The 57,525-nt window shown below is 61.8% G+C and carries 56 protein-coding genes and 1 pseudogene (2 of these 57 running past the window's edge); 10 read left to right on the forward strand and 47 right to left on the reverse strand.

From position 1 onward, the window contains the following. Positions 1–486: the 5' portion of an acyl-CoA dehydrogenase family protein gene (locus QF629_01780; GenBank protein ID MDP6012265.1), read on the reverse strand. It extends 648 nt beyond the left edge of the window; the window shows 486 of its 1,134 coding nt (coding positions 1–486); its start codon is at positions 484–486; its stop codon lies beyond the left edge, outside the window. A 251-nt stretch (positions 487–737) separates the two neighbouring features. After that, positions 738–1,400 carry a TetR/AcrR family transcriptional regulator gene (locus QF629_01785; GenBank protein ID MDP6012266.1) on the reverse strand — a complete coding sequence of 221 codons (663 nt, stop codon included), beginning with the start codon at positions 1,398–1,400 and terminating at the stop codon, positions 738–740. Positions 1,401–1,412: 12 nt separating this feature from the next. On the opposite strand from QF629_01785, the gene QF629_01790 reads away from it, so the two are divergent. Both QF629_01790 and QF629_01795 read left to right on the forward strand, forming a co-directional pair. Next, a complete protein-coding gene (locus QF629_01790; GenBank protein MDP6012267.1) occupies positions 1,413–2,429 on the forward strand; it encodes a Gfo/Idh/MocA family oxidoreductase in 1,017 nt (338 codons plus the stop codon). A 505-nt stretch (positions 2,430–2,934) separates the two neighbouring features. Then, complete coding sequence (locus QF629_01795) at positions 2,935–3,453, forward strand: cytochrome P460 family protein (GenBank protein MDP6012268.1); 519 nt, start codon at positions 2,935–2,937, stop codon at positions 3,451–3,453. Here the strand turns inward: QF629_01795 and QF629_01800 are convergent. From QF629_01800 to QF629_01815, 4 genes are all read right to left on the reverse strand, one after another. After that, complete coding sequence (locus QF629_01800; GenBank protein MDP6012269.1) at positions 3,420–5,111, reverse strand: NAD(P)-binding protein; 1,692 nt, start codon at positions 5,109–5,111, stop codon at positions 3,420–3,422. The two genes, QF629_01795 and QF629_01800, sit on opposite strands and share 34 nt — an antisense overlap. After that, positions 5,108–6,058 carry a dihydrodipicolinate synthase family protein gene (locus tag QF629_01805; GenBank protein MDP6012270.1) on the reverse strand — a complete coding sequence of 317 codons (951 nt, stop codon included), beginning with the start codon at positions 6,056–6,058 and terminating at the stop codon, positions 5,108–5,110. Before QF629_01805 ends, QF629_01800 begins: the two co-directional genes overlap by 4 nt. 550 nt (positions 6,059–6,608) lie before the next feature. After that, positions 6,609–7,775 (reverse strand): Gfo/Idh/MocA family oxidoreductase, encoded by a 1,167-nt coding sequence (locus QF629_01810; GenBank protein MDP6012271.1) that lies wholly within the window; start codon positions 7,773–7,775, stop codon positions 6,609–6,611. 2 nt (positions 7,776–7,777) lie between these two features. Beyond that, positions 7,778–8,551, reverse strand: a complete 774-nt coding sequence (locus tag QF629_01815; protein ID MDP6012272.1) for an enoyl-CoA hydratase-related protein — start codon at positions 8,549–8,551, stop codon at positions 7,778–7,780. A 79-nt stretch (positions 8,552–8,630) separates the two neighbouring features. On the opposite strand from QF629_01815, the gene QF629_01820 reads away from it, so the two are divergent. From QF629_01820 to QF629_01830, 3 genes are all read left to right on the forward strand, one after another. Then, positions 8,631–9,518 carry an NAD(P)-dependent oxidoreductase gene (locus QF629_01820; protein ID MDP6012273.1) on the forward strand — a complete coding sequence of 296 codons (888 nt, stop codon included), beginning with the start codon at positions 8,631–8,633 and terminating at the stop codon, positions 9,516–9,518. Between the two features lie 22 nt (positions 9,519–9,540). Beyond that, positions 9,541–10,731, forward strand: coding sequence for a CoA transferase (locus QF629_01825; GenBank protein MDP6012274.1), 1,191 nt, complete (start codon positions 9,541–9,543; stop codon positions 10,729–10,731). A 234-nt stretch (positions 10,732–10,965) separates the two neighbouring features. Next, positions 10,966–11,403 carry a MaoC/PaaZ C-terminal domain-containing protein gene (locus QF629_01830; GenBank protein ID MDP6012275.1) on the forward strand — a complete coding sequence of 146 codons (438 nt, stop codon included), beginning with the start codon at positions 10,966–10,968 and terminating at the stop codon, positions 11,401–11,403. Between the two features lie 17 nt (positions 11,404–11,420). Here QF629_01830 and QF629_01835 read toward each other — a convergent pair whose 3' ends face one another. Continuing rightward, positions 11,421–12,188, reverse strand: a complete 768-nt coding sequence (locus QF629_01835; GenBank protein ID MDP6012276.1) for a phytanoyl-CoA dioxygenase family protein — start codon at positions 12,186–12,188, stop codon at positions 11,421–11,423. 71 nt (positions 12,189–12,259) lie between these two features. Between QF629_01835 and QF629_01840 the strand changes: the two are divergent. Further along, a pseudogene (locus tag QF629_01840) lies at positions 12,260–12,384 on the forward strand (IS3 family transposase). A 152-nt stretch (positions 12,385–12,536) separates the two neighbouring features. Here the strand turns inward: QF629_01840 and QF629_01845 are convergent. The 17 genes from QF629_01845 to QF629_01925 form a co-directional block, all read right to left on the reverse strand. After that, entirely contained in the window at positions 12,537–14,162 is a 1,626-nt protein-coding gene (locus QF629_01845; protein MDP6012277.1) for a sulfatase-like hydrolase/transferase, read from the reverse strand. Between the two features lie 5 nt (positions 14,163–14,167). Next, entirely contained in the window at positions 14,168–14,584 is a 417-nt protein-coding gene (msrB, locus tag QF629_01850; protein MDP6012278.1) for a peptide-methionine (R)-S-oxide reductase MsrB, read from the reverse strand. Between the two features lie 399 nt (positions 14,585–14,983). Next, on the reverse strand, positions 14,984–15,547 hold the full coding sequence (locus QF629_01855) for a 2-oxoacid:acceptor oxidoreductase family protein (GenBank protein MDP6012279.1): 564 nt from the start codon (positions 15,545–15,547) through the stop codon (positions 14,984–14,986). Further along, positions 15,540–16,316, reverse strand: coding sequence for a thiamine pyrophosphate-dependent enzyme (locus QF629_01860; GenBank protein ID MDP6012280.1), 777 nt, complete (start codon positions 16,314–16,316; stop codon positions 15,540–15,542). The genes QF629_01855 and QF629_01860 overlap by 8 nt, the downstream gene beginning before the upstream one ends. 53 nt (positions 16,317–16,369) lie before the next feature. Continuing rightward, the gene (locus tag QF629_01865) at positions 16,370–17,512 is read right to left on the reverse strand and encodes a 2-oxoacid:acceptor oxidoreductase subunit alpha (protein MDP6012281.1); all 1,143 of its coding nucleotides are present in this window, start codon (positions 17,510–17,512) and stop codon (positions 16,370–16,372) included. Continuing rightward, positions 17,509–18,393 carry a 2-oxoacid:acceptor oxidoreductase family protein gene (locus QF629_01870; protein MDP6012282.1) on the reverse strand — a complete coding sequence of 295 codons (885 nt, stop codon included), beginning with the start codon at positions 18,391–18,393 and terminating at the stop codon, positions 17,509–17,511. Before QF629_01870 ends, QF629_01865 begins: the two co-directional genes overlap by 4 nt. A 3-nt stretch (positions 18,394–18,396) precedes the next feature. Next, the gene (gene iorA / locus QF629_01875) at positions 18,397–20,214 is read right to left on the reverse strand and encodes an indolepyruvate ferredoxin oxidoreductase subunit alpha (GenBank protein MDP6012283.1); all 1,818 of its coding nucleotides are present in this window, start codon (positions 20,212–20,214) and stop codon (positions 18,397–18,399) included. A 602-nt stretch (positions 20,215–20,816) separates the two neighbouring features. Beyond that, entirely contained in the window at positions 20,817–22,097 is a 1,281-nt protein-coding gene (gene larA, locus QF629_01880; protein MDP6012284.1) for a nickel-dependent lactate racemase, read from the reverse strand. After that, the gene (gene larB / locus QF629_01885) at positions 22,087–22,755 is read right to left on the reverse strand and encodes a nickel pincer cofactor biosynthesis protein LarB (protein ID MDP6012285.1); all 669 of its coding nucleotides are present in this window, start codon (positions 22,753–22,755) and stop codon (positions 22,087–22,089) included. The genes larA and larB overlap by 11 nt, the downstream gene beginning before the upstream one ends. Continuing rightward, a complete protein-coding gene (locus tag QF629_01890) occupies positions 22,752–23,549 on the reverse strand; it encodes an adenine nucleotide alpha hydrolase (protein ID MDP6012286.1) in 798 nt (265 codons plus the stop codon). Before QF629_01890 ends, larB begins: the two co-directional genes overlap by 4 nt. After that, entirely contained in the window at positions 23,542–24,735 is a 1,194-nt protein-coding gene (locus tag QF629_01895; protein ID MDP6012287.1) for a LarC family nickel insertion protein, read from the reverse strand. The genes QF629_01890 and QF629_01895 overlap by 8 nt, the downstream gene beginning before the upstream one ends. Next, positions 24,735–25,709 carry a tRNA dihydrouridine(20/20a) synthase DusA gene (dusA, locus tag QF629_01900; GenBank protein MDP6012288.1) on the reverse strand — a complete coding sequence of 325 codons (975 nt, stop codon included), beginning with the start codon at positions 25,707–25,709 and terminating at the stop codon, positions 24,735–24,737. The genes QF629_01895 and dusA overlap by 1 nt, the downstream gene beginning before the upstream one ends. Next, complete coding sequence (locus tag QF629_01905) at positions 25,702–26,355, reverse strand: ATP-binding cassette domain-containing protein (protein MDP6012289.1); 654 nt, start codon at positions 26,353–26,355, stop codon at positions 25,702–25,704. The genes dusA and QF629_01905 overlap by 8 nt, the downstream gene beginning before the upstream one ends. A 6-nt stretch (positions 26,356–26,361) precedes the next feature. Continuing rightward, entirely contained in the window at positions 26,362–27,123 is a 762-nt protein-coding gene (locus QF629_01910) for an ABC transporter ATP-binding protein (protein MDP6012290.1), read from the reverse strand. A 1-nt stretch (position 27,124) separates the two neighbouring features. Next, positions 27,125–28,069: a branched-chain amino acid ABC transporter permease gene (locus QF629_01915; GenBank protein ID MDP6012291.1), complete on the reverse strand. Its 945-nt coding sequence runs from the start codon at positions 28,067–28,069 to the stop codon at positions 27,125–27,127. Beyond that, a complete protein-coding gene (locus QF629_01920; GenBank protein MDP6012292.1) occupies positions 28,066–28,962 on the reverse strand; it encodes a branched-chain amino acid ABC transporter permease in 897 nt (298 codons plus the stop codon). Before QF629_01920 ends, QF629_01915 begins: the two co-directional genes overlap by 4 nt. A 58-nt stretch (positions 28,963–29,020) precedes the next feature. Continuing rightward, positions 29,021–29,239, reverse strand: a complete 219-nt coding sequence (locus QF629_01925; GenBank protein ID MDP6012293.1) for a biotin/lipoyl-containing protein — start codon at positions 29,237–29,239, stop codon at positions 29,021–29,023. Between the two features lie 244 nt (positions 29,240–29,483). Here QF629_01925 and QF629_01930 point away from each other — a divergent pair, with 244 nt between their 5' ends. Then, positions 29,484–30,653, forward strand: coding sequence for a beta-propeller fold lactonase family protein (locus QF629_01930; protein ID MDP6012294.1), 1,170 nt, complete (start codon positions 29,484–29,486; stop codon positions 30,651–30,653). 230 nt (positions 30,654–30,883) lie between these two features. Here QF629_01930 and gyrA read toward each other — a convergent pair whose 3' ends face one another. From gyrA to ssb, 4 genes are all read right to left on the reverse strand, one after another. Continuing rightward, a complete protein-coding gene (gyrA, locus tag QF629_01935) occupies positions 30,884–33,559 on the reverse strand; it encodes a DNA gyrase subunit A (GenBank protein ID MDP6012295.1) in 2,676 nt (891 codons plus the stop codon). Positions 33,560–33,738: 179 nt separating this feature from the next. Next, the gene (locus tag QF629_01940; protein ID MDP6012296.1) at positions 33,739–34,011 is read right to left on the reverse strand and encodes a hypothetical protein; all 273 of its coding nucleotides are present in this window, start codon (positions 34,009–34,011) and stop codon (positions 33,739–33,741) included. A gap of 102 nt (positions 34,012–34,113) precedes the next feature. Continuing rightward, positions 34,114–35,148, reverse strand: coding sequence for a phytanoyl-CoA dioxygenase family protein (locus QF629_01945; protein ID MDP6012297.1), 1,035 nt, complete (start codon positions 35,146–35,148; stop codon positions 34,114–34,116). A gap of 189 nt (positions 35,149–35,337) precedes the next feature. Beyond that, the gene (gene ssb, locus QF629_01950) at positions 35,338–35,799 is read right to left on the reverse strand and encodes a single-stranded DNA-binding protein (GenBank protein MDP6012298.1); all 462 of its coding nucleotides are present in this window, start codon (positions 35,797–35,799) and stop codon (positions 35,338–35,340) included. A gap of 61 nt (positions 35,800–35,860) precedes the next feature. Between ssb and uvrA the strand changes: the two genes are divergently transcribed. After that, positions 35,861–38,719 (forward strand): excinuclease ABC subunit UvrA, encoded by a 2,859-nt coding sequence (gene uvrA, locus QF629_01955; GenBank protein MDP6012299.1) that lies wholly within the window; start codon positions 35,861–35,863, stop codon positions 38,717–38,719. 111 nt (positions 38,720–38,830) lie between these two features. Further along, positions 38,831–40,147, forward strand: coding sequence for a methylenetetrahydrofolate--tRNA-(uracil(54)-C(5))-methyltransferase (FADH(2)-oxidizing) TrmFO (gene trmFO, locus QF629_01960; GenBank protein ID MDP6012300.1), 1,317 nt, complete (start codon positions 38,831–38,833; stop codon positions 40,145–40,147). 53 nt (positions 40,148–40,200) lie between these two features. On the opposite strand, the gene QF629_01965 is transcribed toward trmFO, so the two are convergent. The 4 genes from QF629_01965 to yajC are packed head-to-tail and all read right to left on the reverse strand — an operon-like array spanning position 40,201 to position 43,533. Further along, positions 40,201–40,578 (reverse strand): MTH938/NDUFAF3 family protein, encoded by a 378-nt coding sequence (locus tag QF629_01965; protein MDP6012301.1) that lies wholly within the window; start codon positions 40,576–40,578, stop codon positions 40,201–40,203. Between the two features lie 4 nt (positions 40,579–40,582). Then, positions 40,583–41,572, reverse strand: a complete 990-nt coding sequence (gene secF, locus QF629_01970; GenBank protein ID MDP6012302.1) for a protein translocase subunit SecF — start codon at positions 41,570–41,572, stop codon at positions 40,583–40,585. 23 nt (positions 41,573–41,595) lie between these two features. Then, complete coding sequence (gene secD, locus QF629_01975) at positions 41,596–43,179, reverse strand: protein translocase subunit SecD (protein ID MDP6012303.1); 1,584 nt, start codon at positions 43,177–43,179, stop codon at positions 41,596–41,598. 18 nt (positions 43,180–43,197) lie between these two features. Then, positions 43,198–43,533 (reverse strand): preprotein translocase subunit YajC, encoded by a 336-nt coding sequence (gene yajC, locus QF629_01980; protein MDP6012304.1) that lies wholly within the window; start codon positions 43,531–43,533, stop codon positions 43,198–43,200. A 142-nt stretch (positions 43,534–43,675) separates the two neighbouring features. Here yajC and QF629_01985 point away from each other — a divergent pair, with 142 nt between their 5' ends. Beyond that, complete coding sequence (locus tag QF629_01985; protein ID MDP6012305.1) at positions 43,676–44,536, forward strand: ATP-binding protein; 861 nt, start codon at positions 43,676–43,678, stop codon at positions 44,534–44,536. A gap of 2 nt (positions 44,537–44,538) precedes the next feature. Here the strand turns inward: QF629_01985 and QF629_01990 are convergent, their stop codons facing one another. The 15 genes from QF629_01990 to QF629_02060 all read right to left on the reverse strand — a co-directional run. Continuing rightward, positions 44,539–45,507, reverse strand: coding sequence for a M23 family metallopeptidase (locus QF629_01990; GenBank protein MDP6012306.1), 969 nt, complete (start codon positions 45,505–45,507; stop codon positions 44,539–44,541). After that, complete coding sequence (locus QF629_01995; GenBank protein MDP6012307.1) at positions 45,507–46,163, reverse strand: protein-L-isoaspartate(D-aspartate) O-methyltransferase; 657 nt, start codon at positions 46,161–46,163, stop codon at positions 45,507–45,509. The genes QF629_01990 and QF629_01995 overlap by 1 nt, the downstream gene beginning before the upstream one ends. Then, complete coding sequence (gene surE, locus QF629_02000) at positions 46,160–46,915, reverse strand: 5'/3'-nucleotidase SurE (protein MDP6012308.1); 756 nt, start codon at positions 46,913–46,915, stop codon at positions 46,160–46,162. The genes QF629_01995 and surE overlap by 4 nt, the downstream gene beginning before the upstream one ends. Positions 46,916–46,929: 14 nt before the next feature. Next, positions 46,930–48,204: a serine--tRNA ligase gene (serS, locus tag QF629_02005; GenBank protein MDP6012309.1), complete on the reverse strand. Its 1,275-nt coding sequence runs from the start codon at positions 48,202–48,204 to the stop codon at positions 46,930–46,932. Between the two features lie 2 nt (positions 48,205–48,206). Further along, the gene (tatC, locus tag QF629_02010; GenBank protein MDP6012310.1) at positions 48,207–49,109 is read right to left on the reverse strand and encodes a twin-arginine translocase subunit TatC; all 903 of its coding nucleotides are present in this window, start codon (positions 49,107–49,109) and stop codon (positions 48,207–48,209) included. Between the two features lie 3 nt (positions 49,110–49,112). Next, the gene (gene tatB, locus QF629_02015) at positions 49,113–49,745 is read right to left on the reverse strand and encodes a Sec-independent protein translocase protein TatB (protein MDP6012311.1); all 633 of its coding nucleotides are present in this window, start codon (positions 49,743–49,745) and stop codon (positions 49,113–49,115) included. A 57-nt stretch (positions 49,746–49,802) separates the two neighbouring features. Next, entirely contained in the window at positions 49,803–50,054 is a 252-nt protein-coding gene (gene tatA / locus QF629_02020) for a twin-arginine translocase TatA/TatE family subunit (protein MDP6012312.1), read from the reverse strand. A gap of 76 nt (positions 50,055–50,130) precedes the next feature. After that, the gene (locus QF629_02025; protein MDP6012313.1) at positions 50,131–51,171 is read right to left on the reverse strand and encodes an ABC transporter ATP-binding protein; all 1,041 of its coding nucleotides are present in this window, start codon (positions 51,169–51,171) and stop codon (positions 50,131–50,133) included. Then, entirely contained in the window at positions 51,168–52,838 is a 1,671-nt protein-coding gene (locus QF629_02030; protein MDP6012314.1) for an iron ABC transporter permease, read from the reverse strand. The genes QF629_02025 and QF629_02030 overlap by 4 nt, the downstream gene beginning before the upstream one ends. A 30-nt stretch (positions 52,839–52,868) precedes the next feature. After that, complete coding sequence (locus QF629_02035; protein ID MDP6012315.1) at positions 52,869–53,858, reverse strand: Fe(3+) ABC transporter substrate-binding protein; 990 nt, start codon at positions 53,856–53,858, stop codon at positions 52,869–52,871. A gap of 207 nt (positions 53,859–54,065) precedes the next feature. Then, on the reverse strand, positions 54,066–54,716 hold the full coding sequence (gene scpB, locus QF629_02040; protein ID MDP6012316.1) for an SMC-Scp complex subunit ScpB: 651 nt from the start codon (positions 54,714–54,716) through the stop codon (positions 54,066–54,068). Continuing rightward, positions 54,713–55,489 (reverse strand): ScpA family protein, encoded by a 777-nt coding sequence (locus QF629_02045; protein MDP6012317.1) that lies wholly within the window; start codon positions 55,487–55,489, stop codon positions 54,713–54,715. The genes scpB and QF629_02045 overlap by 4 nt, the downstream gene beginning before the upstream one ends. A 17-nt stretch (positions 55,490–55,506) precedes the next feature. Further along, a complete protein-coding gene (locus QF629_02050) occupies positions 55,507–56,184 on the reverse strand; it encodes a site-2 protease family protein (GenBank protein ID MDP6012318.1) in 678 nt (225 codons plus the stop codon). Continuing rightward, entirely contained in the window at positions 56,181–57,197 is a 1,017-nt protein-coding gene (gene nagZ, locus QF629_02055) for a beta-N-acetylhexosaminidase (protein ID MDP6012319.1), read from the reverse strand. The genes QF629_02050 and nagZ overlap by 4 nt, the downstream gene beginning before the upstream one ends. Then, on the reverse strand, positions 57,194–57,525 hold the final stretch of the coding sequence (locus tag QF629_02060; protein ID MDP6012320.1) for an SPOR domain-containing protein. The gene runs 409 nt beyond the window's last position; 332 of the gene's 741 nt are visible here — the last part of the coding sequence; the start codon falls outside the window, past its right edge — the gene reads right to left on this strand; the stop codon is at positions 57,194–57,196. Before QF629_02060 ends, nagZ begins: the two co-directional genes overlap by 4 nt.

Here is a 57,525-nt window from a genome sequence, read left to right on the forward strand (position 1 = left end):
GAGTTCTGCCACCGGCGCGTTATGAATCCAGATCTTTGAGCCGGAGAGCCGCCAGCCGTCGCCGTCGCGCTTCGCCAGGGTCTTGATGCCGGACACGTCGGTGCCCGCCTCCGCTTCGGTAATACAGTAGGCAACGCGTTTGTCAGCTGCGAGCACGGAGCCAAGATGCTCTGCCTTCTGCGCTGGTGTGCCGTGGCGCGTCAGCAAGGTCGCGATCAGTTCAACTAACCCACATTGATCGGCGACCGAGCTATAGCCCCGTGACAACTCCTCCATGACGATGGCATAAGCCAGCGCATCCATGCCAATGCCGCCGGCATCTTCTGGTGCCGTGATACCAAACAGGCCAAGCTCCGCCATCTGGGCATAGATCTCGGTCGGAAAGCGCTCCTCCTGATCGAGAGATTCCGCCGCGGGACGGATCACATCGTCGGCGAAGCGCTGCGTGGTGGCACGTATTTGCCGATGTTCGTCGGTTTCGCGCATGGCCCCCTCCCGACGGCCGAATTCAAGCGTTCCAGCGACCGCAACTTAATGTAACTATTTAGTTACTTAAGTACCCGATAAGCTTTCTGCCGGCAAGCGGAAACATCATGGCCAGACACGCAGATCAGCTGCGTTATTGATCGAGGGTGGTACCATCGTCGATAGCATAGGCTTCGCACACTGCATCTTATTTGCCTAATCCGAAAACTCGCCCGGAGAACCCGTCCTGTCCGAACAGGTTCAACTACGCCTCAGGGCCGCAGATAGCCGAGCACCGTATCGACGATATGGGTGAGACGCGCATCTAGTTCCTTCTCTGCCATCAGGTCTCGATCAAAAAGGATCGAAGAGGTATATCGATTAGTCAAATAATAATATCCCAGCGCCGCAATACTCATAATAATCTGCACAGGATCAATACCGCCGCGGAACGAGCCGTCGGTTTCGCCGCGCGAGAGAATATCGCCGACCATGGCGACAAACGGCGCGTGCAGGTCGCGGATCACGATAGAACCCTCCAAATGCCGTGCCTTGTGTAGGTTCTCGCTATTAACCAGACGCAGAAACTCCGGATTTTCTAGATAATAATTCCAGGTAAACGTGACCAAGGTACGGATCGCCTCAACGGGTTCCAAATGCTCCAGTTTCAAGGCCTTCTCGGCATCACGAATATCGGCATAGGCTGCCTCGAGTACGGCAAGAAAGAGATCGTCCTTGCCGCCGAAATAATGGTAGAGCATACGTTTGTTGACACTCGCCCGTAGGGCGATGCCATCAACCCGCGCACCACCCAGGCCAAGCTCAGAGAACTCGGCCTTAGCCGCATCGAGAATGCGCGCACGGGTGCGCACCGGATCGCGCGCGGGGGCCACATCGGACTTGGCGTTAGCGCTCATGCCTGAGGTTATAAACATGGAGAGACCCAAGTGAAACGGCGTATCGGCCTCATCGGACTCGGATTCGGCGCCCCGGCGCATGCACGCAGTCTTATCGACCTGTCGGAAAGCGTGGACGCGATCGCAGCGAGCCGTACACAGGAGCGCTGTGACGCCTTCGCGGCCCAGTACGAGCTGCCGACCACTACCGATATCAACGGGCTTTTTGAGAACCCCGATGTTTCCGCTCTCATCATCGTGACCCCGCCGGATACACACCTTGCCCTGGTCGAGCGCGCCGCCGCCGCCGGTAAACACATCCTACTGGATAAGCCACTGGCAACGACTACCGACGACGCAGCACGCGTCGTCGAGGTTACACGCAAGGCTGGCGTAAAGCTCGGAGTGGTGGTGCAAGGGCGCTTTCGCGACTCCAGCTTGCGCGCGCGTGAGCTAATCGAGGCTGGCGCGCTTGGCGAGATCTGCATGGCTACGGTGAGTGTGCCATGGTGGCGTGAGCAGAGCTATTACGACGCGCCGGGCCGCGGCACTTATGCGCGCGACGGCGGCGGCGTTCTGATTACCCAAGCGATCCACCTGATCGATCTGTTCCAGAGTCTCACCGGAGGCATCGCAGAAGTCGCGGCAGTTGCCGCACGAACCGCGATGCATGAGCTCGAGGCAGAGGATTTTGTCGCAGCCGGGCTTGTACTGACGAACGGTGCGCCGGGAAATCTGCTCGCTACCACTGCGTTCTATCCAGGCGCCAGCGACCGTATCGAGATCGTCGGCACGAAAGGTACTGCCATTCTTATCGAAGAATGGCTGGAGGTGCACTATCAGGACGGCACGAGCGAGATCGCCGGCAAGCCGGCGGCGAAGGGCGGACTCCGTGCCAACACGGCTGAGATGTCGCACGAGCCCCATCGCGGGCTGATCACAGATTTCCTCGAAGCCCTGGACAAGGACCGTGACCCTGGCGTTACCGGCGAGGAGGTCCTAGAGGTACACCGCATCATTGACGCCCTGCTTGAATCCGGGCGCAAAGGGCGCAGGATATCCCTTTAACGAGGGACAACCATGGCTGACAGGAGATCCCGGGCTGATGCTCATCGACAAAGGCCCGTGCACGTCGCCACCTCGTGAGCCTTCCACGTGCGCCGTGACGACATCTCAATGATCCAGATCGACGGCGTACTGGGTAGCACCGTCGTCGGGTTGTAGGGCTGCTAACCTCAACAACGCACCGCCTCCTTAACCCCGATCCCAACAAGCGCCACGACTTCCATTCGGATTGACAGTTCGTGCCCGACAACGGCACCTTCGCAAGCACCTTCAAGATCCGGTGACAGCCGTTCGTGCGTCACTTCATGGAAGATTTTCCCTTCCCTTGGGATCTACTGGCGAGCGCCAAGGGTGTCTAGCTTGCTGAATGCGCTCTGCAAAGCCCCGATCAACGCCAGTGGGTGAAAGTTTCTAATATTCCCGCCTGATTAAGCTTGGCTGTCGCGTTGCTGTCGACGATTATCGCGCCCGGCCCATAGCCTCAAACAGGGAGAACAAGAACATGGCCATGATGACGAGATTCTTGATTGCCATTATCACCGCGGCGGGCATCACCACCGCGGCGTTAGCCGGCCCCGAACGGATCACTTTTCCGAACGACTATCGGGACAACTTTGTGCAGTACTATGCTGGCGAGCGCGCCAACGGAAAGCAGTATGCGATCATATTTGCCAACCCCGTGGCGGCAAAGGCGGCCGAGGGCAGCGGTACCCTACCAAAGGGCTCGCAGATCGTGATGGAAATCTATAAGCCGCAGAGGAACGCCAACGAGGTGGTCTTCCGCGATACCAACGATGCCCTAATTCCAGGAGAGCTTGCGGCCATCGCCGTGATGGAAAGCCAGGCCGGCTGGGGTGAGGCCTATGACGACGAGCTGCGTAACCGTGATTGGGATTTCGGCCTTTTCACACCGTCTGGTGAAATCAAGAAAAACGACTCGACCGCCTGCCTTGAATGTCATGTTGGCTACGGCGACAGCGCCCACATGCACACCTACGACGCTCTAGTCGAGAACGCCGCCGAGTAGGCACTGGCGACCGCCGCGCTGGCCTTGCCTGGCGCGGCGGCATCTCCGATTACTGTGATCTCCTTGCCCAATCGTCGCTGCAGGCTCTCGCCTGTGGCGATGCGGGCACGGTAGTAGAGCCAGTCACGCACATCATCACGTGAGAATAGCCTCCGCAAAACGGGCCAGCGGGCAAGTGACATCGCCAGCCGTACCGGCGCCAAGCGATAGCGCGCACCGGTGGCCAGAACGATGCGATCGAAGCCATCTAGAATGTCTGTTTCAGTGAAGGGATCGGCACCAAGGTGAAAATCGACGCCATTAGCACAGCAAATATTAACAAGAGAGCCGATATAGGTATCAAAGACATCTTCGGCTGATTCAACTTCTTGAAACAACGGAGCCTTTGCCGCCAACCGCAAGGCGCCGCCGAGCCGGCTGTCGCGCTCGAAGACGGTGACGGTGTTGCCCTCCGACACCAGGGACGCGTAGGTCAGTCCAGCCGGGCCGCCACCAACCACGGCAATGCGCTCATTGTGCGGTGATATACTAACGCCCTCTAGTTCGCTTTCGCGCCCCATGGCGGGATTGACGATGCAGGATAGCGGCGCCCCACCGCGCATGCTATCAACGCAGGAATTGCAGGAGAGACAGCGGCGCACGGGCTCCCCGGCGCGCACCTTGCGCGGCCAGTCAGGATCTGCAAGCAGGGGCCGACCGAGGGCAACGAAGTTCGCCTTGCCCTCGGATATTGCCGCCTTGGCGAGTTCCGGATCGCCGAGCCGCGCCACTGCAATAACCGGCACAGCGATCCGTGCTTTTACTTGCGTCGCGAAATCGAGAAAGGTGGCCTCCGCCATGGCCATGGGCGGGATCATTATGCTCGGTGGCTCGGAGCGGTAGTGCCCGGCGGTAACGTGAATAGCGTCGGCGCCACGGGCGGCTGCCCATTTAGCAACCTGTATGCCGTCACTAAGGGGCATGCCGTGTGAGAAAAAGTCTTCAACCGTCAAACGATAGATTAGGGCCAGGTCCGGGACCGCCGATTTAATATGCGCGAGAATATCGAGACCGAAGCGTGCGCGGTTCTCGAGGCTGCCGCCATAGGCATCGTCGCGGAAATTCTCGGCGGGACAGAGAAATTGCGAGATCAGATAACCATGCGCGGCGTGTATCTCTACTGCGTCGAAGCCGGCGATACGGGCGCGCTCGGCGGCGGCAACGAAGGCCGCCGTAGTCTCCTTTATCCGACCCAGGCTCATCGCTTTCGGGACGATGGTCTCCATGGTGCCTTCGAAGACGTCATGGGGCACGGCTGAGGGTGCGATTGGTGTCTCACCGCAAATATCGACCCGCGTATGCCCGCCGCCGTGACCGAGCTGGATGGCCGCACACGCACCCTCGGCCTTGATCGCCGCGGTCAACCGCTGCAGACCCGGCAGATAGCAATCATGATAGATGCCAAGCTCACGATGACGGTGACGCCCCACCGCCTCAGGAGAGGCCATCTCCACGGTGATAAGGCCCACACCGCCGCGCGCGCGAGCACGAAAATAAGCAATGGTAGATTCCGTGACCTCGCCGTCAGCGCTGGCGCTGCGCGTCGTCATGGACGGCATGACGATCCGATTGGGTAGGTTCAGCGGCCCGATCTGCCCCGGGCTGAACAGATTGCTCACTCGGCGGCTTCTGCTAAAGCCCCTTCCCTGCCGATACCGGCCTCGCCGAGGGCCGCTTGCAGGCGGGCGATCTCGTCTGCCGGCAACTTCATCAGCGGCGGCCGCACCACCGCCTTGTCGAGCCGGCCGAGCAGCACCAGACATTCCTTCATGCGATTGTGCATGTCGAGGAAGGGCGGCGCATAGAAGGCCTGTACCATCGGGTAGATGCGATCATTGATGGCCTGCGCACACGCCAAATCCTTCGCCTGCACCGCCTCGAACAGCGCCACCTGCAGATCGGCGATGACACTTCCCGCGCCCGACAATAGCCCACCCGCCCCCATGGTCAGTGAACTCATCAGCCAAGCGCTATGCGTCGTCAGCACGGTCACCGGCCTCGGTAGATCGGGCAGAGTTCGGCTGTGCTTCTCGTGCAGCATGGGTTCGGAGCACCAATCCTTAATGGCGACGATGCTGGTGATCCTATCCAGCAGCGAAAGCAACGTCTCGAAGGGATAGCCAAGCCCGCTCGCCGCCGGATATTGGAACAGTATCATCGGCAAATCGGTGGCCGCCGCGATAGTCTCAAAATGGGCTTGCGCCATCTCAGGGCGCAGCTGCCCGCCCATGCTCATAGAATTGGGCGGAAAAACCAGCAAGCAGGAGGCACCCGCCTGCTCAGCCATCTTCGCAATGCGCGCCGCCTCGTGGCTACCATCGGCATAGACGCCATTGATCAGCGGCACTTTGTCGCCGACCTCGTCTAGCGAGAAATCCAAGATGCGCTTCTGCTCATCAAAGGAGCAAGCATGCACCTCGGAAGCATGGCCGTTGACAGTCGCCGCCGTGACGCCAGAAATTAGCGCGCAATCGCGCAAATGCTTGCGCGAGCTTACCTCGTCGATAGCGTAGTCCTCGTCGAAGGCCAACAATGTCGCAGGAATAACGCCGTGCGGGCGGTACATGGCTCGTCCTCCGTATCGTCTATGCGGCAACAACCCCGAGTATAAGCCGGTCCGCATCCCGATTTCACGCTCATTCCGCGACGCGGAAGCCGATATCGCTGTAGCGCTTTGCCTGAGGACCCCAACCACGCGCGGTCGATCGTAGGAAGGGCGGATTGCTCAGACAGGGGCCATCACGCAGAGTGCGCGAGCTACAATCCCCCGCCAACTGCGCTGAGCCGTCGCCAAGCCCAACGGAGTAGCTGTCATGGTAACAATTCTCGACCCCCCCAGACATTCCCAAGCATATCGTGCGGCCCGAAGCTGTTGCCGAAATAGCGGCCGGCCGATGCGGTGTTCGCGGCACCATCGTCACAGGCGGCACTGTCCCATGCCCAGCTCGGGTAGGCCCACAACGTAGCGCGATCGGCCCCATTGGCGTTACGGCATTGTCCTCTTGCCGCATCTCGATGCGGCCAATGGTACAAGAGTCGGCGCGATCACCCCAATGCGCTACAACCCGGCAACGCGCAAAAGCTCAAGGTGCCGGACCTCTCACTTTCATTGCTCCTCAGAATGCTGTCACGTCAACTTCCGCGCCCTTGCGCTCTGCCGAGAGGTAGGCACTGTAGACGGTTGAGATGCAGTTCGCGGCGAGCCGGGAATCGCTTTCGACGTCATCGCCATAGGCTACGGTACGATAGAACGCCTCAATTTCCTGTGGGAAACCTGTGGTGTGATCCTCGTCGGGTGCGGTTGGGGCCCAGCCCTGCTTGGTGCCGATCTTCTCCACCACGTAGATATCGTCGAACGCCGCCTCGACCGGGTTGTAGGTCTCCATCGCCGTATTGGGATTGATGTTGCAGCGGGCGCGGTGATTGTTAGCGCAGACATCGAGCCAGTTGTGGATTCCGCCCATGACGATCTCGGAAGCGTAGATGTCGGCTATCGCGCCGTCCTCGAAAACCACGTGCATGACCGAGAAATCCTCGATGTCGTGGTAGTCGCTACGCAAGTGGCCTTCGTCGCGATAGGCCGCGAGCTTGGTGATGGCGTGGGTGCGGGCGCTGACCGCCGCGGGGCGTATCGCCTTGCCGTCACGACTTAACCCCTCGACACGCTTCAGGTAGAGCGCCGCGGTGAGCGGGTGACAACCCTTGCCGATCATCGAGCCGCCGCCGCCAAGGTGCGAGAAGCCATAGGCCTCAGCATGCGAGCCCGAATGCGCCTCCTCACCATGCATCCAGAGGATCTGCGCGCCGGTCTTCTCGAGGATCTCGCGCTCTTTCTGGATCGACGGTGCGTAGACCCAGTTCTCGGCATAGAGAATGCGACCGGCACTCACAGCCTCAGCTTCGAGCATGCGCTGAATGCTGGCAAGCGCCCCGGTCAGCTCTAACTCCTTGGGCGCATCCCCATCACCGAACGAGCCAGTCAGCGGCTTCTCCACGATGACATGTTTGCCCTTAGCCAGCGCCGCGACAGCCAGCGGTTCGTGCGTTGCGGGCGGCGTGCAGATATGCGTCACGTCCGCCAGGTCGATGACCGCCTCGGCGCTGGCGAGCACATCAAGGCCGTGGACCCCGGCAAAGTGCCTGGCATTGGCCTTGGTCGGTGAATACACGCCGACAATCTCGACATTTGTGCCGTAGACGCGGGCCGCCGCCTCTATGTGCAGGCTGGCTGCAAAGCCCGAGCCGATGAGGCCAGCGCGGACCGTCTTCTTAGTCTTGCGCATTTTCACCTCCCCTTGAATACCGGATCGCGCTTCTCTTTGAAGGCCGTCATGCCCTCGATTCTGTCCTCGGTCTCGAAAGCACGGCAGACCGCCTGGCGCTCCATGACTGTGCCGGCAGCAAGCGAGGTCTCATAGGCCGCGAGCACGGCCTGCTTGGCCATGCGCAAGGCTACCGGCGGCTTGGCGGCGAGCACTTGGGCCAAGGCCATCGCCTCGTCGCAGGCTGTACCGGGCACCACCAGCTTGGAGACCAGCCCGGCCGCGAGGGCGGTCCGCGCGTCGATCGGCTCGCCGCCCATGATCATCAGCATAGCTAGCGGCTTGCCGGCGATGCGCGTCACCCGTTGTGTACCGCCGTCGCCAGGCAACACGCCGATATCGATCTCGGGCTGGCCGAAGCGAGCATCCTCTGCCGCAACGATGACGTCGGCCAGCAGCATTAGTTCGTGCCCGCCACCGAAGGCAAAGCCCTCCACGGCAGCAAGTAGGGGTTTGGGAAAACGCTCGATGCGCGCCCAGTCTGCGTTACGTCCGACATTGTCGAGCGCATCGATGCCGTTGGCGATGAACTCCTTGATGTCGGCACCAGCCGAGAATACGCCATCGCTGCCGGTGATCACCGCGCAACGAACAGCATCGTCACCGGCCGCGACGCTCAGCGTTTCTGCAATGGCGTGGATCAGCTCGCCGCTCAGGGCATTGCGCTGGCGTGGGCGGTTGAGGGTTAGCAGAAGCACGCCCTCGTCTCGCAACAATTTGGTTAGAACGTCTGTCATGGAAATCCTCCCTTCCCCTAGCATATACCAAGGCCTATTGGTTACGCTCCATGCGATGGCCTGAAGGGAGCGCGACGCGATGAGCAATCAAAAACCGAATCTCGGTTATATTGGCCTCGGCATGATGGGCGGACCGATGGCGCTGCGCCTCGCCAATGCCGGCTTTCCGCTCAGCATCTGGGGCCGGAGCCCGGCCAAGCTCGAAGCCGCCAAGGCGGCGGGCGCTCGCGCCGTGGAGACCGCGGCCCAGGTGGCGCGCGACGCGGATATCGTTTTCACTTGCCTGTCCGATACGGAAGCGGTGGAGGCCGTAGTATTCGGTGAGAACGGGCTGGCCACCGGTGCCGGGCCAGGCAAGCTGCTCGTCGACATGTCCTCGATCCGCCCAGAGGCCGCGCGCGATATGGCCGCGCGGTTGCGCGACAAAACCGGCATGGGCTGGATCGACGCGCCGGTCTCTGGTGGTGTCGCCGGGGCCGAGAGCGGCAAGCTGACGGTAATGGCCGGCGGCAGCGAGGCGGACTTCGCGCACGCAGAGCCAATTGTCGCGCATCTCGCCCAGCGCTTCAGTCTTATGGGCACGAACGGAGCCGGCCAGGCGACCAAGCTCATCAACCAGGTCCTAGTCGGCTGCGTGGTTGCGGTTCTGTCGGAGGCCGCAGCGCTTGCCACGCGCGCCGGCATAGATGCCGCGCGGATTCCCGAAGCGCTGGCAGGGGGTCGCGCGGATTCCTTGCTCCTGCAACAGTTCTTTCCGAAGATGGTCGCCGGTGACTTCTTCGTCGAAGCCCATATCCGCACCATGCTCAAGGATCTCGACACCGTTCTGGCGCTGGCGCGCGAAACCACCACGGCAATGCCGATGACAGCGACGGCGCTCGAGTTGCACCGCCTCATGGTGCAGCGCGGTCACGGCGACGAGGATGGCACCGCGCTCGCCACCCTCTATTTTGATACACCCGTCTGACAACCTTTCAAGGAACAAAGCCATGACCATGCTCGACGGCATCCGCGTGCTCAGCTTCAATCATTTCCTACTCGGACCGATGGGCATGCAGGTGCTCGGCGATCTCGGCGCCGACGTCATCGCGGTAGAGCCCGTGAGCGGCGGCTTCCAGCGCAAATGGAGCGGCGCTAACCGGCGCGCGGATGGGGAATCTCTGCTGCACCTCTGCGCCAACCGCAACAAGCGCAATATCGCGATCGACTTAAAGTCCGAGGAAGGCAAGGAGATTGTGCACCGGCTGATCGCCAAGAGCGACGTGATCTGCGAGAACTTCCGCCCCGGCGTGATGGACAAGTTCGGCTTCGGCTACGAAGACGCTAAGAAAATCAATGCCGGCGTCATCTATGCCTCGGCTTCGGGCTATGGTGGCGACGGTCCCTACCGCGAGCGCCCGGGCCAAGACCTCGTGGTACAAGCCATGTCGGGCCTGGCTATGATCAACGGCAACGACCAGCAAGCACCGATCCCGGTGGGCGTCTCAGCCGTCGATCACCACGGCGCACAAATTCTCGCCATGGCGATCCTCGCTGCGCTGGTGCGCCGCGGGCGCACCGGAGAGGGCTGTCGTGTGGAGGTGGACCTGCTTTCGGCGGGCCTCGACATACAATGCGAGTCCCTGGTCTGCTGGGCCAATGGGGAACCGGTATCACTAAGGCCGCCGGCCAATATCGCGGGCTGGTACTATGCGGCGCCCTACGGTATCTACGAGACTGCGGACGGTCACATGGCCATCTCGCTTGGCGCCATGGAAACTCTCGCCACGGCGATCGACTTGCCGGCACTTGCGGATTTCTCGGATGCCGAGACCTTCAGCCGCAACCGTGAGATCGCAGCGTTGATTCAGACGCAGGTCGCCGGTTGGTCTAACGATGAGATCGAAGCGCGGCTCGAAGCCCAGTCCCTATGGTATGCGCGGGTCAATGATTACGCGGCGGTGATGACTGACCCACAGGTCGTGCATAACGGCTCGTTCATGACCGTGGACGGTGCCAACGGCGAGCCCATTACCCTGCTCGGCCATCCCGCGCGCTATGACGGCAAACGGCCCGGCGTACGTCGTCCGCCGCAGCCCATCGGCGCCCAGACAGCGGAAGTACTGGGAGAGATTGGCTACGACGATGCGGCCATCGCGGCCATGGCAGGGGCAGGTAGCATAGCCGTTTCCGATTCATGAGCCAGGCAAGATCTATGGCTGCTTTTCATACGGTAGACAGCGACCACGGCACCGGTCACATCACCGGTAAGAAAATAGCATCGTGAGGCCATGGGAGATTCTTTTAGGCTACGGACGAGGGCCGTTGGATCATCACAACTAAAACTAATTAGTTACTTAATGCCATAGCGGATTGCGCCTCGCCACGCATTCGCCATTATGCTTTTCTCGAGCCTCAAATGATGGAGCCATCACATGTCAGATTTCCATGTCGCCATCGGTGACATCGTATCGTTCTCGAAGACGGTCGGCGAGTCCGACGTGTACGGCTTTGCCGGTATTACCGGCGACTTTGCCAACGTGCATGTCAACGACCAGTACATGAAGGGCTCCGCCTACGGCCAGCGCATCGCCCACGGCGTGCTGCTAATGGGCTACATGTCCACCACGTCTTCGATGATGATCGACAAGTCCGGCAGTGAGAGCAGCGACGAGACCGCCGTCTCGCTCGGCTACGACCGGGTGCGCTTTATCGCCCCAGTGTTCATCGGCGACACCGTTACCGTGACCTATCAGATCAAGGATACTGATACCGAGCGACGTCGCAGCCGCTCCGATGTCACGGCGATCAACCAGCACGGCGACACGGTCGCGGTCGCCGAGCACATCATGAAGTGGGTGAAGGACGCCTGACAGCGAAGCTCAGCGCCTCATACTCTGAAGGTTTCCTTCGTGCGAGCCTCCTGCGCCTGGTTGGGCGGGTAGCTCTGCCATTTGTCATGATAGTATCGGGCGCGCATGTCACCGTCCGAGGCCCGGTTGAAGGTCAGAAATACGTTGCGTCGACTACGGCTGCCCGTGTTGGCTGGGGATCCGTGCGGCACATAGCAGTCGAAAAAGATCACGTCGCCGGGGTCGGCCTCCAACAGCACGTATTCGTCTGCGGGCTCATAGGGTGGGTCGGCCTCGGTCAGGGGCTGCCATTCCTCCGTCATCAGCGCTCTTTTGTAGTTGCCTGAGCACATGAAACTCAAGGCGCCATTGTCGAGGCGGTTCTCGTCTACCGCGATGCCCATGGTGATGAAAAAATCGCAGTAGGTATTCCAACCGGCGGCTTGATCTTGGTGCAACTGGTCGGGGCGGCAGCCGGGAAGCTTGTAGTTGACTTTCTCCTTGAACAGCAGCGGCGCTTCACCGAGAAGCTGGGCGAGACAGTCTTCGGTCTTATCCGAGATCAGCAGGTCTGATGCGACGCGGTTATGGTCGCCGATCACGTTTTCGATTCGCACCAGGATATTCTCGTCGCTGATAGGGCTAATTTCGTAGTACTTGGCTTCCTCACCGGAGGCAGGCTGCTTGTCGCGCAGCTCGTCCAGCCAGGCGGAGATCTGCGCCACTTCCGAGGGATTGAAAAACCCCTTGATGACGAAGAACCCTTTTCCCTTGAACGTATTCACCTGTCCCTGAGTCAACGCCATCCTGGAGCCCCCCCCCAACAACACATGCGAGTACCGTTTGATACTCGACTCGGATGCGAACGGGCTTGATTTCGATCAAAGACAAGCGGGTCGAGTGTCTGTGGCAACGTGAGGGGCTAAAAGTGCACCCCAGAAACCCAGGAAGGGCCAGCTTTGGCTCAGCGACGGATCCTGTATCCGTCTCAAGCCAGAATATCGTGCCTTGCGCACGGCGCTCGGCTCGACAGCCTTCGCAATTAGCTTTGAGGCCACCACCGACCTCACCCTTTAACGCGAGAAGTCGAGCCCAAAACCCGCCCGTAAGCCTCCGCCCCGGTGAAACTGGGGAACCCGGCACCAAATTTTCCGTTACTCAACGGCGATGAGCTCCAGCCATTCGCTCCAGCGGGGCGTTTCACCGGCATAGCCGACCCGCACGCGGTAAGGGCCATTTGGCGCCACCCAGGTCTGCCAGTAGCGACGGTCTATGGCGCCGAAATCGTAGACCGTGCCGCTAACTGGAATCTCGCCTTCCAGCAAGCCGGCGCCGTCGCGATAGCGGTAAGCGAGCACATAATCGGCCTCGGCCGGCCCCTGCCATTCCAGTGAGAAGCGCCCGCCGATGCGGTCGTAGCCGAAGACGCCGCTGGCCGATGGCCGCAGCCAGCGTGGCCGCGAGCCAGCACCGGTGCCAGCGGTCTTCACCGCAAGCGGTAAGGCCTGTGCGCGCTCCGCCGCAAGGCCTTTCAGCATGGACGTGACGACATCCGGATAGGCAGCGGCAACATTCGCGCGCTCGCCGGGATCAGCATCGAGGTCGTACAGGGCTGTGCCCTCGCCCGGTTCGCTCAGCTGCAGCTTCCAGCGCCCCTCACGGCGAGCATAAATCATCGCCGCCGGATGGTCAGGCTCGGGCTCAGAATAGCCGGCGCCACTAGTGACGCCGTTCCATGCCCGCGCACCCGGCAACCGCAGCAGGTCCGCACCACCAAGGATTGCCGGCAAGGGCTGACCTAGCAGGGCCAGCAGCGTCGGCATGATGTCGCGATGATCGCTCGGCCCGTCGATTACGCTGCCCGGCGGCGACCCGGAGACGCTAGGGGGCAGAAAAAGGATCAACGGCAATCGCACCACCTCCTCGTACAGGTGCCCGGCAAGTGTGGTCGAGGCGTGCCCCACCTCGCCGCGCTCGAGCAGCTCCTCGCCATGGTCGGCGGTGACCACGACCACTGTGTTGCGTGCCAAGTTGGTCTCTTCGAGCACGGCCCAGAGCCCAGCGAACCATGCATCGAACTCGGCAATACCAGCCTCGTACAAGGCCCGTATCGCCGGCAGCTCATCGGCCTCGAAGACCACCGTTCCGGTCTCCAGACGGCCGCGCTCACGCAAAGCGGCGAAACGCTCGTCCGCCTCGCGCCCGGGCGGCAACAGGGCCCGCCAATCGACGTCAAAATCCGAGCTGGGGCGATAGGGAAGATGGCTGTGGAGGTAGTGGTACCAAAGGACAAACGGCTCACCGGTCGCGGCCCGCGCCCTCAGCCAATCGTGCGGCTGCTGGCCAACCTCACCCACCACGCCCTCGCGGCTGAGCCCCAGCTGGTTGAACAGCGGAATGCGCATGAAGGCCTGCAGACCGGCCACTCGCCAGCCCTGATCAGCGAGAGTTTCTAACGGCAGTTCTTGTTGTTCATCAATTAGTTGTCCACGGCTATGAACGTTATGCTGTAACGGAGACAGGCCAGTCAGCAAGGTCAAGACATTGGATCCGGTCCAGGCCGAAACCGCCCGATGGGCGTTGTAGCGAATGCCGTTTCGCACCGCCAGACGCAGCAGCCCGGGCGCTGCGGCGAGGGCGTCGGCACGGAAGCTCTCGACCGTCAACACCAGCACATTAAGCGGCGCCTGCGGTCCGTCCTCCCGTTCCACGCGCGCCACCAGCGCCAGAACGACAAAAAGGCCAGCAACCGCCAGCCACGGCAGGGCGCGGCGCAGCATGCGGTTCAGCCCGAGGGGTCGAACGTCAGCGATGCTGAGTTTAGACAGTAGCGTAGGCCGGTCGGCGCTGGGCCGTCGTCGAAGACATGCCCGAGATGGCCGTCGCAGCACCCGCACACTACTTCCGTGCGGATCATGCCGTAGCTGGTGTCGCGCTCGGTCGCCACGGGCGCATTGGCAATGGGTTGGCTAAAGCTCGGCCAGCCGGTACCGGAATCGAACTTGTCTGCCGCATCGAACAACAGCTCGTTGCAGCAGACGCAACGGTAAACCCCGGGCGTCTTGGTATCCCAGTATTTGCCACTAAACGCAGGCTCCGTACCTTTGCGGCGCGCCATCTCATATTGCTCGGGCGTCAGGCGCTGCCGCAGCTCCGCCTCGTCTATAACGATCCTTTTGCGGGTCTTGACGTCATCGACCATCGTCACCTCCACCTCGTGGCATGGCGCCATTGTGACGCTTGGCAGGCGGCTAGTGAAGTGCGGTGCGGGCCTGAGGTGCTTTCGCGGATGACATCGCAGACGCCGACCCAGAAGCCCGGCTTCTTTCGGCACTCAAACACGCATGGAGCTGTTGGCGGACAGAGCAACATGACCCAAGCGCAGCCGGCCTACGCTGGCGCATCAAGATGTCGGCCCCGCTTCGCGTGGCCATTTTGAACTTGATGTTCGACTGCCTCTATGTGCCGTGCGAGCGCGAGATCTCCCGCACGGCGCTCAATGACGACAACGTGGCGAACTGACAAAAGGTCAGCGCAATGTATGTGAAACATATTATCGGCGCCGCGCACATGGTTAAAGGCTAGCCACCCTTATCCGGCACTACGCGCTCTTCACCTCCGCCGCCGATTTGGCGAGGTCGCGGCCGACCGCGAGCGTTTTCAGATTGATGTCCTGCAAGCGCCGCGGCATCTCCTGGCGGATCGCCTCGTCAAAGCGATCGCGTCCCCCCAGCGAAAGCAGCGCCGCCAGCGCGCCGAGCGCCACGATATTGGCACCGCGCGGATTGCCGAGATCGCGCGCCGTAGCGATCAGCGGCAGGCTGGTCAGAGCAATGCCGTCCGGCAGATCGTCGACGCGAGCGGAATCCGCGATCACCGCTGCCGAGGGCCGCAGCAATGGCAGCGACGGCACTACCGCGACCTGATCAAGCACCACCAGGGCATCGAGCCCGACCACCAACGGATAGTCGATGGCGTCGCTGTCGATCACCACGTCGGAGCGGCTGAGGCCACCGCGCGACGTCGGCTCGTAGTGCTGAGATTGCGCCACTTGACGACCGTCGAGCATAGCTACCGTGGCCAGAATACGGGCTGAGAGCTGCAACCCCTGCCCGCCAGAGCCGCCGAAGCGGACTTCGAGACGCCCTGCGATCGCCTCAGCCATTGACCCGAGCACAATGGGCACGCCAGGCGGCGCCATATTCGGGACGCGCGTTCCTGGCCACAACACCGGTGCGCAAGGCCGTCGGCCGAAAGGGCTGATCGACGATATTGGAATCGACCTCGGGCCGCATGCCAGCAACCTGGTTCATAACCATGGTTGCCGAGCTACCGAGGTCATTCTTGCGGCCGTAAATCTCGGTGCAATCGGAGATCACCTCGATGAAGGAGAAACCGTCGTGGCCGAGCGCATCGACGAAGAGGTCTTTCAACGCCGACACCTGACGCGTCAGCCCGCGCCCGACCAACCCCGCCCCTGCGGCCTCGGCTAGGGCGCAAGCATCGAAGCCCGGCTCCGGATTGCCGTGAGGGGTCGTCGTGGTATAGCGGCCCTCTCCCGTGGTCGGTGAGAGTTGACCACCGGTCATGCCGTAGACCTCGTTGTTAAGCATCATGCAGGTGATGTCGAGATTGCGCCGACAGGCATGGATCAGGTGATTGCCGCCGATGGCCAGACAATCACCGTCACCGGTGATGACGACCACGGTCAAATCGGGCCGTGCGAGCTTGAGTCCAGTAGCGAAGGCTAAAGGCCGACCATGGGTGACGTGGAAGGTGTTGGCGTCGATATAGGCGCCGAGACGGCCCGAGCAGCCGATACCGGAGACCACAGCCAAATTGTCTTTGTCCACCTCTCTCTCATGCAGCCCCCAGAGCAAGGCCCGCAGCGCAATACCGTGGCCGCAGCCAGGACAGAGAAAATGCGGCATCATCGACAGGCGCAGATAGTCCTGGATGTCGAAGGACGCGAGCTCGGCTTCGTCGATCACGACGGCCCTCCTTTCATCAAAGTTGCCAAGGCCTTTGTTATGGCTTGCGGCTCCACAGCCTCGCCGTCTAGGCGCTCTAGCCCGCACACGGTTGCGCCGTCAGGACACAGCCGCTCGATCTCGAGCCTGAGCTGGCCAGCATTCATTTCCGGCACCAGAACGGCGCGCACACCGCGCACGGCTGCGGCAAAGGCACGCTCGGGGAACGGCCATAGGGTGATGGGGCGAAACAGGCCGGCGCGAATGCCGTCCTCTCGTGCCTCGCGCACGGCACGTCGCGCCGCGCGGCCCACAATGCCGATAGCGACAACAAGCACCTCCGCGTCGTCCACCTCTTCGCAATCGACAGCCTCGATGGTCTCGGCGTGGTGTTCGAGCTTGTCAAGCAAGCGTCGGGTCGCGGCCTCGGCCTCCGCCGGCTCTTGGGTTGGAAAGCCGTCCTCACCATGGGTCAGGCCGGTGGTATGCGCACGATAGCCGTCGCTGGGCCGGGCCATCGCCGGGACCAAATCGTCGCCCGTGGCATAGGGCCGGTAGTCCTCAGGGCGGCCGCTCGCCCATACCCGATGCAGCACGGCCGCGTCTTCGGTCAGGGTCACGGATTCAAGTAGATGCCCCAGGATCTCGTCGTAGAGCAGCACCACGGGCACCCGCAGCTGCTCGGCCAACGCAAAAGCCCGGATCGTCTGGTCGTGGATCTCCTGCGCCGAGCCCGGCGCCAGCACGATGATAGGATGGTCGCCATGGGTGCCCCAGCGAGCCTGCATGATATCGCCCTGGGCAGGTCGCGTCGGCATGCCCGTGCTGGGACCGCCACGCATCACGTCGACCACCACACACGGCACCTCGGCGAGCGCCGCATAGCCGAGATTCTCCTGCTTGAGGGAGAAGCCGGGACCGCTAGTCGCGGTCATCGCCATCTCACCGCCCATCGAGGCACCGATCACCGCTGCCATCGAGGCAATTTCATCCTCCATCTGCACAAAAGTGCCGTTGACCTTCGGCAAAAGCGTGGCCATCTTCTCGGCAATCTCGGAGGACGGTGTGATCGGATAGCCGGCGAAGAAACGGCAACCTGCGGCGACGGCGCCGAAGGCACAGGCATGATTGCCCTGGATGCCGCGCAGACCGGGCTTCATGCTACCGCCTCAGCGACATAGGAATGTCGCACGGCTATGGCAAAATCGGGGCAGAGCCATTCGCAGAGGCGACAGCCAGTGCAAGCCTTCCGGTCGATCAACACCACCACTTGCTCTGAATTGAGCGCAAGGCAGCGCTCAGGGCAGATGCGCACGCAAATATCGCAGCCCTTGCACCATTCGGGAACGATCTCGATATCGAGCTTCTCGCCCGCTCCCGGCCTGGCTCGTGATATCATATCTGGCAATTTCGGCGCGGTTGGAGCCTCACCGTCGCGCCTACCTGACACCCAATCGCGGCCCTCATCAAAGGCGGCACGATTGACCTTGACGGTCTTAGGTGGCACGAAGCGCGAGAGGGTCCCGCGCCACTCGTCCTCGGAGAACGGCAGCTTGGTCGAGAGAGCGCCGAGCAGAACCGTATTAGCCGCGCGCTCGTTGCCAAGCTCGCGTGCCATGCCGCTAGCATCCAGCGCATAGCCTTCGGCAACCTGCTCGATCACTTCGGCAGGGGCGCCCTCGACATAGCTCGATGTAGCACCGACGCGGCGGTCACGACAGGAGAACGGTGGCACAATGCGCTTGGTGTCGGCGATCAACACACCATGCTCAGGCTCGAGATAGTCAAGCCAACGCAAGGCCTCAGCCCATTCGAGCGCGATCAGTAGATCAGCCTTGCCTTTGGGAATAGTTGGCGACCAGACCTGTTCGCCAAAGCGCACATGGCTGAACACGGCGCCGCCGCGCTTGGCCATACCGTGCACCTCGCTCTGCTTGACAGCGAGCCCACGCTCCTGGCACAGCGTCGCCAGGACCTTCGAAAGCATGATCACGCCCTGGCCGCCGACGCCGACGATGAGAACGTTGGTGGGCTCGGACATCACTCAGGCCGAGGCCGCAACCGTCGCCTCTGGGACGGTTATACAGCCACTGGTGCAGAGCTGAGCGCAGAGCGTACAGCCGATGCACATTTCCTCATCGATACACACCTTGTGATGGCCCTCAAATAAGGTATCGGACCAAGTAATAGCTGGGCATCCGATGTTCATGCAGGCCTGACAAGCGGTACAGTTCTCCTCCTTCACATTTAGTGCCGGACCCTTGATCTTAACCGGATCAAGCACGCACGGGCGATCAGCAATGACCACAGAGACACCCTCAAAAGCGATGGCATCGGCGCAAGTGCGCTGCACGTCTGACATGTCGTAGGGATCAACGTGGCGGACGAACTCGACGCCGAGCGCACGCACGATCTTCTCGTAATCAACCGCTGTCACTTCCTCTCCGGCCAGGGTGCGCCCGGTGCCGGGATGATCCTGGCCGCCGGTCATCGCCGTGATGTGATTATCCAGCAATAGCACGGTGATGTTGGCCTGGTTATAAATCGCGTCAATCAGCGGCGGGATACCGGAATGGAGGAAGGTCGAATCGCCGATGGTGGCGACAATCGGCTTTTCTTCTGTGCCCGACATGGCCATGCCTACCGCATTGCCTATCCCTGAGCCCATGGCAACAGTGGTGTCGATCGCCTGCAAAGGGTCGAGCGCCGCCAGCGTATAGCAGCCAATGTCGCCGGTGATGCGCGCACCGAGATTGCGCGCGGTGAAATAGGAGGTCATATGCGGGCAGCCAGCGCAGAGCACTGGCGGGCGGGCAAGCTCGGCCACAGCATCAAGTGCCAGGGGCGCGTCCTCGGCCGGGATCAAACCCGCCTCGGCCAGCGCGCCGCGCACGATCTCAGGCGACAGCTCGCCCGCGCGCGGTACGAAATCCTTACCTTCGATGACAATGCCCATAGCGCGGATCTCTGTCTCAAGTAGTGGCTCGAGTTCCTCGACCACGATCACGCGCGTGACCGAGTCACAGAACTTGCGCACGGTCTCACGGGCCAACGGATAGGACGCACCGAGCTTGAGCACGTGTGCGTCAGGCGCCACCTCTTTGACATAGGCATAGGCCGTGCTGTGGGTGATGATTCCGTAATCGGTGCTACCCTTCTCCCAGCGCGTCAACGGCGAGTCGTCGAAGTAACGCTCCAGCGCGGCCTCGCGCTCCAGCACCAGCGGATGGCGGCGACGGGCATGAGCCGGGATAATCACGTTTTTGACCGGATCGTCGACAAACTCGCCGCCGTCCTTCTCCACGCGTGGTTGCAGCGACACGGTGCTGCGCGTGTGCGACAGTCTCGTCGTCGAGCGCAGGATCACCGGCGTGTCGAATTCCTCACTGATCTCGAAGGCAAGCGCGGTGAAGATGCGCGCTTCCTCCGCATCGGACGGCTCCAACACCGGCACCTGGGCAAACCGGGCGAAGAGCCGCGTGTCCTGCTCGTTCTGTGAAGAGTGGATGCCCGGATCGTCCGCTACCGCCAGCACCAGCCCGCCGTTGACACCGATATACGTCTGCGACATCAGCGCATCGGCAGCAACGTTGAGTCCCACATGCTTCATCGCCGAGAGCGCGCGTACGCCTGAGAACGAAGCGCCGATGGCGACATCGACCGCGACCTTCTCGTTAGTCGACCATTGCGCATGCACATCGTCGCGCGGATATTCTGCCAGGGCTTCAAGAATCTCGGTGCTCGGCGTACCGGGATAGGCCGCGGCGACGCGCACCCCACCTTCCCAGGCACCGCGCGCAATGGCTTCGTTTCCCGACAATGGCGCGGCACCCTCGTTCGGTAGCGCTGCTGCGTCCGGCACTGTCTTCTTTGTGTTTCCGCCCAAAACTTACCCTCTCACTCCGTCACATTATGTCTTCCTGCAACAAAGAAATTGTCCGCCGGAAGCGCGGTGCGGCCTTGATCTGGATCAAAGTTCGCCCCAGCAGGACGGAACGCCACCCTCCGGAAAGTATGTTTTCGAAGTGTGTCACATTTTTACAATGTTTTACCAGAAATGTATCACTTCTGGCAAAGGCAACATACTACACTGGGCTGTCACTGTCATCGGGCTGCCCGCTATAGTCATACTGTGGGCGGTAAGGACATACCAAACCTCGTCGCCATATCTTCCTCCTCAGCACTTACAGCGACTGGAATGCTGACTGGATAGAACCGGGGATGCAGACGTCAGCGCCAAAGGGTCGGTGGTTCGAATTCCCCTTCAAATCAGACGACGGTCACGGTGCACGGTGTCTGGTCGTTCTCGAATAGCGCCCCATTGCATCGCTGAGAGCCATGCAACCCTCTGCATTTTTCGCGTAGAATCAACGACACTAAGCGACCGCGATAATCACAGAACACAGCACCTTATCTACCCCTTTTATCCAATATTAGCTTGTCCACCCGTTTCTCCATTTCAGGTTAGCAAGCATATTGCGGGATCACGTACGGCCCCTCCGGCACGAAAGCGACGTGGGGATCGCCCGTAGCCCCAACGCTTTCGGCAATAGCATCTTCGACCGAATAGATCATCTCAACGCCGGTCAGGGCGCGATCCTCACCGGTCAGGCCACTCGCATAAAGGCGCACGCGCCCGGCACGCATGGGCTTAAGCTGCTTTTCCGTTTGCCACTCGTCGACGGCAGCCTGGCGCTTGGCGAGCAGCGAGTCGAGAAACCCGTCCGGTCCCAACGCTAACAGGCGGCTTTGGGCATCGACGAATTCTTCCGAGCCCATGCCTTTGGCGCATTCGGATACAACAATCAAGGTGCCACCCAGTTCCAGAATGCCGAGCGGTCCGACCATGCCTTTGACGGTCTGATAGTAGGTGCTATCCAGCGGATAGCCGGCGCTGCTAGTCACGACAGTCCGGTAGCGGCGTGGAACCTTCAACTCCACGAAAGGGCGGGTGAACGCGACCGCCTGAAGGTGGCTTTCGACGACTTCACCGAAATTAACAAAGGATAGACGGCGGGCATCGTCGATCACCGCATTGACCGCCAGGACGCCGCCGACCATGCCGACGATTTCCAACTGATCCTGGTGCAGAGGGTTGCCCTCGAGAACGCCGTTGTCCGCGTTGGGATCTTCCATATAGCGTGCGCTGTGGAGGGTGGTGATGGTTTCAGCGTGAGCGATGCCAGGTGCGATCACTTTTCTGCCGCCGGAATAGCCAGCCATGAAATGGGGTTCAACAAGGCCTGTGACGATCCGGAGGTCGGCCTCCACGAAGCGCTTGTCGAGTCGCACCACATTGCCGCGGCTGGTATTGCCGACATGCACGTGCGCCGCATCATCTCTGGCAAAATGATTAACTACGCTAACAGTCTCGAGAACCCAGTCGTCACCGACGACGCGGCGCAGCTCCTCGCCCTCGTTTGGGGGATGCAGACCCGTTGCCACCAATACCGTGATCGCCTCCGGCGCCAAGTCGGCGTCGAGCAAGGTACGGATCAATGGCGGCAGAATGACTCCATTGGGGACCGGGCGCGTAACGTCACAAATCAAGATACAGGCGCTGCCTGCGCCTTGTGCCCGCAAGTGCAGAGGCGGTGCGCCAACCGGCCCAGCCAACGCCTTACCGACTGCGGTCAATGCATCTGGGAGCACAGGCATCTGTTGCTTTTCAAGGACGTCTGTCTGCCAGCCGGCATCGATTTCGACCGGCAGGGTGCCCTCGCCGTACAGTAACTCAACGTGCATCGATCGCCCTTAATATCCGCAGGGCGGCACAGGCCGCGCCATAGCCGTTGTCGATATTGACGGTGACAATGCCGGGGCTACAGCTTGTCAGTGAGGCCCGCAACGCAGTCTCACCTTCGTTTGCGACACCATAGCCTGTCGAGGTCGGCACGGCGACCACCACGCCTGGAACGAGACCACCAAGCACACTAACCAACGCCGCGTCCATACCGGCCACGGCAATGAGCACAGACATTTCACGCAGGCGGTCAACCTTGTCGAGTAGGCGCCAGAGTCCGGCCACACCGACATCAAAGACGAGTTCGCAGGACTCGCCAGAAAACGCTAGCGTGCGCGCCGCTTCGTAGCCCGGCCCAGCATCGGAGGTTCCGGCCGTTACTACCGCAACACGGCTTGCCCCTTTAGTCGGCACCTGCTCGCCGAAGACTGCCGTGCGCGATAGCGCATGATAATCGAGGGCATCCGCGTGATGTCCGGGCAGCGCCGCAAACCCCGCTTCATCGAGCCGCGTCAACAGCAGCGTGCGTCTATCCGCCGTCGCCTCATCGAGAATGTGCGCGATCTGTGCCGTGCTCTTGCCTGTGCAGAACACCGCCTCCGCCAGGCCGATGCGCGCGTGGCGATCCTTGTCGAACTCGACCTCGTGGGCGCCGCTCATGTGTCCTTCGGATGCAAGAAGGCACTGCCCATACGATAGGGCTCGAAACGCACGGGCAGCCGCGGTGCGGCGGGCCGCATGATGCTGGTAACCGCATCGCCGAGAGAGGCACAGTCGCCGAGCCGCGCCAGGCTGTCACCGTCGAGCTCGATCACCACCGCGTCGTTGCGCACCCGACAGCGCACAGTGCGCGACTGCAATTGCCGCCTGACAAACCGTTCTGCGGCGTCCACGGCCGTCAGCATATCGGCCTCGATGCGGATGCCCGTCTCGATGCGGCTCGATAGGCACGGCGAGGCCGGTAGCTCGACCACGTCATCAAGCCCGAGCGCCGCCGCAATATCGCGCACAACTGATTTGGAGATGCCGGCCTCGACGAAGGGATGGCGCACTTGGCGCTCGGCCGCCGCATCGAGGCCCGGGCGGTAGTCACCAAGATCGTCGATGTTGGCACCGGACACCACCGTGCGATCCGTGTGCCGGGCAATGCTGTCGTAAAGGCTTGTCTTACACCAATAACAGCGATTGACCGGATTGGCGAGATAGCGCTCGTCGTCGAACTCGCCGGCATCGACCACATGCAGGTCCCAGCCGTCACGGGTGGCGCGAGCGTGCACGCGCTCGGTTGCCACGGGCGGCACCGCAGGTGAGGTGGCGTGGAACATCTGGACAGCAACAGGTGACCGGCGGTGGGCGAAGGCGGCCAGGGTCATGCTGTCGACCCCACCGCTCACCGCCACTGCCACTGCCAAGGGCCCGATATCGTCTAGCACCGCAGCCAGCGCGTCATGCATCGTCATCACTTTCGCCCCGCACCTCCAAGGCCCATTTCTCGATCTGTCTTCGCAACCGCTCCCTTTGCGCCCGATCGCCGACATCGGCCAAATCCGCCATTTCGGCCTTGGCCGTCTGTTTGCCGTCGGGTCTTGCAACGATCTTAGCGCGAAAGGAGCCGCCTTCGCCGTCCATGACCGTTTCCCGGCGCGACAGCAGCACTCGGTTCTGTATCGTCCAGCGCAGGCCTATTGTTGCGGTTTCCGAAAAGCACGCAGCGGCTACCGCCTCGCGGGTCTCGGGCGGCGCCAGCACCTGTATGCGCGCGGCAAGACGCCCGCCCTTGCCGATGAAATCGCTCTGGGTGACATCCAGCACAGCATCGAGCGCCCGCAGACGGTCGAGGGCCAAAGCTAGATCCTCGGGGCTCTGGTCGTCCACATCGAAAGCAATCACAGCAACCTGATCGGCATCGCGCCGTGTTACCGATTCATAAAGCTGCGCCCGCAAAATGTTGCTACGTCCTTCGAGGGTCGCGGTGCCGAAGCCGTTGCCAACCGCGAGCAGCCGGCGGGGTGTCGGATCCGACGCTGCCTGGCTCGGCGCCAGATGCTTCAGGATCGCTGCCCCTGTCGGGGTAATGCGCTCGCCGTCGACGCCATCGTCAACAAGCGTCATATCACGCAACAAAATCAGTGTTGCCGGCGCCGGCACGGGAAACGTGCCGTGGGCGATGCGGACCATGCCGCGACCACGCGGCAGGGCACCACAACTCCAGCTCTGCACGCCCAGAGCCTCGATCAGCGCCGCAGAGACAGAAAGATCGACAATGGTGTCCAAGCCGCCGAGCTCGTGAAATTTGACCTCGTCGGCAACAATGCCATGGACCTCGGCTTCGGCCTCGGCCAGCAATGCCAATATGGCAAGCGCACGCTCACGTACGGTCGCCGACAGATCAGCCACCATTAAGGATTCGCGCACTTCTCTGACAACTGTCGAATGAGGCGGATCCGGACAGCTGACGCGAAAGCGTCTTCCGACCAACCTACCGTCATCATGAGCCAGAATGTTGGCCTCTACGGCGGGTAATTGTAGTGCTGCAACTGTTGTATCAACCAGAGACTTAAGGTCCGATCTGGCATCAACTATGGCAGCAACGAACATATCGCCTGCGACACCGCCCACGGCATCGAGATGGATGTGCATCAGGCAGCGTCGCGCAGAATGGGTCCCAAGGCATCACGAACCACCTCGGGACCGGCACCGCTGCAATGCGCATTTTCGCTCAAATGACGCCGCCAGGCGCGGCCGCCACGACAGCCCCGAAATAGACCCAGCATGTGCCGCGTGATACTGGCAAGCGGCACTCCCTCGGCGCACTGGCGCGTGATATACGGCAGCATGCTCTCGGCCACCGTATCGCGGCTCGCAACCGGGCTGGCATCGCCATAGATCCGCCCGTCCACCTCGGCCAGCAGATAGGGATTCTCGTATGCTGCACGGCCGAGCATGACGCCGTCGACAAGAGCGAGACGCGCAGCGGCCTCATCGAGCGTGGCGATACCACCATTGATGATGATCTCGAGCGCAGGAAAATCCCGCTTGAGCCGATAGACCCGCTCGTAGTTCAACGGTGGCACTTCGCGGTTTTGCTTCGGACAAAGGCCGCTGAGGATTGCCGAACGAGAATGGATGATGAAACTCCGCGCGCCCGCCTCGGCCACAGTGCCCACAAAATCGTCCAGAAATGCCACATCTGTGCGCTCGTCAACGCCAATGCGTGTCTTGACCGTGACCGGCAGCCCGCAACCTTCGATCATGGCCGAAACACAACGCGCCACCACCTCGGGCTCGGCCATCAAACATACCCCAATCTTGCGCTGCCGGACCCGGTTGCTGGGACAGCCGATATTGAGATTGATTTCGTCATAGCCCCAGGCCTCGGCAATAGCGGCGCAGCGCGCTAGGATCGCTGGGTTGTTTCCGCCCAGCTGCAAGGCAAGCGGATGCTCGCTGACGTCGAAGTCAAGCAGCCGCGCGCGATCGCCGTGAATCACGGCATCAGTCGTCACCATCTCGCTGTAGAGCACCGCACGCCGGCTGATGCGGCGCAGGAAATAGCGGTTATGGCGATCGGTCCGCGCCATCATGGGTGCCACGCAAAAGCGGCGGTCAAGCATCGCCCCTAGCCTCTACCCGGCCGCGCTCAATGATGTAGGCAGTGTCGATAAGATCCTCGGAGTGGGTCGAGTCCGATTCGGAGAGCAGGACTGACAGCCCCTGCTCCTTCAGCCCCAAAAGTACTTCGGCGAGGCGGCCAGCAAGCGCCGGCGCCACGCCCTCGAAAGGCTCGTCGAGGAGCACGAGCTTGGTGGCCGTCATCAAGGCTCGCGCCAGCGCCGCCAGCTTCTGCTGGCCACCAGAGAGTTGCATGGCGCGGCGCACAGCCAAATGCTCGACTTCCGGCATCAAGGCATAGATTCTGGCGATGCGATCCTCAGCATCATCAATACGGGTGGCCCAGGCAGGAACCAATATGTTTTCACGCACCGTAAGCTCCGGAACCAGGCGCCGATTCTCGGGCATGTAGCCGATACCGAGGCCGGCGCGCGCATGCGCAGGCATGGCGCCGAGATCACCACCATCGAAGGCTATGCTGCCGCCGCTGCGCGGGATCAACCCCATGACCGAACGCATGAACGTGGTCTTGCCAGCACCGTTGCGGCCCATCAGGGCGGTCAGGCTACCGGGTGCGACGTCGAGCGACACACCGTCGAGAATGGTCGCAGCGGCAATGCGGACATGCAGATCGCTGACGCTCAACATCGCTACCTACCGTCGCCTATGCAACTCGGAGCCAACAACATAGTTGCGCACGTCCGCATCGGCGAGCACTGTTTCGGGTGGCCCGTCGGCAATCACGCGACCGTCGTAGAACGCCAGAACCCGCTTGGCATAGCTCTCCACCACCTCCATATCGTGCTCAACAAAGAGGAGCGTCATGCCCTCACATTCCAGCGCTGCCATAATGGTATCCATCATGGCGCTCTTTTCATCAGCGCTGACGCCGCTGGTCGGCTCGTCAAGCAGCAACAGACTAGTCTCGCCGGCCATGGCCATGGCGATGTCGAGCAGCTTGCGCACGCCCTGAGGTAGCTTGCCAACAATCTGATCGCGATATTCGTCGATGGAGAACCGCGTCAGGACACCATCCGCCGAGGCAACGATGTCGGCGCCATAGAGCGGTCGCCAGCCACTGGGTCGGTCCGTGACAGCGATTCCGAGCGCGATCATCATATTGTCGAGCACGTTGAGTTTCGGAAATATCTGCGGAATCTGGAACGAGCGGTGGATGCCGAGACGCGTCACATGGCGCGGGCTGAGGTGGGTGATATCACGCCCGTCATGGCGAATGACGCCGGTGTCGGGCTTGAGGTATCCCGTGACCATGTTGACGAACGTGGTCTTACCGGCACCATTGGCGCCGATCACGCCAAGACGCTCACCGGCATCGACGGTGACCGAAACATCGTCGGCCGCGACCACCGCGCCAAAGCGCTTGTTGAGACCTTCTGTCGCCAGCACCGCCGCCATCTCAGGAGCGCTCCTTGGGCAGCCGAAAAATCGACCACAGGCCGCCCGGCAGAAACAGAATCACCAGCAACAATGTGCCGCCGAGCAACATCTGCCAGAAGTTCGGGGCGTACTGGAGCGCGTAGGTGCGCACTAGTTCGAAGATCAACGCGCCCACAAACGGCGCCGCGACGCTGCCGGTACCACTGAGGATGGCGACGAAAACAAATTCACCAGACTTGGTCCAATAGACAAAGTCCTCGGGCGTAACGTGACCGATAAGAAGCGCGGTCAAAACGCCACCGAGCCCAGATAACATCGCCGCCAACACATACTTGATATGGATAGCCCGGCGCACGGAGATGCCGAGATATTCGACGCGCACCTCGTTCTCACGGATAGCTTCGCCGATATAGCCCATGGTGGACGAGAGATAGCGATGCGCAGCAAAAGCGCAAAGAAACGCAAACACGCATATCAAGCCATACAGCTCAAAGGTAAGCCGCTGTCCGCTACCCGGCTGGTAGGTGAAATAGCTCGGCCGCCCAACACTGAAGCCGTCGGTACTGCCCAGCTCGGCGCTGTTAACCAGCAGCCCGAACAAAATCATGGATAAGGCCAGACTGAGCATGGCAAAAAATATTGCCCGGTAGCGTGCCATCAGAAAGCCAAGCATGAATGCGATCACACCGGAAATAGTAACGCCGATGATAGACAGAACAAAAATATCACTGATACCCATGAAAGTGTAAGACATCGCCGCCGCGTAGGCTCCGATGCCGTAATAGAGTGCCTGGCCGAACGAGACCAGCCCAGCGCGCATCTGCACCATCAGGCCCAGCACGACCAAGCCCGTCGCTAGCGACAAGGCGACCATGTTTACGGCCCAACCCGGCAGCACCAGATAGCCCGCAAGCAGGGTGACCAGCGCCACGACCATACCGAAGACGGTGAAATCGCGTGTCATATCTTGCGCGTCTCGACGCGCCCAAACAGCCCTTGCGGGCGTATAATTAGGACCAGAGCCATGACGCCATAGACGATGAAAAGCTCGAGCTCAGGCATGTACTTGACCGCCAGCACGCGGCCAAACCCGACAAAAAGCGCGCCGAGCGCCGCGCCCTCGATGCTACCCAAGCCGCCGATCACCACCACGGCAAAGGCGAGCACTATGATCTCGACTCCAATACCCGGCACTACTGACAGCATGGGCGCTGTGACCGCGCCGCCGAGTGCACCGAGCATGGCGCCAACCACGAACGTGACAGTGAAGACGCGCGTGACATTGACACCTAGGGCCCGGGCAAGCTCACGATCGAAGATCACGACGTGCAACAGCTTGCCCGGGCGCGTGCGGTTGATGCCGAACCAGACACCAAGCCCGACGACGGCAGCCAGACCCATCAACCCGAAGTCATAAGTAAAGAACGAGATGTCACCGATATCAACGAAGCCCGGAAGGTCACGCGGTTGCCAAGGCATGTAGGACTGCACGCCGAAGACCAGCTTCGTAACGTCTTCGAGAATCAGAAAGGCGGCGTAGGTCACAAGGACGATCACGATTTCGTCGCGCCCGTACATCCACTGTAAAAGACCGCGTTCCAGCACTAAACCCATGACCAGGCCGACCACGACAGCGGCAAGTAGCAACAGCACATAAGTGCCGATGACCGGATAGTCCGCATTCATGTATTCGCCCACCGCCCATGCCGAGGTGAAGGCACCGAGCGCATAAAGGCTACCATGGGCGACATTGAGGATGTTCATCACCCCGTAAATCAGGGTGAGCCCCACCGCGACCAGAAAGAGGTACGAGGCATAGGTCGTGCCGTCGACCAGAATGGGAGCAAGGTCGCTCATTTGTCTCCGCCGGGGTTCCCTACGATAAGAGGGCGTGGTTTAGCGCATATGCTTACGCTCAAGCAATCTCGACGGCGAGAACGCCTTCCTCCACGCCTTCCGCCCCTTCCGTCAGATGGACCGCACTGACCGTACCATCGACCGGCGCCTCATGAGGCACCTCGGTTTTCATAACTTCGAGAATGAACAACACATCGCCGGTCTTAACGTTATCTCCCGCCGCCACCAGCACTTTCCAGACATTGCCCGGCACATCCGTGTGAACCTGAGATGCCATTAGCCTCTCCCCCATCGCTGCCGCAACCAGGCGATGACCGATGCCAAACAGCCAATGCGATAGCGCATCACCAGGCCGGGCGCCATGCCTTTGCGCCAATCTCGTCCATCTTACCCATGCCGCAACCTAGAGCCTTATCGGGCCAGATGGAACCGATTTGGCCGCAAAGGCTGTAGGCAACCTTTGCGCATCGCGCCCGATTCGGCCATGGTTCAGGGTGACGTTTCTTGAGGGAGGATCCGCAATGCGCCATTGTCATGTCATCGTGCCCGCGCTTGCCGCCTTGGCAGCGCTGTCCCAGCCCGTACTCGCCGATCTGATGTTGGCCGGCGGCGACAGCAAAGTGAGCTTCAGCGAAACCGGTGCGGTATTTGGCCCCCCCGGCAACGACGTGGTCTCGGTCATCGATATCGGCGGCGATCCCGCCAACCCGCGCATTATTGCCGATCTGCCGTTGATGAACTCGGTCTTCGGGCCACCCACAAATCTCGCCATCACGCCCGATGAAAGCCTGGCTTTGATCGCCAACGCCATGGACTGGACCCAGGATTATAGTGGCTGGAAGCCCTCACCTCACAACCAGATTCATATCGTCGACTTGACCCTCGATCCACCACAGGCGATCGAAACCCTGACGGTCGGCCGCCAACCCTCGGGCCTCGCCATCAGCCGCAACGGCAAGATCGCCTTGGTCGCTTATCGCGCCGACGACGCCATCGGCGTCTTAGAGATCGACGGCAAGTCGGTACGCCTCGTGCAGACTTTGGAGATGGGCGAGCAGGTGGCGGCGGTGGCCATCACGCCGGCAGGCGACCGGGCGCTGGTAGCCAAGTTTCCCGGCCACAAGATCGCCGTGCTCGAAATCGAGAACGGCCGGATAAGCTACGACCCGACACTCGATATGCCGGTCGGACAATGGCCCTACAACATCAAGATCAGCCCGGATGGCAGCTTCGCACTGAGCGCCGATAACGGAAATGGCGGGCGTTCTGACGGCCACATCGACACGGTCAGCGTCATCGATCTGGAAGCCACACCACCGCGCGTGATCGACAGAGTGGTAGTTGGCGACGCGCCTGAGGGCTTAGCCATCAGCCCGACCGGCGAGATCGCCGTTGCCATTTTACTGCGCGGTAGCGCCGGCGTCGCGCACGATAGCTGGTACTACAACCGTAACGGCAGCGTCGTGGTTCTCGCCATCGACGACAAGACCCTAACCCGGGTCGCCGAGATCGAGGTAGAGGGCCTGCCGGAGGGTGTCGTCTTTAGTCCCGATGGCAGCTACCTCTATGTCGGAAATTTTGTTGACAGCACAATCTCCGTCCTCAAGGTCGACGGCACCAAAGTCACGAATACCGGCCACACCTTGGCGCTGCCTGCGCCGCCGGGCTCTATGGGCAGCAGCCTGCCTTAAGGCTCAGGCATAGTCAGGGTTCACACTACATAGTAGGCCGATCATGAGTTCGGCCTGATACCCAGAAGACATTCGGAAACCTGACGTAGCGCAGAATATTCAGAAACATAGCAAAAGCCTGTCGAGGCAGTCTTTTGTCGCCTTATCCGACCGGGCGAAAACAACAGTGTTATCTGATATTGTGGCGAACGCCGCGCTAGGACTTTGTATGTATCCTACCGCAAAGTCCCCTAATCAGGGTTGCCGTCCTCATCCTCATCCCCATCCAGTACCGACTCGTCCAGCCGGCTCACGGAGACCACGCGCTCGCCTTCTGCCGTCTTAAAAAGCGTTACGCCCTGGGTGTTGCGGCCGGCTATGCGAATGTCTGCGACGGGGCAGCGGATGAGCTGGCCACCGTCGGTGACTAGTAGGATTTGGTCTTCGTCACCAACCGGGAAGGAGGCCACAACCTCACCGTTGCGGTCAGAGGTCTCGATGTTGATGATGCCTTGGCCACCGCGCCCGGCGATGCGGTATTCGTAGGCCGAACTGCGTTTACCGTAGCCATTCTCGGTAACCGTCAAAATGAACTGCTCGCCGGCGGCGAGTTCGTCGTAGGCCGGCTCGTGGGGCGGCACTTCGTCGTCGCCGCGGCGCACAGCCATGGCGTGACGCAGATAGGCGTCGCGGAAGGCAGTACTGTCAGCCTCGGCATGGTCGAGGATCGACATGGAAATAACCCGGTCATTGTCCTTCAAACGGATGCCGCGCACACCCGTCGAGCTGCGCCCGGCGAAGACACGCACATCGGTGACTGAGAAACGGATGCACTTGCCGCTGGCCGCCGCCAGCAGCACGTCATCGTCCTCACCGCAGGGCTGCACGCCGATCAACTCGCCCTTGTCCTCGAGCTTCATGGCAATCTTGCCGTTGGCCATAATGTTGGTGAAGTCGGACAACGCATTGCGCCTGACGGTACCTTGCGAAGTGGAAAACATCACGTGGAGCGCGCCCCAGCTCTCCTCGTTTTCAGGTAAAGGCATCATGGTGGCGATAGTTTCGCCCTCGGCCAGTGGCAACAGGTTAACCAGCGACCGGCCACGCGCCTGCGGTGTGCCGAGCGGCAGGCGGTAGACTTTGCGCGAATGGGCCATGCCGCGGCTGGTGAAGAACAGCATCGGCGTGTGAGTGTTAGCGACGAAGATACGCGAGACAAAATCCTCCTCACGCGTCGCCATGCCGGAACGCCCCTTGCCGCCGCGGCGCTGGGCGCGATAGGTGGAAAGCGGTACGCGCTTGACGTAGCCTTTGTGAGTAAGCGTCACGACCATGTCTTCACGCTGGATTAGATCCTCGATATCGTGCTCGAACTCGGCATCCTGGATGGTCGTGCGACGCGGGCTATCGCCGAATTGCTCGGCCACATCGCGTAATTCTCCCCGCAGGATATCGAGCACGCGGGTGCGCGAACGCAAGACATCGAGATAGTCGACGATACGGGCCGTCACATCCTCGAGGTCCTTGGCGATCTTCTCGCGCTCGAGCCCAGTCAAACGTTGTAAGCGAAGGTCGAGTATTGCCTTGGTCTGGATCGCAGAAAGGCGATAATTGCCGTCCCCATCGACAGCGTGGCCAGGTTCGTCGATGAGGGCAATCACCGGTGCCACGTCCTGGGCCGGCCAAGCCCGATCCATGAGACCTCTGCGTGCCGCATCCGCATCGGCAGCGTTGCGGATGACGGCAATGATGTCGTCGATATTAGCGACCGCGACCGCCAGGCCGGCGAGGATATGGGCGCGCTCGCGGGCCCGTCTTAGCTCGTACTTGGTGCGCCGGGTGATCACCTCCTCGCGAAAAGCAAGAAAGGCTTCCAGCATGCGCTTGAGGGTGAGTTGCTGCGGCCTACCGCCGTCAAGCGCCAGGGCGTTGACACCAAAGCTCGTTTGCAGCGGCGTATAACGATAAAGCTGGCTCAGCACGACCTCGAAATTAGCATTGCGCTTCAGCTCAACAACGACACGTACGCCGTCACGGTCGGATTCGTCACGCAGATCCGAAATACCTTCGATGCGCTTATCGCGCACCGCCTCCGCGACCTGCTCCACCAAGCGCGATTTGTTGACCTGATAGGGGATTTCGGTAATGACGATAGTGCGCTCGTCATTCTCCTCCGTCACGCGCCCGCGCATGACCACCGAGCCGCGCCCGGTGTGGTAGGCCGCGTGAATACCCGCCCTGCCCATAATCAGCCCACCGGTCGGGAAATCGGGACCCGGCACGATCTCCATCAGGGCCTCGATGGTCATCTCCGGGTCGTCGATCAGTGCCAAGGCCGCCGCCACGACCTCGCCCAGATTGTGGGGCGGCACGTTGGTGGCCATGCCGACGGCGATGCCGCCGGCGCCGTTGACCAGCAAATTGGGAAAACGTGCCGGCAACACCGTTGGCTCGTGCTCCGACTCGTCGTAATTGGCTTGAAAGTCAACCGTGTCCTTATCGAGATCATCCAGCAGCGCCGTGGCCGAGCGCGCCAAACGCGCCTCGGTATAACGCATGGCGGCAGGCCGGTCGCCGTCCATGGAACCGAAATTGCCCTGACCATCGATCAGCGGCAGGCGCATGGAAAAATCCTGCGCCATCCGCACCATGGCATCGTAGATAGCAGTGTCCCCGTGCGGGTGGTACTTGCCCATTACGTCGCCGACCACACGGGCCGACTTACGATAGGGGCGGTTCCACTGATAGCCGTTTTCCTCCATGGAAAAGAGGATGCGGCGGTGCACCGGCTTGAGGCCATCACGCACATCTGGAAGCGCACGACTAACGATCACACTCATGGCATAATCAAGGTAGGAGCGCTTCATCTCCTCCTCGATCGACACTGGCGCTACGCCGCGCGGTCGGACTTCGCTGGTATCTGTCAAAGCTGCCTTCGGCTAAATCCAGGTGAGATCGGGGTGACCCGCACAATGTCTATGAAGGTTACCAGATATTGCGGTGCCAGTGTGGAGAAACCCACAAAATATGAGCGAAAAAGGACAGTCGGCCGCATCCCTTCATAGCCCGTCTGGGACCTAGTGGAAAGCCCCGCTTTTTGACTTCGCTAGCGATCGATATTCGGGGTCGCCGAGAGCATTTTGCGACTGACGGAGCGGGCCCGCCAGACCTCGTCCGACAAAAGCGCGAACGCATTGCTGGCCAAGACCTCCGACGAGAGCAAGCTGTGGAAGTCGTTCAGGCCCGTTGCCGCGGTGAAAGATTCTGCGGCCACCCTGTTCAGACAAAGGTAGCGCCAAGGTACCGGCCCTGACGGTTTGCCGGCACAATACTCGAAGCCTTCCATGTCCCCGGCCCAGGGTAGGTGCTTGTGGATCATGGCGAATTAGATCACCGCATCGGCGCCGATCGATGACGGAGAGTCCCTCACGCCACGGCGGTGTTCTCACCAAGGTGACATGCACGATCTCTAAGCCCTCCATTACACCGCCACGCTGTCGAGCTTTCCGATAAGCTGGCTCGCCTTGTCGCGCTTCGCGGCATCGGGGTCCCGTTGGACGATACGCTGCAACGCCGCGCGAGCTTCGCCATCACCGCGCTCAGCCATCTCAAATGCAATACTGTCGCGGCGCTCATAATACTGCCTGTCAAACGGGACAATACGGGGCGTCGCATCCCACCAGTAATATTGCGGAACATCTCCCGACCAGCCCTCGTAGATATTCTCCCAGGTTCCCATTCCGGCGTAGGGCGACAGAGACAGCTCCGTGACGGGATCACTTGCGCGTTGGAAGCGCATATCGATGGATTGGCGCAGGTTGTCCGATAGGTTTGGCAGCGCACGATGAACGCTGAGGCTGTGAAAGATTAGCACATCACCCAACGCAAAATCTTCAGCATGCCAGGTTCCCTCCAGGGGATCAGACACAATCATGCCGCCGGCGCCGTTGGAAACGGCAAAGTCATGCACTCCCTGCTTGTGCGAGCTGCGCGCGACCGACAAGGCACCCCGGCTCATGGGGCAGTCGTCGAGGGGAACCCAGGCGGTATAGGTCTCGGGTGTTCCCTGGATGTGCACATAGTCTTGGTGCGGTGGCGTGGTGAATTCGGCACGCTTGGGAAAGACGATGCGCGGGATAACCAACGGATGCGCCAGCACCGCCCCGCCCAATATCCGCTCGAACAGATCGATCAGCGCCGATTGGTGGGGCAAGGCATGTAGGGCCTCAAAACGATAGAGCCGCCGCAATACAGCGACGAATGCGTCATCGGGATCGACGCAGGCGGCCTCTGGCCTGGCCGCAGCGTCGTCCGATGGCTGGTCCTCACGCAGCCAGCCGGCCTCAGCAATCACGTTGAGGCACTTGCGACGCAACGCCGCAAGCGGTTCCACCGACAGCAAGCCACGCAAGAACAGATAGCCGTCGGCGTGTAGACGCTCGCGCAGCGTTTCGCCGTCCTCGCAGATCGCTGTGGAATCCGCGAACGACCTTAGCCCGGCCTTATCAAATTCCATCGCTTTTCCATCACGGCGGTGAGCGCCTGGCCGGGGACGATTTGCCGGAAGAGCCGTCGGTGCCTTTTAGGGTATTTGGAGTGCGCTCGTAGCGCCAGGGCTTGCCATACACAACGATTCTCCAACTTCTGTTGCTCTTCCTGCCGCCATCGAGCGAGAAGAAGACACGGTGACGATACCGGACGCCGCCTAGAAGGGAATATCGTCGTCGAAGTCGCCACCGCTCGGGGCCGAGCCATCTCTTCCGCCGCCATAACCGCCACTAGCGACCTCGCCCGCCATGTCACCACCACCACCTTCGCCCCGGCTATCGAGCATTTGTAACTCACCGCGGAAGCGCTGTAGCACGACCTCGGTCGAGTACTTGTCGTTGCCCGACTGATCCTGCCACTTGCGGGTCTGCAACTGGCCTTCGATATAGACCTTCGACCCTTTGTGGAGATATTTCTCTGCCACATCGAGCAGGTGCTCGTTGAAGATCACCACGCGATGCCACTCGGTGCGCTCTTGGCGCTGGCCATCCTTACCCTTCCACGACTCGCTGGTAGCAACGCTCAGATTAGCGACACGGCCGCCGTTCTGCATCGTGCGAGTTTCCGGATCCCGCCCCAGATTGCCGACCAAGATCACCTTGTTGACGCTTCCCGCCATTGCACTCCCCGTAGAGCTGTCGTTGTCCGTAACGAGTATACCCTTATACTTCGGTCTGGCCATGCACACTGACATATCCATACGCGGCGCCCGCGAGCATAACCTCAAATCCATTGACGTAGATCTGCCGCGCAACTCTCTCGTCGTGATCACGGGCCTCTCGGGCTCGGGCAAATCCTCGCTCGCCTTCGACACTATCTATGCCGAAGGCCAGCGGCGCTATGTCGAGAGCCTGTCGGCCTATGCTCGACAATTCCTTGAGCTGATGGAAAAGCCGGATGTTGATTCGATCGACGGCTTGTCGCCGGCCATCGCTATCGACCAGAAGACGACCTCTCGCAACCCGCGCTCCACAGTGGGCACGGTGACTGAGATCTACGACTACATGCGCCTGCTCTGGGCGCGAATCGGCATCCCCTATTCGCCAGCCACCGGTCTGCCCATCGAGAGCCAGAGCGTAAGCCAGATGGTCGACGGCATCGTGGCCATGGCTGACGGCACGCGACTGTATTTGCTGGCGCCCGCGGTGCGTGGGCGCAAGGGCGAGTACCGTAAGGAGATCGCAGAGCTGATGAGGCGCGGCTTCCAGCGGCTCAAGGTTGACGGTGAGATTTACGAGATAGACGACGTGCCGAAGCTCGACAAGAAGCGCAAGCACGATATCGAGGTGGTGGTGGATCGGCTGGTGGTGCGCGAGGGCATGGGCAACCGGCTCGCGGATTCCATCGAGACCGCGCTCGCACTCTCCGACGGCCTCGCCATTGCCGAAGACGCCGATAACGGCGAACGCACCACCTTCTCGGCGCGCTTCGCCTGCCCAGTCTCGGGCTTCACCATAGACGAAATTGAGCCGCGACTATTTTCCTTCAACAATCCCTTCGGCGCCTGCCCCGCTTGCGGCGGCCTCGGCACGCACACCTATTTCGATGCCGAGTTAGTCGTACCGGACGACAGCCTGTCTCTACGCGAGGGTACAATTGCGCCTTGGGCAAATGCCTCGACGCAATATTACCAGCAAAGTTTGGAGAGCTTAGCCAAGCACTATAAATTCAAATTTAACAAGCCTTTCAAGGAACTACCTGAAAAAATTCAAAAAGCAATTCTCTATGGCTCCGATGGTGCCGACGTGGTCATGACCTATGACGACGGCCTGCGCAACTACACGACAGAGCGCCCCTTCGAAGGCGTCATCCCCAATCTCGAGCGACGCTTCCGCGATACTGAAAACGCCTGGCTGCGGGAAGAGCTAGCCCGCTTCCAAAGCGAGGCACCGTGCGAGGCTTGCGCCGGTTACCGCCTCAAACCCGCGGCACTTGCCGTGAAGATCGGCGGCTGCCATATCGGCGAGATTACCGAGCGCTCCATCGGCGCCATCGCAAGCTGGTTCGCCGAGCTCGAATCTACCCTCAGCGAAAACCAGCGCGAGATTGCCCACCGGGTGCTCAAGGAGATCACGCTCAGGCTCGGCTTCCTGGTCGATGTTGGGCTCGATTATCTTACTTTGTCGCGCAACTCAGGAACCTTGTCGGGCGGCGAAAGCCAACGCATCCGCCTCGCCTCGCAGATCGGCTCCGGGCTGACGGGCGTACTCTACGTGCTCGACGAGCCTTCGATCGGGTTGCATCAGCGCGACAATGCGCGGCTGCTGTCAACGCTAGAGAACCTGCGCGACCTCGGCAATACGGTTATCGTGGTCGAGCACGACGAAGATGCGATCCGCGCCGCCGACCATGTCATCGACATGGGCCCCGGCGCGGGCGAGCACGGCGGCCAGATAGTGGCCGCAGGCACGCCCGGCGACATTCTCGCCGACAGCGCCAGCCTCACCGGACAATACTTGTCCGGGCGGCGCAAGATTCCCGTGCCCGGACAGCGCCGCGAAAGCGCCAGGGAAATCACCATCATCGGCGCCTGCGAGAACAACCTACAGGATATCACGGTCTCGATCCCACTCGGCACGCTGACCTGCGTCACCGGTGTCTCGGGCAGCGGCAAGTCGAGCCTCATCGTCGACACGCTATATCCCGCCCTCGCCCGCCGCATCAGCCGCGCCCGTCTTCATCCCGGCGCACACGAGACCATCGAAGGCATGGCCTACCTAGACAAGGTGGTCGATATCGACCAATCGCCCATTGGACGCACACCACGCTCCAACCCGGCCACCTATACGGGCTGCTTCACGCCCATCCGGGATTGGTTCGCCGGCCTGCCCGCAGCCAAGGCGCGCGGGTACAAGCCCGGCCGCTTTTCGTTCAACGTTAAGGGCGGGCGCTGCGAGGCCTGCCAGGGCGACGGCGTCATCAAGATCGAGATGCACTTTCTGCCAGACGTCTACGTCACCTGCGACACCTGTCACGGCGCCCGCTATAACCGCGAAACGCTTGAAGTTCTGTACCGTGACAAGTCCATCGCCGGCGTGCTCGACATGACCGTCGAAGAAGCGGCCGATTTCTTCGGCGCCGTACCCACCATCCGCGGTAAGCTGGAGACTTTGAAGCGCGTAGGCCTCGGCTACATTCGGGTTGGCCAGCCGGCGACAACGCTCTCAGGCGGTGAGGCGCAGCGCGTGAAACTCGCCAAGGAACTTTCCCGCCGGGCTACGGGCAAGACACTCTACATCCTCGACGAGCCCACTACGGGCCTCCATTCTGAGGACATCCGCAAGCTGCTGGAAGTACTCCAGGCCCTGGTCGAGACAGGCAATACGGTGGTGGTGATCGAGCATAACCTGGAGGTCATCAAGACCGCCGACTGGATCATCGATCTCGGGCCCGACGGCGGCGACGGTGGCGGCTGTGTGGTCGCCGAAGGCACGCCGGAAGAGGTGGCCGCTAACCAAGAAAGCTATACCGGCAAATACCTGGCCCGTCCGTTGGGCCTAAAGCGCCGCAACGGGCGCAAACGAAAGAAAGCGTCATAAGGAAATCAATGTGACCCCACCGACCGTACAGCCGGGTGAGCCGGCACTGGAGTTCGATTTGCGGCTGGTGGCCTTGTCCCCAGTAAAAAAGCCATAATCGCGCCGGTACATGTGATTGGCGGCGGCCTGGCGGGAAGCGAAGCCGCATGGCAGCTGGCGCGCGCCAGCGTGCCCGTGATTCTGCACGAGATGCGCCCCGAGCGCGGCACTGATGCGCACCAAACGGGGCAGTTGGCGGAGCTCGTCTGCTCCAACTCGTTCCGCTCTGACGATGCGGAAGGCAATGCCGTCGGCCTACTGCATGCCGAGATGCGCCGCACGGACTCGCTGATTCTGATCTCGGCTGACGCGCACCAAGTGCCTGCCGGCGGTGCCCTAGCCGTCGACCGCGTCGGCTTCGCGACTGCGGTCGAGACAGCACTCGAGGACCACCCGCTGGTTACCATTGAGCGCCGCGAAATCACCGGCCTGCCGCCAGAGGATTGGGACTCGGTGATTGTCGCCACCGGACCGCTCACCTCGCCCGCCCTAGCAGATGCCGTCACGGCTCTGACCGGTGAGGACAAGCTCGCCTTTTTCGATGCCATCGCGCCGATCGTCCATCGCGAGAGTATCGACATGGAAAAGGCCTGGTTCCAGTCACGCTACGACAAGCCTGGGCCGGCGGGCGAGACCGCCGCATATCTCAATTGTCCGCTCGACCGCCAGCAATACGAGTCCTTCATCGACGCCCTCCTGGTCGGAGACAAAACCGAATTCCGTAGTTGGGAGAAGGACACGCCGTATTTCGAGGGTTGTCTGCCGATCGAAGTCATGGCGGAACGCGGCCGCGAGACCTTGCGATATGGGCCAATGAAGCCAGTCGGCCTGACCAATTCGCACGCGCCGGACAGCAAACCCCATGCGGTCGTGCAGCTGCGCCAAGACAACGCGCTAGGCACCCTGTTTAACATGGTCGGATTCCAAACCAAGCTGAAATATGGCGAGCAGGTGCGCATCTTCCGCACCGTCCCGGGTCTGGAGCAGGCGGAATTTGCGCGCCTTGGCGGGCTGCACCGCAACACCTTCCTCAACGGCTCGGTACTGCTGGACGGCCTACTGCGCCTCAAAGCGATGCCGCGCCTACGCTTTGCTGGCCAAGTGACGGGGGTCGAAGGTTATGTGGAAAGCGCGGCCATTGGTCTCCTTGCGGGTCGCTTCGCCGCGTCCGAGCGCTTAGGCAATGCCGTGCGCATCCCACCGCCCGAAACCGCCTTTGGCGCCTTGCTCGGCCACATCACCGGCGGTAGCGATAGCGAGACCTTTCAGCCCATGAACGTCAACTTCGGCTTGTTCCCCCCGCTGGAGCAGAAACTGCGGCGAAAAGAGCGCAAGAAGGCGCTCTCACAGCGTGCTTTGGCGGCTCTTGACCAGTGGTTGAATTTCTAATGTCAGATGCAAATCCGCCCTGTATCAACTAATGCAATTGGCGAAACTATCGCTCACTCCACCGCGATCAAGGCTGCTGCCGCGTGGCGTCCCTCCTGTAGCAACACATTGAAGGTGCGGCACGCGGCGCCGGTGTCCATGCCGTCAACACCGGTGCCCCGCGACGACAAGGCGGCGTGCAGGTCACCAGACAATAGTCTGACATCTGTCCCGCAGCCGATCAGCAACAGCTCAACCGCACCGGCATCGTCGAGCACTTGCAGCAGGGACACTTGGGCCGCCTCATTGAGTACCTCTACAGGCCAGGGCACAACCTGATCGGCAAAGACGATCTGCGAACCTTCATGGCGTTCGCCAGCGATACGGAAGCCGCCACCGCCATAACCATTGATGACGGGAGAGCCCGGTACCAGGCGCGGCGAGATGTCCACCGGCTCAACCGTCCGCTGGCGGCACTTCCTGGGGCTGATGCGGCGCGCTGACGACGCGCGCGCGGCGGCCGAGGCTTTCGAGCCCAAACTGGATCAACAACGGCGCGGCAATGAAGATCGAGGAATAGGTGCCAATCAGCACACCCCAGATCATGGCAAAGCAGAAGTCGCGGATCACCGGCCCACCAAACACCCACAGGGCGAGCAGCGCCAACAGCGTCGTGATCGAAGTCATCAAGGTCCGCGATAGCGTATCGTTGATGGAGCGGCTGAGGAGGTCGATAAGCTCCATCTTTTTGTACTTGCGCAGATTCTCGCGCACCCGATCGTAGACCACTACAGTATCGTTCATCGAATAGCCGACGATGAGCAGAATCGCCGCCACAGTAGCCAGGTTGAACTCGAGCTGGGTGACCGCGAACAAGCCGATGGTCGCCATCACGTCGTGGGCCAGCGCCGCCACGGCGCCGATGGAGAATTGCCACTCGAAGCGAAACCAGATGTAGACCAGCATGGCCAGCAGGGCGAAGACTACAGCTTGCACGCCCGCCGTCTTGAGCTCGGCACCAACGGTCGGGCCCACTGCTTCGGTACGGCGATAGTCGAGGGTCTCACCGTAATAGCTGGCCAGCGTACCCTTGATGCGGACGATCGCCTCCTGCTGCGCCGCATCGCCGCCCGGCTGGCGCTCCACGCGGATGAGCACGTTCTTGCCAGACTCTTCCTCTGACTCGGCGATATCCTCGATCAACTGAATCCGGACTTCCCCCAAGTCCAGGCTCGAGAAATGGTCGCGAAATGCCGCCACATCGGCTTTTTCCTGAGTGCCAATATCAAGCACGATGCCACCCCGGAAATCGATACCATAATTAAGACCGAAGACAAAGTAGCACAGCACCGAGGCGACCATGAGAACTGCAGAAAAAGCGAAGCCACCCTTGCGCCAGGACATGAAGGGATAGGCGGGCTTCTCTGGAATGAATGGCAATCGCATTGCTGATCTTCCTCCTCGCGCACTCAGACCGGGAGCGCACTGGGACGCTTGCGGTGTAGCCAGAGCACGATCAGCATACGCGTGATCATGGTGGCGGTGAACACCGAGCTAAAAATACCGATGGCAAGCGTCACGGCAAAACCCCGCACCGGCCCGGTGCCGAACTGGAACAGCAGGACGGCGGCGATCAGCGTCGTCACATTGGCATCGATGATAGTCCGCAGCGCCTGGCGAAAGCCTGTCTCCACGGCCGAGAACGGCGTTCGCCCGTTGCGCACCTCCTCGCGTATTCGCTCGAAGATGAGCACGTTGGCGTCGACCGCCATGCCCATCGTCAGCACGATGCCAGCAATGCCGGGCAGGGTCAAAGTAGCCTGCAATACCGATAGTACCGCAACGATCAAGGCCATGTTGATGGTTAGCGCCACGGTCGAAGCGATGCCAAACAGGTTGTAGGAGAAGATCATGTAGGCGACGACCAGTGCCAGACCGATTAAGCTGGCGATCTTGCCAGCCGCCACCGAGTCGGCGCCGAGGCTAGGGCCGACGGTGCGCTCTTCGATATAGGTCAGCCGCGCCGGCATGGCGCCGGCCCGTAAGACCAGTGACAAGTCTTCGGCCTCCTTGACGGAAAACCTGCCTGTGATCTGTCCGTTACCGCCCGGAATGGGCTCGTTGACCACGGGCGCGCTGACTACCGAGCCATCGAGTACAAAGGCGAAGCGTTTACCGACATTCTCGGTCGTCAGCTTGCCGAAACGGCGCGCGCCAGTGCTGTCAAAGCGGATCGCCACTGCGGGTCGGCCGTACTGGTCTACCGTAGCACGGGCCAGGGTAAGATTATCGCCTGTTACCTCGACGCGCTTGCGTACCAGGATCGGCCGCCCTTGCCCCTCCACGTTGCGATCGGGCTCGTAGAGCAGATCGCAGGCCGCCGGGACACGGCCGCGCAGCGCGTCATTGATCGAGGCATCTTCGCAGACCATGCGGATATCGAGTACGCCCGGCTCGCCGAGAATCTCCTTTAGGCGCTCGGCATCCTCGATGCCTGGCACCTGGATCAATATTCGGTCGTCACCCTGGCGCTGGATGTTGGGCTCGGTCGTGCCGAGCGCATCGATACGGCGGCGGACAATCTCGATCGACTGCTCGATCGCATTGCGCTGGCGCTCCAGGACGGAATTCGGAGTCAGAGAAAGTCGGACCACGCCTGCGGCGTCGATATCGACAACTAGGTCTTCAACAATCTCGCTCAACAGGATTTTTGCACGTTCGCTATCGGCAATGTCGCGCAGGGTCAGGCCGGCTTCAGAGCCATTGCGGCCCAGGCCGGTATAGTTGATGCGCTCGCCGCCGCTGCGAAGCTTCAGTCTCGCTTCGTCGACGATGCCATCCATTACCTTGAACAGCACCTCTTCAAGCTCCACCCTCGCCAACAAGTGCGCACCGCCTTGGAGATCAAGGCCCAAATGAATCTGCTTACTCGGCAGCCAGCCGGGCAAACCGTCGGTGGTTCCTTTTGACATGAAGTTCGGTACCGCATAGAGCACGCCGAGCAGCGAGACCACGCAGACCAGCGCAATCTTCCAGGGCTCAAAACGCAACATGGGCGGCCTTAACTCCGGCTATTCGTCGTTGTCGGCGCGTGGCTGCGGCTTGCTCACCATGTCGGTGATGGTGTGCCGCTGGGCCTTGACACGAACGTTGGGGGCGATCTCCAGAACCAAGGTGCGGTCGTCCTCGACCTTGGTCACAGTGGCATGCAGGCCGCCACCAGTGATGACTTTATCGCCGCGCTTGAGTTCACCCACCATGTGTTTGTGTTCTTTGAGCTTTTTCTGTTGCGGGCGGATCAAAAGGAAATAGAAAACGACGAAGATTAGGACCAGCGGCAGCAACTGAAACATTGCGCCGCCACCCCCTGCGGCCGCATCCTGCGCATAGGCGGCAGAAATCAACATCGTAGGGCCTTTCGCTTGTTCGCATCGCCCGCCGACGGCGGGTTGCGGGACTATAACCATCGCCGGCCGCAATGCAACACACGCCCGTGGCGCCACGGGCGCCATACCAGTATGGTGCGCCCCTTCCAAGCACGAGAGACAGATGACGACCGACCAAGACCTCCACCGCCAACTCGATCGCATCGCCGAGGCGCTCGACCGCCTGGCACCGCCGGCCGCCACCGCCAATGACCTTGAGATGGCGGACGCCTTCGTCTGGCAAGCCGAGCACGGTTGCCTGTTGCCTGTATCCAAAGTGAACCGGGTGCCGCTATCGCTGCTGCACGGCATCGACCGGGTAAGCGACATATTGCTGGACAACACGCGCCGCTTCGCCGATGGCCTACCCGCCAACAACGCCCTCCTCTGGGGTGCGCGCGGCATGGGCAAAAGCTCGCTGGTGAAAGCCGTTCACGCGGAGCTATGCGGAGATGACCATCGTTTGGCCTTGGTCGAGATCCACCGCGAGGACATCCCCAGCCTGCCCCACCTGCTGGAGATCCTACGCACTTCGTTCCGCCGCTTCGTATTGTTTTGCGACGACCTCTCCTTCGACCACGATGACACCTCGTACAAGTCGCTCAAGGCAGTGCTCGAAGGGGGCATCGAAGGTCGGCCGCAGAACGTAGTGTTTTATGCTACCTCAAACCGCCGCCACCTGATGCCGAGGGACATGATCGAGAACGAACGCTCAACCGCCATCAGCCCATCCGAAGCCGTCGACGAGAAGGTCTCGCTGTCAGACCGCTTCGGCCTCTGGCTCGGCTTCCATAATTGCGACCAGGACATCTATTTCGCCATGGTAGAAGGCTACGCTGCGGCCTACGGTCTCGATGTCGACCGCGAGACCCTGCGCGCCGAAGCCAAGGAATGGGCGGTTACACGCGGCGCCCGCTCTGGCCGAGTCGCCTGGCAATACATCCAAGACCTGGCAGGCCGGCTGGGCAAGACGCTAGACAACTGAAACTATTCCCTGGCGAGATGCTTTTGCGGGTCGACCGCCTCCGCGCCGCGGCGTAACTCGAAATGGCTTTGGGGGCGGGTGACGTTACCGGACTGGCCGACCTCGGCGATAACCTGGCCGCGCGAGACTGTGGCGCCACGACCTACCAGTAGCCGCCCATTGTGGGCATAGGCCGATGTCCAGTCCTCGGCGTGTCGCACCAGCAGCAGATTGCCGTAGCCGCGCAACTCGTTGCCGGCATAGACCACGACCCCGTTCTCGGCCGCGCGCACCGGCGTGCCGGCAGGTGCTGCAATATTGACGCCATCATTCTGGTGACCGCTCGACTGCTTGCCATAGGCAGCAAGCAATGGCCCCTCGAGTGGCCAGAGGAAGCGTGCACCAGTGCGTGCCGGCGGCTCGGGCGGCGGCCCGGGCGTCGGCGGTGGGATCGCCGTTGCCACCAGGACGGCCTGGGCCGTCTGCGCCGGTGCCGGCGGAACGGGTACAGCGGCTGCGGTCACGACCTGACCCCGCTCGGGGCATTCCGGCGCCCGGGTCGGTGGCGGCACGCGCAGGCGCTGGCCCAGCGAGATCACATAAGGCGGTGCGATGCCGTTGAGCCGGCTCAGCACGGTCATATCAACCCCGGTGCAACGCGAAATTCGGTAGAGGGTATCCCCCTCGACGACGCGGTACTCGGGCAGGCTCGGCACCAGCAGCACCTGTCCTGGCTTGAGCGTATACGGCGGCGCCAGCCTATTGACCTCGATCAGGCTACGGATGGCAACGTCCTGGCGCCGAGCGATGGCATAAAGCGTGTCGCCGTCACCGACCATTACCGAGTGCGACACGGCATTTCTCGTCTGCCCGCCCTCGACCACAACGACCGTGGCCGCGCCCTGTTCCTCGGGCGGGACGGGAGCCGGTGCAGGCCAGGGCCGCAGGCAGGCCGATAGCGCAAGATAGACGAGGCAAACGGCTACACGCATCAGTCGTCCTCCGCCACACCGGAAACCAACGGTACGAAACGCACCGCGAAAAGTTTATCGCGATGATAGCCGTCGCCATCGCGCTTGATGCGGACCAACGTCTGGACCTCGTCAGCACCGCCGAGGGGCAGCACCATGATGCCATCAACGGCGAGTTGATCGAGTAGGGCCGGCAGCGGTTCCGGCGCCGCAGCGGTGACAATGATGCGGTCGAACGGCGCCTGCTCCGGCCAGCCCAACGAACCATCGCCAAGCTTGCCCGCAATGTTGTTGAGATCAAGCTCGCGAAAGCGCGCCTCGGCCTGGCGCAGCAGGAGCCGGTAGCGCTCGATGGTATAGATGCGCCGGCAGAGCCGCGACAGCACCGTCGCCTGGTAGCCGCTGCCGGTGCCTACCTCCAGCACTTTCATGCGATCGCCGAGCTGCAGCGCGATGGTCATCCAGGCGACGACCGTCGGCTGGCTGATGGTCTGGCCGCACTCGATGGGCAGGGCGCTGTCGTCATAGGCGTGGGCAGCCAGACTATCGGAGACGAACCTTTCGCGTGGTATCGACTCGATGACGGCGAGCACCTTCGTGTTGGTGATTCCGGCCTGGCGCAAATCCAGCACCAAGCGTGCCTTGCGGGTTTTGTGATCGAGGGTGGCGGCGTTCACGGGGCCAGTGCCGCCCCAAGTGCCACGCATGTCTCATGGTGGGAGAGATCGAGATGCAGCGGCGTCACCGAGATGCGCCCGTCATAGATGGCCGAAAGGTCCGAGCCTTCCAGCGTTGGCTCCTCGACACGCGCGGAATCGATCCAGTAATAGGGTCGCCCGCGCGGATCCCTACGGCAGTCGAGCTTGGAGCCAGGCTTGCGCCGGCCCTGGCGAGTGACAGAGACACCCTTGACCTGGTCCGCCGGCACGTTGGGAAAATTGACGTTGAGAAAAACATTTGCCGGCCAACCGATCTCGACCAGCGCGCGGAGCAGATCCGGCGCATGGCGCTCTGCGGTCGACCAGCGGGTACGGTGTACGTTGTCGCTATGCTGGCTCAGTGCGATCGAGGGAATACCGAGCAGCGTGCCCTCCATAGCCGCCGCGACGGTGCCGGAATAGGTGATATCCTCACCTAGATTACCGCCGCGATTGATGCCCGAGAGCACGAGATCGGGTCGACGGTCGGAGATCAGCTCGAGCACGCCCATCAGCACGCTGTCAGTCGGCGTGCCGTTGACCGCGAAGCGGCGCTCGCTGAGCTGGCGCACGCGCACCGGCTGTGACAGGGTCAGCGAATGTCCGGCGCCGCTATTATCGCTTTCCGGCGCCACCACCCAGACATCGTCTGTGATCTCAGCGACGATATGCTCCAGGCGCTCGATGCCCGGCGCGCCGATACCATCGTCATTGGAGATCAGCACCCGCATGCGCACCATGTCGCTCATTGCGGCCTGATCACGTCAATGCCGCCCATATAGGGTTTTAGCACGTCAGGCACGCTGATACTTCCGTCGGCGTTCTGATAGGTCTCCATGACTGCAACAAGCGTGCGCCCGACCGCCAGCCCCGAGCCATTGAGGGTATGCACGAAACGGGTGCCCTTAGCGTTAGCCGGGCGATACCGCGCATTCATCCGGCGAGCCTGAAAGTCACCGCAGTTCGAGCAGCTGGAGATTTCGCGATAGGTGTCCTGGCCGGGCAGCCAGACCTCGAGATCGTAGGTCCAGCACGCACCGAAGCCCATATCGCGGGCCGATAGCAACATGACACGATAGGCGAGGCCGAGACGCTTGAGCACCTCCTCGGCGCAGGACGTCATGCGCTCGAGTTCGGCGTCTGAGCCCTCAGGCGTAGTGATCGAGACCAGCTCGACCTTGTCGAACTGGTGCAAACGGATCATGCCACGGGTATCCTTGCCCGCAGCACCCGCCTCGGCGCGGAAGCAGGGCGTATGCGCCGTCACGCGCAGGGGCAGCGCCGACGCCTCGAGCATCTGCTCACGTACGAGATTGGTCAGCGGCACCTCGGCGGTCGGGATCAGCCAATGGTCGTCGCCGGCAGGAAACAGGTCTTCGGCGAACTTCGGCAGCTGGCCGGTGCCGAACATGGCGGCGTCTTGCACCAGGTAGGGTGGGCGCACCTCGGTATAGTCGTGCTCGGTGGTCTGCAAATCAAGCATGAAAGCTGCAAGCGCCCGCTCCAGGCGCGCCAACGGCCCGGACAAAACAACAAAGCGGGCGCCTGACATGCGTGCGGCATCGTCGAAGCGCATCTGGCCCATAGCCTCGCCAAGCTGGAAATGCTGGCGGGGTTCGAAATCGAAGGCCTTCGGCTCGCCGACCTTGCGCACCTCTAAATTGGCGCTCTCGTCGGGACCGTCGGGCACGTCGTCCGCCGGAATATTGGGCAACGTCGCCAACGCCTCATAAAGCTTCGCTTCGAGCGCCTTGGCCGCCTCCTCGCCCTCCTGCAACCTAGTCTTGAGCGCCGCCACCTCAGCAATCAAGCTTGATGCGTCCTCGCCCTTGGCCTTGGCCGCACCAATCGCCTTGGAACGGGCATTGCGCTCCGTCTGCACAGCCTGCGCCCCGGCGATGGCGGCCCGGCGCTCGCTGTCGATGGCCAACAACTCGGGCGACTGTGGCCCCAGCCCGCGCCGCGCCATGCCCGTATCGAACGCCTCAGGATTATCGCGTATCGCCTTGATATCGAACATATTTAGCGGCCCGAATTGAAGTCCGTTTCGTCATCGATGTCATCCGCTACACTGCTGGCTGCTGCGTCCTCCGTGGTCGCGGGCACGTCAGAGGCGGTATATTCAGCCTCTTCTTCCGCTTCACGCTGGGCGCGCTTGCGCTCGGCCATCTTGGCCAGCCAAATCGAGATCTCGTAGAGGATGAGGATCGGCACGCCGAGGCCGATCTGGCTGATCAGGTCCGGCGGCGTCAGGATGGCGGCACCCATAAAGGCGATGACCGCAGCGTATTTACGCCGCTCAGCAAGCCCTTTGGAAGTCACCAGCCCTGCCCGAGCCATCAGGGTCAGCACGACCGGCAGCTGGAAGGCAAAGCCGAACGCGAACATCAACTTCAGAACCAGCGACAGGTATTCGTTGACCTTCGCCTCAAGCTGGATAGCGATACCGCCATCATCGGCGCCAGTCTGATAGCTGAGGAAGAAGCGCCAAGCGAGCGGGAAGATAAAGGAGTAAACCAGCGTCGCCCCGAGGGCGAACAGCACCGGTGTCGCAATCATGAACGGCAAGAAGGCCCGGCGTTCGTTCTTGTAGAGGCCGGGAGCGACGAACTTCCAGAACTGGTTGGCGACGATCGGGAAAGCCAAGAACAAGGCCGAGTAAAAAGCAAGCTTGAGGTAGGTGAAGAAGGCCTCATGCAAGGCCGTGTAGATCATGCGAGGATTCTCGACCCCGAGGTCGTGATAGATCGTCACCAAGGGCCTAACGAGAAAGGCGTATAGCTCCTCGGCGACCAGGAAACAGGCGATGAAGGCGATGAACAGGGCCACCACCGACCACATGAGGCGGTCACGCAGCTCGATCAGGTGATCGACTAGCGGCGCTTTGGATTCTTCGATTTTGGCGTCTCGGGAGGTATCGACCACAGATCAGGCGCCGGTGCTCTCGGGCTTGGGCTCCGTCGCATCGGCCTGTGCCGCGGTTTCAGCTTGCGCCGCCGCCTCCGCAGCCTTTGCCTTATTAAGCGCTTCGGCCGCCGCCACCGCACCTGCGGCGAGCGACGCAGGCGCGCGGGGCGGCTCGGGATCGGGATCGGGCTCGGGATCGGGTTCCGGTTTCTCGACGGCGTGCTCCGGCGCGGGCTCGACCGCTTCACCCACCTGTGTCTCGATGGCCACAGGTGCGTCTTCCTCTGCCACCTCGGCCGCGACCTCGGCCTCAAGTTCTGCCTCTTCCTTCGGCGGCGTGCCACCGAAGGAGAATTTCTTGTTGAGCGCGCTCATATCGGTTGCCTCGGCAATCTTGCCGTCAGGATCGACCGACTCGGTAACCGTTTTCTTCAGGTCGAAGTTACCGGCATTATCTAGCTGCTTCTTGACCTCGGCGAGCTCCGTTTCGCGCACCGCATCATCGATCGAGTCCTGAAATTCGCGCGCGATGGCGCGCACCTTGCCCGCATAGCGGCCGATTGTGTGTAGCATTTTGGGCAAATCCTTGGGCCCGATGACGAGCAACGCCACCACCGCCACGATCAGCATCTCGCTCCAGCCGATATCCAGCATCTCACCGCGCCTATTGCCGAGGTCTACACCGGCGACCCTGCCGCCGAACTAGAGCGATCAGGTCTTGGCGGGCTCGTCCGTCGGGACTTCTGTCTGGGTCGCTGGAGCGGGCTCGGTCGCCGCATGCTCGACCTCCTTCGCCTCCGGCTGTGCCTCGGCCACTGCCTCGTTCTCGTCGTCCTTAAGGCCGGACTTGAAACTCTTCACGCCCTTGGCGATGTCACCCATCACCCGCGGCAGCTTGCCGGCACCAAACAGGATCATGACGATCACCAGGATCAACGCTATCTGCCAAATACCTATGCTCATTCGTTCATCTCCCATGGCGGCGCTGCCGCCGTGTCACCCCGGCTGGCTTCGGTATGCCGCAACTCAGGCCGAATACTTAACTATCAGCGGCGGGAAATACAAACACCATGGCCGAATTTACCATAATGAAAACATCCGCGCCGACGCTCGGCAGTTCGTGCCATGGTACCCTTGCACGCGCCGCGCCACCATCACCTATCGCAAGCTCGACGCGGGCCGAGCGCCCCAGACTGTGCACTGCGTGCACACGCGCCACAATGCCGTCAGCGCCGTCAAAGGTCAGCGCTTCGGGCCGGATCAAGACAGCCGCCATCTCCCCGTCCTGCATCCCAGTGGCGGTAAAGCGCCCGAGCGCGGTGTCGACATGGTCACCCTGCACCATCACCTCGTAACGATTTACATCACCCAGGAATGCAGCGCAAAAGGCATCCACGGGCTCCCGATACAGCACGTCGGGCGGACCTTCCTGGACGATGAGGCCATCGCGCATAAGCGCCACCCGATCGGCCAGCAGCATGGCTTCTTCGGGGTCGTGGGTAACCATCAGAGTCGGGGTGCCGCTTTCGTGTAACACTGCGGCGCTGGTCTCGCGCACCCGGTCGCGTAGCACCACGTCAAGACCCGAAAAGGGCTCGTCCAGCAGCATGACTTTGGGCTTGGGCGCCAGGGCACGGGCCAGGGCCACGCGCTGCTGCTCACCACCGGACAGCCGATGGGGATAGCTTGACGCCAGTTCGGCGACGCCAAGGCGCTCAAGCAAAGCCCTGGCCGTGGCCAGCCTTTCCTGGCGCGGCAGCTCGGTCAAACCAAAAGCCACGTTGTCGAGCACGCTGAGATGGGGAAACAGCGCAAAATCTTGGAACATCAGGCCGACGGAGCGCTGTTCCGGTGAGAGCCCGCCTTGCGGCGTCGCTACGATCTGCTCATCGATATCGATACGGCCCGCCTGTAGCGGCTCCAACCCAGCAGCAAGGCGCAGCACCGTGGATTTACCGCAACCCGAAGGCCCAAGCAGCGCTACCAGTTCGCCTTTACCAACCGCGAGGGAGACGTCGCGCACCGCCTCGATGCGGCCGTAAGCATGTCGCAGCGACTCAAGGACAAGGCCGCCGCTCACGGCAGGGCCGGCGCCTGCGATCCCGGGCGCGCCCGGCCCACCGCGCGACCCAGTATGAGCACGGGCACAAGGCCGACGGCAACGATGGCGAGCGCGGCCGAGGCCGAATCCGCCAAGCGCTCATCGGCGGCCAGTTCATATGCACGCACCGCCAGGGTATCAAAATTGAACGGTCGCATGATCAAGGTTGCCGGTAGCTCCTTCATTACATCGACGAAAACCAACAGCCCCCCGGTGATCAGCCCGGCACGCACCACGGGCACGTGCACCCGCCACAACACCCGGCCTGGCGTACAGCCAAGCGTGCGTGCGGCACCATCCATCGCCGGCGACACCTTGGTCAGGCCCGCCTCAACGGCGCGCAAGGCCACCGCTAAGAAGCGCACGATATAGGCGAAAACGAGCGCCGCAAGCCCCCCAGTCAACAAAAGTCCAGTTGATACTCCGAAGGTATCGCGGGCAAAATCGTCGATGCCGGTATCGAGCGCAGCGAAAGGCACCAGCACGCCGACAGCAATCACTGAGCCCGGTACGGCATAGCCCAATGAGGCAACCCGCGCCGCCGCACGGCCGAGCAGCCCAGCGCCGAGACGCACGGCGTAGGCCAGTATCAAAGCTACGGCGACGGCCAGAACCGCTGTCAGCGCGGCCAGACGAAAGCTATTCCAGGCAAGCCCCGCAAAATGCGTATCGACCATTTCCCGCCAGGTCTCGATGGTCCAGATCCCGAGCTGCAGTGCGGGAAACAGAAAGGCGAGCGCCAACGGCAGCAAGCAGGCGAGAGTTGCCAGCCACATGCGTGTGCCGCGCAGATTATAGCTTGGCAGCGGCCGGTAGCGACCCGAAGTATGATGATAGCGCGCGCCACCGCGCGAGGCCTGCTCGAGGATGAGTAGAAGCGCGACGAACAGCAACAATACCGCGGAAAGCTGAGCCGCCGCACCGGCATCGCCGAGCCCGAACCAAGTGCGGTAGATACCGGTCGTGAAGGTATCGACGCCGTAATACTGGACGGTGCCAAAGTCGCTCAGCGCCTCCATCAGCGCCAGCGAGACACCACCAGCAAGCGCCGGGCGCGCAAGCGGCAGCCCGATGGCGAAGAAGCTGGCCCAGGGCCCGCGCCCCAGGGTGCGGCCAATTTCGAGCGCACAGACAGACTGGTTGAGGAAGCTCGCCCGAGCCAACAGGTAGACATAGGGGTAGAGCACCAGCGACATCACGGCGATGGCTCCGCCCAGCGAGCGAATCTCCGGGAACCAATAGTCGTGCCGGGTCCAGCCGAAAGCCTCGCGTAGGGCGCTTTGCAGCGGGCCGGCAAAATCGAGCATGCCAGCGTAGGTGAAGGCGATGGCGTAGGTCGGCACGGCCAAAGGCAGCAGCAGCGCCCATTCCAGCACGCCGCGCCCAGGAAAGCGGCACATGACGCAAAGCCAAGCCGTGCCCGTGCCGAGTACCAGCGTGCCGAAACCAACGCCAAAGCCGAGCCAGACCGTATTGCCGACATAGCGCCACAGCACCGTGTCCACAAGGTGGCCCCAGACCTCGCCGGACGGCGCAAACAGCTGCACCGCGATGGTGAGGACCGGCACCGCGATCACGGTGGCGATCAGCGGCGGCGCCAAGCGCCAGAGCCAGGATACGCCGGTCAAGGCAGCGCCGTGACCCATCAAACAGCTCCCATCTGACCCTGAAGTGTTCTAGGGCCAGCCGGCGCGGTCGGCGAGGCGGATGGCGGCGCCGTTGAGTTCACCGAAACGGGCAAGGCCGCTAGTATCAGCCTTAAAATCGCCCCAGGCCTGCACGACCTTGGAGGCCGGCACCGACACGTCCACCGGAAACTCGTGATTCAACTCGGCGAACATCTGTTGACCAGCCGGCGAGGCCAGAAACTCGAGCAGACGCAAGGCCGGAGCCGCGTTCGGCGCATGGGCGGTCACGCCCGCGCCACTGACATTGACATGGGCGCCACGGCCGTCTTGGTTGGGGAAAAAAATGCGCGTGGCATCGGCGATCGCCCGCTTGTCCGGGTCATCGGAAGCGACAAGGCGCCCGTAATAGTAGGTGTTGGCGATCGCGACATCGCCCTCGCCCGCCGCAACACCGCGGATCTGATCTGTGTCACCACCCTTCGGCCGACGCGCCATATTGGCCACTAGGCTGCGCGCCCAGGCCTCGGTTTGCTCTTCGCCATGCGCGGCAATCAGGGAGGCGATAAGCGATTGGTTGTAGACATTGCTCGAAGAGCGCACCAGGACCCGATCCGACCATTCGCCATCAGCCAGCGCCTCATAGGTCGAGAGTGACTCCCGCGAAACCCGGTCCAGCGCGTAAACGATGACGCGGGCGCGCAAGCTGAGGCCGTACCAGGTGCCGTCGGGATCGCGATAAGCCGCAGGCACCGCCGCCCGTAGCACCTCCGAGTCGACGGTAGCGAGCACGCCGGCCGTCTTGGCCCGATACAGGTTGCCGACATCAGCAGTGACGAACAAGTCGGCGGGACTGTTGCGCCCTTCGCTGACGAGCCGCTCATGGAGCTGCGACGCATTTCCGGTGACCAAGTTTACAGTGATACCGGTGTCCGCCGTAAAGCGGTCGAGCAACGGCTTGATCAAGGCTTCCTTGCGCGCCGAATAAACATTCACCTCAGCCGTGAAGCCATCAACCGGCACAAGCGTGGCCGCAGCCATGGTAAGCCCGATCCATCCAAGCCGATTACTCAGAGAGTTGCTAATGCGCATTCAAATTTTACCCAGAACCTCGATTATTTTTCGTTCAAGAACGATCTGTCTTTTAATTGAGAATGCGTGTTGTTCTCATTACACTTGTTCAGAATACTGCTTGCTGCGGAAAAACACAAACACATGGATTTATCGGCAACGTCGCCGCAGGCGGCGTCACTCTTCGGAAAGTGCCTCAACGGGCTCGTCTGCCTCCACCTCATCATCTTCCACGTGCTCCCCACCGGAAACGATGGTGCCTAGCAGAAGACCGGCAGGCACAGCGCGGGCGTCGAGCAGGCCGGCAGCCCGCAGTTCCTCGACGCCCGGCAGATCATCGAGCGCCGCCAGACCGAAATGGTCGAGAAAGGATGCGGTGGTGACCCAGGTAGCCGGGCGGCCCGGCGTACGTCGGCGGCCGCGGGGCTGCACCCAGCCCTGCTCGAAGAGGATATCGAGCGTGCCCTTGCTGACAGCGACGCCGCGGATCTCCTCGATCTCGGCCCGGGTTGCCGGTTGGTGGTAGGCGATGATCGCCAGGGTTTCAAGCGCTGCGCGGGACAGGCGCCGCTGCACCTTCTTCTCCCGCCGGAGCACCGCCCCAAGATCAGGCGCAGTGCGCAGGGCCCAACCGTGGCTGACCTGCACCAGATTGATGCCGCGCTCGGCATAGTCCTCGGCCAGGGCCGCGAGACACGCCTTGACATCGGTACCTTCGGGCAGATGCGCCGCCAGGTCGTCCTCACTGAGCGGCGCTCGGCCGGCGAACAGCAACGCCTCTATTACCCGAATCTGCTCGGCTTCCACCGCGTCGCGGTTGGCGCTCAAGGCCTCGTCTCCTTGTTACGAATATAGATCGGCGCAAAGGCCTGGGCCTGGCGCAGGCGCAGCTTACCTTCCTTGCAAAGCTCCAGCGTGGCTACAAAGGTCGCAGCCAAAGACGAGCGCGCCAACAGCGGATCGCCGATATCTGCAGGTAGGAAGCGGGCGAGCGTAGTCCAATCCAAGGCAATACCCAGCATGCCCGACAGCCGCTGTACGGCGTCGCTCAGGCTCATCAGACGGCCCTGCTCCACCGGCAAGATCGCCATCGCACCCTGCCGCTGGCGATGGCTAGCATAGGCACGCAGGAGATCATGCAGATCGATGGCATAGACGGGCTTGGCAACGACTTCGATGCCGTCCGGCTGGCCACGTGCGAAGACATCACGGCCCAACAAATCACGCGCCATGAGCTTTGCAGCAGCCTCCCGCATCGCTTCAAGGCGGCGCAGTTGAAAGGCGAGAGCATCGGCCATCTCCTCACCACTCGGCTCATCCTCACCGCCCTCAGTGGGCAGCAAAAGGCGGGACTTGAGATAGGCTAGCCATGCCGCCATGACGAGATAGTCGGCCGCCAATTCCAGCCGCTGTCGCCGCGCCTGGCGCACATAGTCGAGATACTGGTCGGCAAGCTGCAAGATCGAGATGCGGGTCAGGTCGACCTTCTGGTCGCGGGCCAGCCCGAGCAGCACGTCGATCGGCCCCTCGAAGCCGTCGAGGTCCAGCACAAGCTGGGCCGGCGCACCGCCTGCTACGTCGTCCTCGAAATCGTCCGCCATGGTTGCCGTTGTATTCGTCACAGTCCCGTCACCATGCCAATCGCTGTCAGCACCAGCATAACCGGTTTCCAAACCAACCACGCCATCACGTTGACATCCTGGCCGAGTTTGCTTCCGAGCCAAGGCAGGAGCAGCAGTAGGCCGACAAGAATAAATAACCCGTAGCGCTCGAGACGCGCAAACGGCCGTGCGAGTACGCGCGGCAGCAGGCCGACCGCCACTCGGCCGCCGTCAAGCGGTGGAATCGGCAACATATTGAACACCGCTAACACCACATTGATGATCATCGCATTGGACAGATTCGCGATCAGCCACGACGCGCCATCGCCACCAAAAGCTAGCAAAGCTCGAAGCAGAATCGCCGACAACAAAGCCAGCGCTATGTTGATTCCCGGCCCGGCGAGTGCCACCAACTCCATGTCGCGGCGCGGCTTTCTAAGCGCCCGAAAATTAACCGGCACAGGACGCGCATAGCCGAACAAGAACGGTGCCGACGAGAGGAACAATAACAGTGGCAAGATCACGGTGCCAAAGGGATCGACGTGCCTGAGAGGATTAAAGCTGACCCGGCCGCGATGATAAGCTGTGTGATCGCCGAGCTTCCACGCCACCCAGCCGTGGGCGGCCTCGTGCAGGGTTACCGCGAGCACCACGGGCAGTGCCCAGGTCGACACGGTGTAGAGCACATCGCTCATGACAAGGGCGCTTGCAGGAGTTGAGCAATATGGCTGTCGGCGACAGCCACGTCGAAGGCCTGCGGCGATCGCTTAGCAGCAAGGGCTGTGGCAAACCGTGCCTCACCCGCATCGTCGAGACGGGGTAGGTCTGCGGCGATCGCCTGCATCTCGTCGAGCTCGCCGCTGCAATGGAGCACCACGTCGCAGCCGGCGGCCAGGGCTGCGGCACCACGCTCCGCCATCGGTCCCGACAACGCTCCCATGCCTATATCGTCCGACAAGAGCAGGCCGTCGAAGCCGATACTGCCGCGAATCACCTGCCCGATCACGCTCGGTGACAGCGTCGCCGGCCGGGCCCTGTCGATGTCGGTGTAGATTACGTGTGCGGTCATCGCCAGAGGCATACCGGCCAAGTCACGGAAGGGCACGAAGTCCGTTCTCTCCAGCTCTGCCACCGGCGTCGTCACGACGGGCAACGCATGATGACTGTCAGCGCCCGCCCGCCCGTGGCCAGGGATATGTTTGATCACCGGCAGAACACCGCCCGCTAGCAGGCCGCCGCAAGCCGCCCGGCCAAGCATGGCGACAAGTTTCGCCGTATCGCCATATGCACGATCGCCGATGACGGCATCGGCTTCGGGTGATGGCACGTCAAGCACCGGCAGGCAATCCACGTCGATGCCGAGCGCCAGCAGCTCATCGGCAAGCAGCCGCGAATTCAGCGCCGCCGCCTCGGCCGCCACAAAGCGGTCGAGCTTTGCCAGTTCGCCAAAGCGCGCCGCAGCGGGTGCCTCGCGCCAGTGCGGCGGGCGCAGCCGCGCCACGCGCCCGCCCTCCTGGTCAATCAGCACCGGCGCTTCGCGACCGACGCTCTCGCGCAGGGCGGCGACAAGTGTACGAACTTGCCCTGGCTCATCGATATTGCGCGCAAACAAGACGAAGCCGACCGGGTCACTAGCCTCAAATAAGTGCCGCTCGGCGTCGCCGAGCGTCATACCAGCACAGCCAAATATCGCCGCGCCGTGGCTCACGGCGCCACCACAAAGCAGTCCACTCCAGCAGCCTTGAGCTGATTGCAGAGGCTGGCCGCGCTTTCACGGCTCAGCAGCGGCCCGACATGCAGGCGATAAAAGGTGCCACGACCGTCGTCGAGATCGGCCGAAACAACGAAGTGGCGGATCGGCGCCAGCAACGCCGAGGCCTTGGCGGACGCTGAGCGCCAACCTGCCGCGGCTTCCTCGGCACTGCGAAAGGCACCAAGCTGAATGCGGAAGCCGGCGTTGGGATCGTCGGGTATCTCGGTCGCGGGCGCCAGAACCGTCTCGACGGGATCAACTATCTCCGGGACCGGCGGCACAA

Source organism: Alphaproteobacteria bacterium, assembly GCA_030739735.1.
Lineage (GTDB): Bacteria > Pseudomonadota > Alphaproteobacteria > UBA7887 > UBA7887 > UBA7887.

What these genes read in the sequence shown, in the direction of transcription:
- QF629_01785 (MDP6012266.1), bottom strand. Translation starts at nt 1,400, where the DNA reads ATGTTTATAACCTCAGGCATGAGCGCTAACGCCAAGTCCGATGTGGCC.
- QF629_01795 (MDP6012268.1), top strand. Translation starts at nt 2,935, where the DNA reads ATGATGACGAGATTCTTGATTGCCATTATCACCGCGGCGGGCATCACC.
- QF629_01805 (MDP6012270.1), bottom strand. Translation starts at nt 6,058, where the DNA reads ATGTACCGCCCGCACGGCGTTATTCCTGCGACATTGTTGGCCTTCGAC.
- QF629_01810 (MDP6012271.1), bottom strand. Translation starts at nt 7,775, where the DNA reads ATGCGCAAGACTAAGAAGACGGTCCGCGCTGGCCTCATCGGCTCGGGC.
- QF629_01815 (MDP6012272.1), bottom strand. Translation starts at nt 8,551, where the DNA reads ATGACAGACGTTCTAACCAAATTGTTGCGAGACGAGGGCGTGCTTCTG.
- QF629_01820 (MDP6012273.1), top strand. Translation starts at nt 8,631, where the DNA reads ATGAGCAATCAAAAACCGAATCTCGGTTATATTGGCCTCGGCATGATG.
- QF629_01825 (MDP6012274.1), top strand. Translation starts at nt 9,541, where the DNA reads ATGACCATGCTCGACGGCATCCGCGTGCTCAGCTTCAATCATTTCCTA.
- QF629_01830 (MDP6012275.1), top strand. Translation starts at nt 10,966, where the DNA reads ATGTCAGATTTCCATGTCGCCATCGGTGACATCGTATCGTTCTCGAAG.
- QF629_01835 (MDP6012276.1), bottom strand. Translation starts at nt 12,188, where the DNA reads ATGGCGTTGACTCAGGGACAGGTGAATACGTTCAAGGGAAAAGGGTTC.
- QF629_01845 (MDP6012277.1), bottom strand. Translation starts at nt 14,162, where the DNA reads ATGCTGCGCCGCGCCCTGCCGTGGCTGGCGGTTGCTGGCCTTTTTGTC.
- msrB (MDP6012278.1), bottom strand. Translation starts at nt 14,584, where the DNA reads ATGGTCGATGACGTCAAGACCCGCAAAAGGATCGTTATAGACGAGGCG.
- QF629_01855 (MDP6012279.1), bottom strand. Translation starts at nt 15,547, where the DNA reads ATGGCTGAGGCGATCGCAGGGCGTCTCGAAGTCCGCTTCGGCGGCTCT.
- QF629_01860 (MDP6012280.1), bottom strand. Translation starts at nt 16,316, where the DNA reads ATGATGCCGCATTTTCTCTGTCCTGGCTGCGGCCACGGTATTGCGCTG.
- QF629_01865 (MDP6012281.1), bottom strand. Translation starts at nt 17,512, where the DNA reads ATGAAGCCCGGTCTGCGCGGCATCCAGGGCAATCATGCCTGTGCCTTC.
- QF629_01870 (MDP6012282.1), bottom strand. Translation starts at nt 18,393, where the DNA reads ATGTCCGAGCCCACCAACGTTCTCATCGTCGGCGTCGGCGGCCAGGGC.
- larA (MDP6012284.1), bottom strand. Translation starts at nt 22,097, where the DNA reads ATGCACGTTGAGTTACTGTACGGCGAGGGCACCCTGCCGGTCGAAATC.
- larB (MDP6012285.1), bottom strand. Translation starts at nt 22,755, where the DNA reads ATGAGCGGCGCCCACGAGGTCGAGTTCGACAAGGATCGCCACGCGCGC.
- QF629_01890 (MDP6012286.1), bottom strand. Translation starts at nt 23,549, where the DNA reads ATGCATGACGCGCTGGCTGCGGTGCTAGACGATATCGGGCCCTTGGCA.
- QF629_01895 (MDP6012287.1), bottom strand. Translation starts at nt 24,735, where the DNA reads ATGCACATCCATCTCGATGCCGTGGGCGGTGTCGCAGGCGATATGTTC.
- dusA (MDP6012288.1), bottom strand. Translation starts at nt 25,709, where the DNA reads ATGCTTGACCGCCGCTTTTGCGTGGCACCCATGATGGCGCGGACCGAT.
- QF629_01905 (MDP6012289.1), bottom strand. Translation starts at nt 26,355, where the DNA reads ATGTTGAGCGTCAGCGATCTGCATGTCCGCATTGCCGCTGCGACCATT.
- QF629_01910 (MDP6012290.1), bottom strand. Translation starts at nt 27,123, where the DNA reads ATGGCGGCGGTGCTGGCGACAGAAGGTCTCAACAAGCGCTTTGGCGCG.
- QF629_01915 (MDP6012291.1), bottom strand. Translation starts at nt 28,069, where the DNA reads ATGACACGCGATTTCACCGTCTTCGGTATGGTCGTGGCGCTGGTCACC.
- QF629_01920 (MDP6012292.1), bottom strand. Translation starts at nt 28,962, where the DNA reads ATGAGCGACCTTGCTCCCATTCTGGTCGACGGCACGACCTATGCCTCG.
- QF629_01925 (MDP6012293.1), bottom strand. Translation starts at nt 29,239, where the DNA reads ATGGCATCTCAGGTTCACACGGATGTGCCGGGCAATGTCTGGAAAGTG.
- QF629_01930 (MDP6012294.1), top strand. Translation starts at nt 29,484, where the DNA reads ATGCGCCATTGTCATGTCATCGTGCCCGCGCTTGCCGCCTTGGCAGCG.
- QF629_01940 (MDP6012296.1), bottom strand. Translation starts at nt 34,011, where the DNA reads ATGATCCACAAGCACCTACCCTGGGCCGGGGACATGGAAGGCTTCGAG.
- QF629_01945 (MDP6012297.1), bottom strand. Translation starts at nt 35,148, where the DNA reads ATGGAATTTGATAAGGCCGGGCTAAGGTCGTTCGCGGATTCCACAGCG.
- ssb (MDP6012298.1), bottom strand. Translation starts at nt 35,799, where the DNA reads ATGGCGGGAAGCGTCAACAAGGTGATCTTGGTCGGCAATCTGGGGCGG.
- uvrA (MDP6012299.1), top strand. Translation starts at nt 35,861, where the DNA reads ATGCACACTGACATATCCATACGCGGCGCCCGCGAGCATAACCTCAAA.
- secF (MDP6012302.1), bottom strand. Translation starts at nt 41,572, where the DNA reads ATGCGATTGCCATTCATTCCAGAGAAGCCCGCCTATCCCTTCATGTCC.
- secD (MDP6012303.1), bottom strand. Translation starts at nt 43,179, where the DNA reads ATGTTGCGTTTTGAGCCCTGGAAGATTGCGCTGGTCTGCGTGGTCTCG.
- yajC (MDP6012304.1), bottom strand. Translation starts at nt 43,533, where the DNA reads ATGTTGATTTCTGCCGCCTATGCGCAGGATGCGGCCGCAGGGGGTGGC.
- QF629_01985 (MDP6012305.1), top strand. Translation starts at nt 43,676, where the DNA reads ATGACGACCGACCAAGACCTCCACCGCCAACTCGATCGCATCGCCGAG.
- QF629_01990 (MDP6012306.1), bottom strand. Translation starts at nt 45,507, where the DNA reads ATGCGTGTAGCCGTTTGCCTCGTCTATCTTGCGCTATCGGCCTGCCTG.
- surE (MDP6012308.1), bottom strand. Translation starts at nt 46,915, where the DNA reads ATGCGGGTGCTGATCTCCAATGACGATGGTATCGGCGCGCCGGGCATC.
- serS (MDP6012309.1), bottom strand. Translation starts at nt 48,204, where the DNA reads ATGTTCGATATCAAGGCGATACGCGATAATCCTGAGGCGTTCGATACG.
- tatB (MDP6012311.1), bottom strand. Translation starts at nt 49,745, where the DNA reads ATGCTGGATATCGGCTGGAGCGAGATGCTGATCGTGGCGGTGGTGGCG.
- tatA (MDP6012312.1), bottom strand. Translation starts at nt 50,054, where the DNA reads ATGAGCATAGGTATTTGGCAGATAGCGTTGATCCTGGTGATCGTCATG.
- QF629_02030 (MDP6012314.1), bottom strand. Translation starts at nt 52,838, where the DNA reads ATGGGTCACGGCGCTGCCTTGACCGGCGTATCCTGGCTCTGGCGCTTG.
- QF629_02035 (MDP6012315.1), bottom strand. Translation starts at nt 53,858, where the DNA reads ATGGCTGCGGCCACGCTTGTGCCGGTTGATGGCTTCACGGCTGAGGTG.
- QF629_02045 (MDP6012317.1), bottom strand. Translation starts at nt 55,489, where the DNA reads ATGGCGGACGATTTCGAGGACGACGTAGCAGGCGGTGCGCCGGCCCAG.
- QF629_02050 (MDP6012318.1), bottom strand. Translation starts at nt 56,184, where the DNA reads ATGAGCGATGTGCTCTACACCGTGTCGACCTGGGCACTGCCCGTGGTG.